Here is a 57671-nt window from a genome sequence, read left to right as displayed (position 1 = left end):
GCGGCCGTCAAGGTCGACGGTGGCTGGAAGATCAACGGCGAGAAGCGATTCATCACCGGCGCCGACGGCGCGGGCTTCTTCATCATCATGGCCCGCACCGCGGGTTCGCCCGGTGATCGGGGCGGCGCGACCATGTTCCTGGCCCCGGCCGATCGCGAGGGCATCGTTGTCGGGCGACACATCCACACCACCGACCGGTCGATGGTGGGTGGGCACTGCGAGGTCACCTTCACCGACGTCTTCGTCCCCGATGACGACGTTCTCGGTGAGGTCGACGAGGGCTACCGGTATGCGCAGGTGCGTCTCGGCCCCGCACGGATGACGCACGTGATGCGGTGGATGGGTTCGGCGGTGCGCTGTCACGACGTCGCCGTCGACTACGTCTCCCGCCGTGAGGGTTTCGGTGGCACCCTCGGTGATCTCGGCATGATCCAGCAGATGGTGGCCGACAACGAGATCGACCTGGCCGCCGCACGTGCCCTGCTGGTGAAGGCGTGCGCCGAACTCGATTTGGGCAAGCATGCGTCCAACGAGACATCGATCGCCAAAACCTTTGCCGCCGAGGCATTCACCCGTATTGCCGATCGCAGCATCCAGATGTGTGGCGGGATGGGCGTCTCCGATGACCTGCCGCTCGCGCGCCTGCAGCGCGAACTGCGCCCGTTCCGGATCTACGACGGTCCCTCCGAGGTGCACCGCTGGGCCATCGCCCGGCGGGCGATCGGCCGCGCCCGCAAGGCCGCTGCCGCCGCCGAGGCGAAGCGATGAGCGCGACGTCGGTGGATCCGCGGCAGGTTCTCGACGCGAATGTTCTCCGGAAGTTCCTGGAGGACAACGGTGTCGATGTCGCCGGCGACCTCAGCATCGATCTGATCAGCGGTGGCAAGTCCAATCTGACGTTCTCGGTGACCGACGGGGTGACGCGGTGGATCGCGCGCCGTCCACCCACCGGGGGACTGACGCCGTCGGCGCACGACATGGCTCGCGAGTGGACGGTGACCCGGGCGTTGGGGCAGACCGACGTGCCGGTGGCGCCCACCGTGGCCTTCGACGCCGACGGCGACGTCCTCGGAGCGCCGTGCACCATCGTGGAGTTCATCGACGGATCGGTGATCCGGACCGCCGATGAACTCGACCAACTCTCCGACGACGACGTCGCCCGCAACCTCGACGGCCTGGTCACGACGCTGGCGCGGCTGCATGCCGTCGACTACGCGGCGGTCGGACTCGGCGAATTCGGCCGTCCCGCAGGCTTTGCCGCGCGACAGGTGAAACTGTGGTCGCGTCAGTGGGGGATCGTCAAGACCCGGGAACTGTCCGACGTCGAGAAGCTGGTGACCCTGCTGTCCGAGCGGGTGCCCGACGATGCGCGGGCCACCATCGTGCACGGCGACTACCGCGTCGACAACACGATCCTCGATCCGAATGATCCGGGAAAGGTTGCCGCCGTGGTGGACTGGGAGATGTCAACCCTCGGCGACCCCATCACCGACGTGGCGCTGATGTGCGTGTACCGGGAGCCGGTGTTCGACGTCGTCCTCGGCTTCGACGCCGCATGGACCTCGCCCCGGTATCCCTCGGCCGACGAGATCGCCCAGCGGTACGTCACCGCGACCGGAAATGACCTGGGCGACTGGGAGTTCTATCTCGGACTCGCCAGCCTCAAGCTCGGCGTCATCGCCGAGGGGATCAGTCACCGCGCCCGCGTCGGCGCGTCCGCCGAGGCCGGCGCCGAGAAGGCCTCGGAGGCCACCGCCGAGTTCATCGCCAACGGGCTGCGCTACCTCGGGTAACCCGAGCACGTTGACAGCGCTCTGAATCTCGTTGACAGCGCTCGGTCTGGCGTTGACAGCGCTCTGAGTTTCTTTGAGGGAAACCATTTTTCGCCGGTCGAGCCCGACGAGGCGCTAGCCGAGGAGGTGTCGAGACCTCCGGTGGTAGCGCTGGTTCCGTCCTGAGGCAATGGCATCGGAACAGGGCGCTGTCAACGAACTCAGGGCGCTGTCAACGAAATCAAGGGCGCTGTCAACGGAATTCAGAGCGCCGTCAACGGAATTCAGAGCGCTGTCAACGCGGAACAGAGCGCCGTCAACGGAATCGGGGTTCTCCTACCGAAAGGTGGCGACCCCGCCGTCGCGGTCGTCGAGGTGCGCGTGTTCGTTGAACGACACCACCGACACCCCGCGTCGACCGACGATCAGCTTGGTCACCGACGCGTTGACCATCGCCCGTGACACCGTCGGCCACTTCTCCGGGGGTACACCCCACAGGTCGGCGATCCACTGGCTGATCACACCCGCCGACGACACCACCAACACCGTCTGACCGCTACCGGCCAGCGCGGCGGCGTCGCGTCCGGCAGCGTCGACGCGGGCGCGGAAGTGCGCGTAGGTCTCCCCGGTGCCATCAGAGGTCGCGTCGGGATGTCCCGTCTGATCGATCCAATGCGCCAGCGACGCGTCGAGGCGTTGCTGATAACCACGGCCGTCGGCGTACTCCGCCGCACTCGCCTCGCCGACGAGGGCAGGCATCTCGTATTCGTTCCAGCGCGGATCGACAGCCGGTGGCGGCGTCGAGTCGAAGGCACTCGTCACGCCGGCGAGGGTGTCGCGTTGCCGGGGGAGGTCACCGCTGACGGCGGCGGTGAACTCTGCGGTCCGCCCGGCCAGCAGGGCCCCGGTCAGTCGGGCCTGCACCTGCCCGGCCTCGGTCAATCCGCCGACCTCACCGGATGCGCTCGTCGATTCCGTGCCCACCACCCCATACGCCTTCGGATCGGCCTGCCCGTGACGCACCAGATAGATGACACCCATGCGGTGAAGCCTATTGGGCCCGCAGCGATGAATTTGAGGCGCCCCTCAGGTCTGTACCCGGTGAGAGGTCGGAAGGAGGTCGTGTGGAACCGATGCTGTTCGTCAACCTGCCGGTCGTCGACGTCGCCCGCGCACGCGCGTTCTTCGGCCGGCTGGGTTTCTCCTTCGATGCTGTGTTCTGTGATCAGAACACAGCATGTATGCGGGTGAATCGGCAGACGATGGTGGTGCTGCACGCGCGGAGCCGCTTCGCAGGCTATGCCGCGACCCCGATCTGCGATCCCGGCCAGGCCCGCGAGACGGTGGTCGCGTTCTCCGCATCGACGCGTCAGGACGTCGACGTCTGCGTCGACGGGGCACTGGCCGGTGGGGCCACCGTACTGCGAGAACCCGAGGATCTCGGATTCATGTACTCACGCAGCTTCTGCGACCTCGACGGGCATGCCTGGGAGGTCGTCTGGATGGACGGATCGCGGATTCCGGCATGCTGAGGCGGTTTCGATGTCCGCCGGCTCTCAGTCCCGCCCCACCTGGTGATACGCGCTGGGCCCGTCGGCGGGCGGGGCGTCATATGGTGCCGGCGGAAGGCCGAACCGGGCGAAGTCCTCGACCATCGTGTCACTGAAGAAGGCGACGACGTGGGCGACCTTCCCGGACACCGGATCGAGTTCGAGGACCTGTAGTTGGAAGGGGCGGTGGATGCCGTCGGGTTCGCGCATGTAGAGACCGAATGCGGGTTGCCCGTTCGCGACCGTCGGCAGCAGGATCTGATCCCCGGCCTTCTCCGCCGGACAGTTGCCGCGGATGAGCGTGCCGATGGCCTCGGCACCCAGATACCACCCGGTGAACGGCGGCATCTCCCAGATCGACGAATCGGTGAAGATGTCGACGATGGCGTCGACGTCGTACCGCTCGAAGGCCGACACGTACTTCGCCAGCAACTCGCGTTGCGCGGCGTCGTCGAGCTGCGCCGGTGAATCCTGTTCGGGGCGGGCATTTTTCAGCTGTTCACGAGCGCGTTGCAGCAGGCTGTTGACGGTTGCGGTGCTCACGCCGATCGTGTCGGCCACCTCGGCGGCCTTCCACTGCAGGACGTCGCGCAGGATCAGCACCGCGCGCTGACGCTCCGGCAGATGCTGCAGAGCGGCGATGAAGGCCAGCCGGATGGACTCACGCGCCCCGACGACATAGGCGGGGTCGGCGTCGTCGCCGGGGGTGATCTCGTTGACGGTGCCCGCGTACGGCTCGAGCCAGGGCACCTCGTGGTCCTGGGCGAGGGTGTCGGTTGGGTCGTAGGCGTCGCCGCCCAGACCGGAGGGCAGTGGCCTGCGCTGCCGGCTCTGCAGGGCCGTCAGGCAGGTGTTGGTGGCGATCTTGTGCAGCCAGGTGCGCACCGACGAGCGGCCGTCGAACTTGTCGTAGGCGCGCCAGGCCCGCAGGAAGGTGTCCTGCGCGAGGTCCTCGGCGTCGTGATGGGAACCCATCATGCGGTAGCAGTGCGCGATGATCTCGCGTCGAAACGGTTCAATGGCCTGCAGGAACTCCGCATCGGAGGTGGCCGAGGGCGTGGGGGTCGCGGTGGTGCCGGACATGTGATCAAGGCTACGTCGTGCCACCGACAGCTTCTACCGACGAGTTTTGCGCGCCGTGCGTGTAACCGGGGTGTAGTACGCCGAACGGGCCTATTGTCGCCGGTGAACGCGTATGTGCGCAGGTCAGACCACCGAAATGTCGTGTGACGAACTCCCGTGAGGGTTGCCTCGTGGCCTCTGCCGTTGCTAGCTTCTCTCTCATGGCTTCGAGTGAGCAGACCCGTATCCCGGAGGTGACCTACATGATCACCGCCCTGGGATGTCGTCTGCCGTTCGCTCGTGTCCTGTGTTGTTGTCGCCGAATGCCCTGAATCGCCCTGTGATGCGTCGGTTGCGAATCCGACGCCCGGCTTGATTCCCCCCTTCAGCGACAACTTCCATCCCACAGCCCCGAGTGCGCGCGTTCCGGTGTGGTCCACGCCGATCAACGTTCGTTGGACGCCGTTCGGTGCCTGTGGCACATTCACGAGGACACAACTCTGATGACCGCAACGATCGATCACCGCACCCGCACCGCAACGGCCCCCATCCGCACCACGAGGCCGCGGCCGGTTCCGGGTCCGGCGCCGGAGCGGGCGCACCGTAAAGGGGGTCGGGCCATTCAGGTAGCGACTCCGCAACTCGAACTCTCCAACAAGCCCGCCGCTCTGGTGCTGCGCACCGCCCGGCTGTCCGGCCCGGTGTTCCGCGACGAGGCCGCCGAACTGACCGGCCTGTCGATCTCGACGGTGAACCGGCAGGTCGGGGCCTTGCTGAAGGCCGGGTTGCTGCGCGAACGCGCCGATCTCGCACCGGCCGGGGCCATCGGACGCCCGCGGCTGCCGTTCGAACTCAATGTCGCGACCTACCTCACCCTCGGTATCCACATCGGTTTCAAGGTCACCTCGATCACCACTCACGATCTGCTGCATCGGGTGGTGGGCGCGATCCAGATCCCCACCCCGGTCGCCGAATCACCAGAGCAGACGCTGTCGGCCATCGGCGACAGCGCCCGACGGTTCCTCGGCCGCTGGACCAACCGCCGCATCCTGTGGGCGGGCGTGGCCATCGGTGGTCGCGTGTCGCCGGGTGGCTTCGTCGACCATCCGCGACTGGGCTGGGATCAGGCACCTGTGGGACGCGTCATCGCCGAGTCGGTGGGTCTGCCGGTGTCGGTGGCCTCACACGTGGAGGCGATGGCGGCGGCCGAACTCGTCGTCAATCCCTCCGAGGCCGACGCCGACCAGCGGTCGAGCTTCCTCTACTTCTACGCCCGCGAAATGGTCGGCATCGCGTTCAGCGTCGACGGTACCGTGCACACCCCGGCCGGCGGTCCGCCGGTGATCGGTCACTTCCCGGCCGCGGGCACGACTCTGCTCGACCCGAACCGCACCGGTCGACTCGAGCCGACGGTGAGCGACACCGGCGTCGTCGAGGCCGCGCAGTCGCTGAACCTTCCCGTCGAGGACATCGAGGGCATCCTCGCGCTGGCACGTGGCGGTGACGCCACCGCCCGCGCCCTGCTCGATGAGCGTGCGCAGGTGCTCGGGCGCACCGTCGCGCTGATCGCCGACATCTTCAATCCCGATCACGTCATCCTCGGCGGCCAGGCCTTCACCGACTATCCGACCACCCTGCCGACCGTCGCCGCGGCGCTCCGGAAGACCTCGGTGATCCCGAATCGGGATGTGCGGGTGTCACATTCGGGTGCGACGGTGCAGCAGCAGGCGGCCGGTGCGGTGGCGCTGGACGCGATCTACAGCGACCCGCTCGCGGCGTTGGCGGCGACGGAGTAGGGCTGGGCTGCACGCGCGTCGTGGATACTGACGCGCATGTTGTCGCATGTCGATTCGAGACCCGTCTACGCCACCAACAATCTGCTCGTCCGCGCGGATACGGTTCTCGACGAGTTCGGCAACGACCGAGCGTATGGCGTCGTCGAAGCGCCGGACGCGATGGTCAACCTCGCGCGTGACCTTCATCAGCGCGTCCTGATGGTCACCGACACAGCCTTCTATCCGTGCGCCGGACCACGGCTGACGGTGCCGATCACCGTCGTCGATCTGGGCAGCGGCGGCACGCCGATGGTGACCGATCGGACGCGTGCCGTCGACAACACCAGCTGGATGACGGCACTCGGACTCACGTCCACGCGGCCGGTGCACACGGTCTACCTGGAAGCTCAGCCGCACCTGACCGAGATGCGTTGCCGGATCTTTCTGGCCGATGAGGTCACCGAGGTCGATCCGCACACCCGTGCACGGTCGTCTCGGGCGTACGTCTGGCTGACCGCCGATGACATTGCCCGCGCACTCGACACCGGCCAACTGCGCGACGCATTGAGCATCGCCGCTCTCGGGCTACTGCATCTGCTGTGACCTGAGCGAATGGGACCTGAGCGAATGGGACCTGAGCGAATGTGAGCTCAGCGCACGGGACGTCACGGCACCTACGGAACGCAGACGGTGGTCGCGTGGGCCTCGGTCTCCGCACGAGACCGGCCCGGCGTCAACACCGTTGCTGTGTCGGCGACCGCGAACACCACCACACCCGAGCCGTCGACCGAGCACCAGCCATCCCGCATGCGTTCGACGGTGTCGACGCCGGCGTCATGCCGAGCCATCTCGAGGGCGCTGCCGTGGTCGAGGTACGGAGACCTGGCAGGCGACCGCACGAAGAACGTCTCCGTCGCGAGGCCCGAGCTGCGCCATGGGCGGCGCTTGACCCGCACCGCAGCCGCTTCGGCATGGTCGATGGTGGTGAATGCCAGGTCCTCGCTCATCGCCTCGACCCCCGGCCAGCGGTGATACCAGGCTCCTCGGCCGGGACCCGGCCGGCATGCCATGTCCACGGTGTCACCGGAGGAATTGCCGCGCTGCAGGTGACACCGGGTGTCGCTGATGCCGATGATGCTCCAGCTCGTGTTCTTCCACTGGCACACGGTGGTGATCTGAACCAGCGAGGACACTTCGTCCTCGGACACCTCCCGTCGCCCGATCGCCTGACCCCTCGGCATGACCGTCGCCGGGTCGACCCCGTCGATCGGGTCGAAACCCTCGGGCATCGGCGAATCGGCCCACGCCACCAGGTACAACCTCCCACGAACCCAGGTCACCGGGACCGGCCGTCCCCGGTGGATGCCGTACAGGCCGCTGGGCGACACGTCGGACACGTACTCGGGCAGCGCCAGCACTTGTGACCTCAGTCCGCGGTGCGCTTGGCGTAGTTGCGCAGTGCGAACGGGGCGAAGACGGCGGTGAGGATCACCGCCCAGATGAGGGTGGCGAGCTCCGGGTGGCGAAGTGGCCAGGCGGCGTCGGCGGGTGCGTCGGGCCCGTTACCCCACAGCACGCGCATGCCCTGAACCATGGCCGACATCGGGTTCCACTCGGCGATCGCACGCAGCCACGGTTGCATGTTCTGCGTCGGCACGAAGGCGTTGGAGACGAAGGTCAGCGGGAACAGCACCGAGAACATGAAACCGTTGACGGCCTCGACGCTGCGCAGCCACGACCCGATGAGGATGCCGAACCAGATCATGCCGAACCCGAACAGCAGCACCAGGGCGAATCCGAGAATGCCCTCACCGACGGATGTGGTGATGCGCCACCCGATGATCAAACCGGTTATCGCCATCACCACAATGCCGATGGACGAGTGGATGAGGCTGGCGACGCTGCGCCCGACGAGCACCGACGACCGTCGGATGGGGAGCGAACGGAAGCGGTCGACGATGCCCTTCTCGAGGTCGGCGGTGATGCCGGTGGCGACGATGAACGCGGTGAATACGATGGTCTGCCCCATGATGCCGGGCAGCAGATACTCCTTGTAGCTGACGCCCGGTACGCCGAGGCTGATCGCCGGGCCGAAGACGTAGGCGAACAGCACCACGAACATGATCGGCTGGATCGTCACGTCCGACAGCATCTCCGGCATGCGTCGAGTGTGGATCAGATTGCGGCGCACCATGATCCATGACTGCTGTGCGAGATTGGTCTGGTGCACGGCCGGTCGGTCGACGGTGGCCGACGGCGCGGTGGATGAGGTGGAGGCGGTGGTGGTCATGCTGCTCCTTCGGTTTCCGACGCGTCGTCGGCGGTGTCTTCGGCACGGTGGCCGGTCAGGGTCAGGAAGACGTCGTCGAGGCTGGGGCGGACCAGGCCGAGGTCGTCGACGGCGATCTGCGACTCGTCGAACCAGCCGGCGATGCGGGTCAGATCCGACAGCCCCGACGCGGCGGTGGTGACGGTGCGTGCGCCGGCGTCGACGAACACCTCGTTGCCGGTGCGGGCCAGCAACTCTCGGGCCTGCGGGAGGGCGTCCTCGTCGGACAGGGTGATGACGACGCTGGCGGCGCCGGCCTGCTCCTTGAGCTGCATCGGCGTGCCGTGCGCGATCACCGAACCGCGGTCGATGACGACGATGTCGTCGGCGAGCTGGTCGGCCTCCTCCAGGTACTGCGTGGTCAACAACAGGGTGGTGCCCGCATCGACCAACTCGCGCAACACATCCCACAGCTCGTTGCGACTGCGGGGATCGAGCCCGGTGGTGGGTTCGTCGAGGAACAGCACCGGGGGTGCGGCCAGCAGTGAGACGGCGAGGTCGAGGCGGCGGCGCATACCGCCGGAATACGACCGCACCTGCTTGTCGCCGGCCTCGGTGAGTGAGAACTGCTCGAGGAGTCGCTCACTGCGCCGCGTCAGGTCACGCCGACCGATGCCGTACAGACCACCGATCATCTTGAGGTTCTCACGGCCGGTGAGGATCTCGTCGACCGTGGCGGCCTGCCCGGTGAGGCCCATGTTGCGCCGCACCGCTTCTGGCGAGTCGACGACGTCGTACCCGGCGATCCGGGCGGTGCCGCTGGTGGGCAGCGACAGCGTCGTCATCATCCGGACGATGGTGGTCTTGCCGGCGCCGTTGGGGCCGAGCAGGCCCAGGACCGTGCCGGTGGGCACCGAGAATGACACCCCGTCGACGGCCGTGAAATCACCGAACGTCTTGACGAGATCGATCGCCTCGATCGCGGGCGAGGCGGAAGGTGTGGGGTGTGCGCTCATGAGTCTCCACGCTAATCGACGGTAGGGGTGGTTTGGCCAGTGAATTTTTCGGTTGTCGTGCAATCCGCAGAGACCGACTCGGGCCGGTGCCCGAACTCATCGGTGACGGCGCGAATCGAGTCATCTAACCGCATCTGCGTGCCGTGGGCGCCACTTATCTCTCAGTTGCGGATAGGGTGAGCTCATGTCCTCCATTCGGGTCCGTGACGCCGCCGCATTGCTCGGGGTCAGTGATGACACCGTGCGTCGATGGATTGCGGCCGGAACGTTACCGACGACCACCGACAAGTCCTCCGCCGACGGTGCGGTGACGACGGTCGACGGGGCACGCCTCGCCGAGCTCGCCGTGGAGCGCGCGCGGGCGGCCGCCGACGACTCGCCGGTGCTGCGATCGGCCCGCAACCGCTTCACCGGACTGGTCACCGATGTCGAGATGGACGGCGTGATGGCCAAGGTCGGCATGCAATGCGGTCCGTTCTCGGTGACCTCGCTGATGAGTGCCGAGGCCGCCCGCGAACTCGGACTCGAGCCCGGGGTGGTGGCGACCGCCGTCGTCAAGGCCACCACGGTCATCGTCGAACGCAACGCGGCCGACCTCTGAGGAGGTGGTCGGCAATCATGACAGGAGAGTGCATGTCCAGGTTCGGAGAAATGCGTCGAGTCATCGGTGTACTGGTCGCGATTGCCGCGGTCACCGTCGCGGCCGCCGGATGCTCGTCGGATGACGACAGCAGTTCGACGACAATCCTGAATGTGTACGCGGCGGCGTCGCTCAAACAGACCTTCACCGCGATCGAGAAGGCCTTTGAGCAGCAGCATCCCGACGTCGACGTGAAGCCGAGCTTCGCCGGGTCGTCGGCCCTGGTCAACCAGATCAATCAGGGGGCCGACGCCGACGTGATCGCCACCGCCGACGAGGCCACCATGACCAAACTCGGCGACAAGGTGAACACTCCGCAGATCTTCGCCCGCAACACCCTGACCATCGTCACCGCCCCCGGTAATCCCAAAGGCGTGGAAAGCTTTGCGAGCCTGACCAATCCGGGCATCAAGACGGTGGTGTGCGCGGTCGAGGTGCCCTGTGGCGCCGCGACCGCCCAGGTGGAACGGGACTCCGGGATCGACATCACCCCGGTCAGCGAGGAGTCATCGGTCACCGCGGTACTGACCAAGGTGACCTCCGGTGAGGCCGACGCGGGTCTGGTGTACGTTACCGACGCCAAGGCCGCGGGCGCCAAGGTGACCGCGGTCGGCGATCCCGCATTCACCAACGTGGTCAACAACTATCCGATCGCCACACTGAAGGCGAGCACCCATCAGCAGTTGGCCGAGGAGTTCGTCCAGTTGGTGCTCGGCGACACCGGGCAGAAGGTCCTCACCGACGCCGGCTTCGCCCCGCCGGTCTGAGTCGGCACCGGTCGTTCGTGCGTCGCGTTCCCGTCTGGATTCACCTTCCGGCACTCCTCGGTGTCGGACTGATCCTCATCGGACCGATCGCGATCATCGTGCGGATGCCATGGGGAATCTTCTGGGAGTCGGTCACCTCGCCGGATTCGCTTGCGGCGCTGCGGCTCGGCGTCGTCACCGCGGTGATCAGCACGATCATCTGTGTCTGCCTCGGGGTGCCGATGGCCATCGTGTTCGCCCGATATGACTCGATGGTGGTGCGCATCGTCCGCGCCCTGGTGTTGCTGCCGTTGGTGTTACCGCCGGTCGTCGGTGGTATCGCGCTGCTCTATGCGCTGGGCCGATACGGACTCGTCGGGCAGTACCTCGACCGGGCCGGGATCACCATCGCCTTCACCACACCCGCCGTCGTCATCGCCCAGACCTTCGTCTCGCTGCCCTTCCTGGTGATCAGTGTGGAGGGCGCATTACGCAGTGCCGGCGACGATTTCGAGAAGGTCGCCGCCACGCTGGGGGCCTCGCCGACGAGAACCCTGTGGCGGGTGACGTTGCCCTTGGTGGTGCCGGCGCTGATCGCCGGCGGTGTGCTCGCCTTCGCCCGTGCCCTCGGCGAGTTCGGGGCCACCATCACCTTCGCGGGCAACCTGCCGGGAACCACGCAGACCGCGCCGTTGAAGATCTACCTCGACTCGATCAACGACCCGCTCGAGGCGCTGCCGCTGGCGCTGGTGTTGATGGTGGTGGCGTTGCTTGTGGTGATCGGGGTTCACCTGCGACGCGGATCGGGGCGATTCGCGTGAGCGAGAAGGATTTCAGCTCAGATGATCCCGATGGTACCGGGCCGGTTCTTCGGGCCCGAGTGCGCTGCGATATCCCGCATCTGACCGCCGACATCGAGGTGGCTCCCGGAACCACGCTCGGTGTCCTCGGACCGAATGGCGCCGGGAAATCGACGTTGCTGTCGGTGCTGGCCGGATTGCGCCGCACCCCCGGCTCCACGGTGTCCTTCGGCGATCGCATCCTGCAGGGCGACGGTGTGTTTGTCGCGCCGCATCGCCGTAACGTGGTGCTGCTGGAGCAGAAGGCCCGGTTGTTCCCGCACCTGTCGGTGTGTCGTAACGTCGAATTCGGTCCGGCGGCACGGGGATTACCGAAACCGGCCGTGCGGGAGCGGGCACGGCGGTGGATGACGGCGGTCGGCGTCGCCGACCTGGCCGACCGCATGCCCGCCGGATTGTCCGGGGGACAGGCACAACGCGTCGCGATCGCGCGGGCACTGGCCACCGAACCCGACGTGCTCCTCCTCGACGAGCCGTTCGCCGCATTGGATGTCGATGTGGCCCAACAGATGCGATCACTCATGCGAGGGCTGCTCGCCGAACGGGCGGGAGCGACGCTGCTGGTCACCCATGATCTCGTCGATGCCGTCGGTCTGGCCGATCGGCTGGCGGTCATCGATCACGGCGCGATCGTGCAATCCGGGCCGACGACGACGGTCCTCGCTCATCCCGAAACACATTTCGCCGCAACCCTGTCCGGCGTCAACCTGGTGACCGGACGGTTCACCGAGCCGGCCACCGTCGTCGGCGCAGAGGGTTTGCGAGTGGTCGGCACCGCGATCGATGACCTCGACGCCGGTTCTCCCGCGGCCGCCGCGTTCTCCCCCCGCGCGGTGGCGCTGTATCCGCACGAACCACACGGGAGTCCGCGCAACACCTGGCGCGCGGAGATCGACGAGGTCGCACCGCGCGGTGATCGGGCGGTGGTCCGTGCACGGTGCGACGGGCACGTCATCGCCGCGGAGGTCACCTGGGAGTCGGTTGCCGAACTGGGCCTCGGGCCCGGCGCGCCGGTGTACCTGACGGTGAAGGCGACCGAGGTGCGGGTCTACGGCGCGGTGGGTGCGTCACCGGCGACCGGGCCGGGCTTCGCGGAACCGTCCGGTGAGTAATACTTGTTGGCCTCCAACACATATGCCTTGAGGCGACGGTATCCGCGGACCGACAGCGACGACATCGATTTCAGATAGAACGGCTCGGCGTCGACGAGGTGCCCGGCGAGTGCCTCGTCGACCAGCACGGTACCGGGGCGGGCCGAACCGCACAGCCGCGCAGCGATGTTCACCGGCTCGCCGAACAGATCGCCGAGACGGGTCAGGACGGCCCCCTTGGCCAACCCGACCCGCAACGGGGGAATGGGGTCGTGGTCGCTGAGCTTCTGGATCTCCAGCGCGGCGTCGGCGGCGTCGACGCCGCCGGAGAAGCTGAACATCACCGCGTCCCCGAGGGTCTTGATGACGTGACCGTCACGATCGGTGACGATGTCGAACACTCGGGACTCGAAGGTCTCGAGGAGCTTCTCGAGCTCACTCATCCCGATGCGGCGGGACAGGCTGGTGTAGCCGACGATGTCGACGAAGCCGACGACGAGGTCGAGTTCCTCGTCGGACTCGCGTGCGATGTCGGCCTCGAGCGCGAGCTTCAGATGGCGTCGCCAGATGAGGCGCTGGATCGCGTCCATCGCCGTGATCATCTGCTCCTGCGACCACGGGACATCGGGGTTGCGGTCGAGCTCGAGGAGTTGATCGGCCTGCCAATCGGTCAGGCGTGCCATCGTCTGGCCGATCGCCCGCGCGGTGGCGATCTGGGCGCCCTCGGGCAGGGTCTCCTCGGAGCTCGCGAACAGCCGTAGCGCCGCGGCCTCGTTCTCGGTGAAGATCTTGTCGTCGGTGTGACGATGAGCGAAACCGAAAGCGTTCCACAGTTTTTGTGCGTACTCGGGGGAGACGCCGAGGTAGTCGATCAGCTCGTCGCGGGAGTAGCGGGGCTCGTCGTCCGCGGTACTCATCGTGGGCGGTCTCCCGTCGTCGTGGTCGCGGGTGAGTTTAGCAAGCCCACGGGGACGGCATGCGGGACTCGCGCCGAGCCTCAGATCCCCAACACGCCCTTCGTCAGATACGCCATCCGGCCCGGGAATTCGGGCCGCGACGTCCCGCGACGCACACGGACCGCGTCGTTGACGATCGACAGCGCGGCATGCACGGCGACCGTGGCCTGTTCGCGGGGGATGTCGGGATGGGTTTGGGTCATCAGTTCCACCCAGCGCGCGACGTAGCGGCGTTGCACATCGAGGAGGTCGTTGGCGCTCGACTGGCCGGCGAGGACGGCGGAGTTGTTGAACGCGACCGACAGATCCGGGCTGGAGGTGATCACGCCGACGTACGAATCCACCAGCAGTGCAAGAATTTTCGCCGGATCGGAGGTGGTGCCGTAGGCCGCCATCGCACCGGCCTCCAGCCGGGTGGCGCTGCGCTGACCGATGCCGAGCAGGATGGCGAGTTTGGAGCTGAAATGCCGGTACACGCTCGGGCCGGTGATCCCCACGGCCGCGCCGATGTCGTCGACGCCGACTCCGGTGTACCCCCGCCGGGCGAACAGATCGGCCGCGGCGTCGAGGATCTCGTCGCGTCGGGTGCGCTCGCCGATGCCCATCGAGGGTGGCGCTGCCAGCGGTGGTGCGGTGTCCGGGCGCAGGGTGATCAGTTGGTGCACAAGGGATTCGATGCTCGCCAGGGCGCGGGCGGTGGACAGCCGGGTGCTGTGCACACCGAGGCTGCCCACGATCGACAGCGTCGCCCAGCAGACCTCGACGGCGTCGCGTTCGGGTATCGCGGTGGTGGTGGCGAGGACACCGGCCCATCGGTGCACCACGCCGCGGATGCGCAGCACCACCTCACGGTTCTCGTCGTCGCGCAGATGCTGGCTTGCCGAACGCCACAGCGACGTCGAGGCGGGATTGCGGACGCCGAGGGCGCAGACCGTCGAGATCAGATCGTCGAGGGTGGCAGTGTCGTCGGCCAGGACGCGGTCGGTGCAGGATTCGAGTTCGTCGACGCCGCCCATCACCGCGGCCGCGAGCAACGCGTGTTTGTCGGCGAAGTGCCGGTACACGCTCGGGGCGGTCACCCCGGCCGCGCGCGCGATGTCGGCCAGCGAGACCTGGGCGTAGCCGCGCTCGGCGAACAGCGTCGCCGCGTGGTCGACCAGCTGCTGCTTACGGTCGGCCGGGCGGGCGCGTCGGGGTGATCTGGAGGGTGACATGGTGAATCGACCATAGCGCACGTTCCCCGGATCAGATCAAGTCTTGACCTCGGGGTATGGTCAAACAAGTTATTCCGCGTTAGCCTGTCTGGGTAACCGTCTGATGGTTCATGTGAAAGGAACACACTCGTGGCCGATCAAGCATTCATCTACGAGGCGCTGCGTACGCCCCGTGGCAAGCAGCGCGGTGGAGCGCTGCACAGCGTCAAGCCGGTCGACTTGGCCAGCGGCATCATCAACGAGGTCCTGGCCCGTCACGGCAGCCTCGATCCCGCCGACGTCAACGACGTGATCCTCGGCGTCGTGTCCCCGGTCGGCGAGCAGGGTGGCGTCATCGCCCGTACCGCCGCGCTCAACAGCGGGCTGCCCGAGACCGTCCCGGGAACTCAGATCGATCGCTTCTGCGCCTCGGGTCTGGAGGCCACCAACCTGGCCGCCGCCAAGGTCGCCTCGGGCTTCGACGACCTGGTGATGGCCGGCGGTGTCGAGTCGATGTCGCGCGTGCCGATGGGCAGCGACGGCGGCGCCCTGTTCATGGACCCGGCCACCGCCTACGACAACTACATCACCCCGCAGGGCATCGGTGCCGACACCATCGCCACCATCGAGGGATTCTCCCGTGAGGACGTCGACGCCTTCGCCGTGGAGTCGCAGAATCGTGCCGAGAAGGCATGGACCAGTGGGTTCTTCGCCAAGTCGGTCGTTCCGGTACGTGACATCAACGGTGTCATCGTGCTCGACCACGACGAGCACCGCCGCCCGGGCACCACTGTCGAGTCACTCGGCAAGCTCAAGCCTGCCTTCGCCGCTCTCGCCGAGATGGCCGGGTTCGACGACGTCATCATGCAGCGTTACCCCGACCTGGAGAAGATCAACCACGTCCACACCGGCGGCAACAGCTCCGGCATCGTCGACGGCGCCGCGATCGTGCTGGTCGGCAGCGAGGCCGCGGGTAAGCGCAACGGTCTGACCCCGCGCGGCCGTATCGTCTCCTTCGCCGAGGTCGGCTCGGAGCCGTCGATCATGCTCACCGGCCCCACCCCGGCGACCGAGCTGGCTCTGAAGAAGGCCGGCCTGACCGTGGACGACATCGACGTCTTCGAGCTGAACGAGGCGTTCGCGTCGGTCGTGATGAAGTGGATGAAGGACCTCAAGATCCCGCACGAGAAGGTCAACGTCAACGGCGGCGCGATCGCCATGGGCCACCCGCTCGGCGCGACCGGCGCGATGATCCTGGGTACCTGCCTCGACGAGCTCGAGCGCACCGGCGGCCGTTACGGCCTGGTCACCCTGTGCATCGGTGGCGGTATGGGTGTCGCGACCATCATCGAGCGTCTCTGACCTTCCGAGCAGAAAGAAATTTCGAAACACCATGAGTGACAACATGATTTCCTGGGAGAAGGACGCCGACGGCGTTGTCCTGCTCACCATGGACGACAAGAGCCAGGGCGCCAACACCATGAACCAGACGTTCATGGACTCCATCGCCGAGACCGTCGATCGCCTTGAGGCCGAGAAGGACGACATCACCGGTGTCGTGCTCACCTCGGCGAAGAAGACCTTCTTCGCCGGCGGCGACCTGAAGGACATGACCTCCGAGCGCACGCAGAGCAAGGAGGAGATCGCCACCGCGATCACCGAACGCACCAACGGCATGAAGAAGGTGCTGCGCCGGCTGGAGACCCTCGGCAAGCCGGTGGTCGCGGCCATCAACGGCGCGGCTCTCGGCGGCGGCCTGGAGATCGCCCTGCACACCCAGTACCGCATCGCCGCGGACGTCAAGGGTAATCAGCTCGGCCTGCCCGAGGTCACGCTCGGCCTGCTGCCCGGCGGCGGTGGCGTTGTCCGTACCGTGCGCCTGCTCGGCTTCCAGAACGCGCTGATGAACGTGCTCTTGCAGGGTCCGCGCCTCAATCCGACCAAGGCCAAGGAGATGGGCCTGATCGACGAGGTCGTCGGCTCGATCGAGGAACTGGTCCCGGCCGCCAAGGCCTGGATCGCCGCGAACCCCGAGGCCCAGCAGCCGTGGGACGTCAAGGGCTACAAGATGCCCGGCGGCGCGGTCACCAACCCGGCGGTCGCGGCCAACCTGCCCGCCTTCCCGGCGTTGCTGCGCAAGCAGATCAAGGGCGCCAACATGCCCGCTCCGCGTGCCATCCTGGCCGCGGCCATCGAAGGCGCCTACGTCGACGTCGACACCGCCGACATCATCGAGACCCGCTACTTCGTCTCGCTGGTCACCGGCCAGGTCGCGCAGAACATGATCAAGGCGTTCTTCTTCGACCTGCAGCACATCAACAACGGTGGTTCGCGGCCCGAGGGCATCGAGAAGTACACCGCCAAGAAGGTCGGTGTCATCGGTGCCGGAATGATGGGCGCTGCGATCGCCTACGTCTCGGCCAAGGCCGGTATCGAGGTCGTCCTCAAGGACATCGACATCGAGGCCGCCAAGCGCGGCAAGGGCTATGCGGAGAAGCTCGAGGCGAAGGCGCTCTCGCGCGGTAAGACCACGCAGGACAAGAGTGACGCCCTGCTCGCCCGGATCACCCCGACCGTCGATCCCCAGGACTTCAAGGGCGTCGACCTGGTGATCGAGGCCGCGTTCGAGTCGGTCGAGGTCAAGAACAAGGTGTTCCAGGAGATCGAGGACATCGTCGAACCCGACGCGATCCTCGGCTCGAACACCTCGACCCTGCCGATCACCATCCTCGCTCAGGGCGTCAAGCGCCAGGAAGACTTCATCGGCATCCACTTCTTCTCGCCCGTCGACAAGATGCCGCTGGTGGAGATCATCCGCGGTGAGAAGACCTCGGATGCGGTGCTGGCCAAGGTGATCGACTACACCCTGCAGATCCGCAAGACCCCGATCGTGGTCAACGACAGCCGCGGCTTCTTCACCAGCCGCGTGATCGGCACCTTCATCAACGAGGCCATCGCGGCCGTCGGCGAGGGCATCGAGCCGGCGTTCATCGAGCATGCGGGCACCCAGGCCGGCTACCCGGCCGCCCCGCTGCAGCTGTCGGACGAGCTGAATCTCGTTCTGATGCAGAAGATCCGCAAGTCGGGTCAGGATGCCGCCGAGGCCGAGGGCACGGAGTTCCCGCATCACGGCTCCTTCGACGTCATCGACTACCTCGTCGAGCAGGGTCGTCCGGGTAAGAAGGAAGGCGCGGGCTTCTACTCCTACGACGAGAGCGGCAAGCGCACCGAGCTGTGGCCGGGTCTGCGTGAGCACTTCAAGTCCGGCAGCAAGAAGGTCTCGCTCGAGGACATGAAGGAGCGCATGCTCTTTGCCGAGGCGCTCGAGACCGCCAAGTGCATCGAGGAGGGCGTCATCACCTCGGTGCCGGACGCCAACATCGGCTCGATCTTCGGGATCGGCTTCCCGGCGTGGACCGGCGGTGTCGTCCAGTACATGAACCAGTACTCCGGCGGCCTGCAGGGCTTCGTCGACCGTTCCCGCGAGCTCGCCGCCAAGTTCGGCAGCCAGTTCGAGCCGCCGGCCTCGCTCGTCGAGAAGGCCGCCAAGGGCGAGAAGTACTGAGTCTGATCTCTCGGAGATGACCTGCTTCTGAAAGTGGGGGAGGAATATTCCTCCCCCACTTTTCTTTTCGCTCCCCGGATACTTCTGGGGAGCAAACCGAGAACCGGGGGAAGAATGACTCTTCCCCCGGTTTCGTCAGTCCTCGGTGGTCGGCTCGGTGGGCGTTGTGGCGGAATCACCCACCGACAGCACCACCTTCGTGCCGTACGGCGCCTCCTGTACCAGGCGCAGCTGCGCCAATGCCGGGTGGGCGTCGAGCAGTCGGCCGGCGTTCGCCAGCGAGCGCAGTGCCGCGGTCTCGGCGCGCGCGGTCTCCAGCTTGGCCAGACCACGAGCCTTCGCCGTGACCAACTCGGTAGCTGCCGAGCGGATCTCGGCTGGTGCGATGATGTCCTTGACGAACACCTCGTGCACCGTCACGCCGACGCCGTCGGCGATCGACCGCGTGGCGCCGAGGATGGCGTCGACGTCGACGACACCGCCGCGACGCAGGAGGTCCTCGACGGTGATCGACGCGCACACCTCACGCACCGCGATCTGGGCCGCGAGGTAGATCGCCGACCACGGATCGCGACTGCGCTCGACGAAGGCGACCGCGTCGACGACGTTGACGCGCAACGCCATCGAGACGCGCACCGACACGGTGTCGGCGGTCAGGATCTCCTGTGTCGCCACCGCGATCACCTGTTCACGCAGATCGACCCAGCTGTAGGTCGCGTGACGACGCCGCAGGTGCTTGCCGGGCGCGAGGGTCCGCGTCAGTTGCCCGTTGCGGTATTCGAGGGCACGGTTGCCGACGGGAACGAGGATCTTCTCGAGCTTGGGAATCAGGGACATGGCGGACCTCCTTCCGGTTGTGGGCGCACATGTCTGTGGTGTGTTCGGTTGTCCCACTTCGTCGATGGCTCCGCTGACACCGCCCGCGGGCGGGCGCGCCGGTGGGGTCACGCGCACGGCGAACCGCGCGCAGGACCGCAAGACCGACGCCACCCGAGATCCCGGGGGCGGTGCCTGTCGAGGAGTCGAACCTCAGCCGTTAGCAGCAGCCATACCTGAAATGGAGGCACGAGAATACAACGCGCAGAACATGATCGACGGTACCCCGCGACCGGCTGCTTCCTCGTGCGTGGACAGACTCTGCCAGGGTGGGGCGGGTCGCGCAATCAATTTTCTGCGTACTCGTCTGCTTCCCGCGTACTCGGGAAGCACTTGGCTGAGCGGGAGGTGATCCCGGCGTTCAGCGGAACACCAGACCGCCGTCGATCAGGCCGGCCTGGCCGGTCATGTAGTCGGAATCCGGCCCGGCGAGATGCGAGACGAAACCCGCGACGTCATCCGGGGTTTCGGCGCGGCCGAGTGCGATACCGGAGACGAACTTGTCGTAGGTCGCACCCACCTCGGCGCCGGTCAGGTCGGCGAAACGCTGATCGATCTCCACCCACATGTCGGTGCCGACGACGCCGGGGCAGTAGGCGTTGACGGTGATCTGCCTATCGGCGAGTTCCCGGGCCGCCGCCTGTGTCAGCGCCCGCACCGCGAATTTGCTTGCGCTGTATACGCCGAGCATCGGGAATCCGTCGTGGCCGGCGATGGAGGAGGCGTTGATGATCTTCCCGGGTCGGTCGAGTTCGATGAACTTGGCGGCGGCCGCCTGGATTCCCCACAGCACCCCGTTGACGTTGACGTTCCACAACGTGGTGACCTGGTCTTCGGTCGACTCGGCGATTGGTGCAACCAACGCGATGCCGGCGTTGTTCACCATGATGTCGAGACCGCTCAACGCCGAGGACGCGTGCTCCACAGCAGCGAACACCTCGTCGCGCTTACTGACGTCGGCGACGAACGTGGTTGCTTTGGAACCGATCTCGCCGACCTCCGCGGCGACCGACTCGATGCCGTCGGCACCGAGGTCGACGAGACAGACGTCTGCGCCGTCGCGGGCCAGGCGTAGGGCGATCCCTCGGCCGATCCCGCGGCCGGCTCCGGTGATCAGGGCGACCTTTCCGTTGAGCGGGCGAATCATGCTGTCGTTGCTCATGAATGAACTCCTTGGATGTGCCCAGGGGATGTGCCCAGGCGGGTGGGTACGACCGCAGGGTATGGCGTGGGTCACATCGAACGACAGGGTTGCAGGGCGTTGCGACCGGGCTGGATCGAGCGGAATAGTGACATGTCGGAACGTCCGCGCGATACAGGGTCGGAGGAGGCGCCACGACGCGCGGATGGTTCACGACGCGCGGATGGTTCTCGTCGCCGAGAGGGCTTGTCGGAAGGGTTGCCGATTCCCCGAAGTTTCTGGCGATCGCCGAATTCTGGCGACCGCCGAAGGTTGGGAGGACGATGCGGGCGAGTATGCGGCAGACGAGTATGGAACTGCTGAGCACCCGGCCGAGAATCACGGTGCGGAGCGGCAGGCGGGCATGGCAACGCGCTTCCTCCGCCCGCCGCACCAGATCACCCCGCCAAGAACGCCGCCACCGTCGACTCGAAGGCCGCTTTGGCCTCGATCATCACCCAATGCCCGCACCGCGGGAAGATGTGCAGTTGTGCGTCGGGGATGAGGCGCATCGGGACCATCGCCATGTCCGGCGGGCTGACGCGGTCGTCGCGGCCCCAGGTGAGCAGGGTGGGGCAGGAGATCTTGTGCATCATCGACCAGTAGGGCGGCGTGTCGGAGGCGGCCAGGAACTTCTGCTGCATCTCGAAAGCTGCTGAGCCATACATCATCTGGGCGGTCTTCTGGGCGTCCGGATGGATCGCGGCCTGCATGCGCTCCTCGATCAACTCCTCGGTCACCAGCGAACGGTCGAAGACCATCGAGTTCAGCCAGCGCACCAGCTTGTCGCGGTCCGGATCGTCGGTGAACTCCTGCAGCAGGCGGAGGCCCTCGCTCGGGCTGGGGCTCAAGACGTTGGGGCCGACGCCGCCGATGGTCACGAGTTTCTCGACGCGGTCGGGTTTCTTGATCGCGAGATTGACGCCGACGACGCCGCCCATGGAGTTGCCGATCATCGGTGCCCGCTCGATGCCGAGGGCGTCCATGAAGCGGATCACCGACGAGCCGGCGGTGAGTACCGGATGACCCTCGACCGGATCGCTGACGCCAAAACCGGGGAACTCGACGACGTAGCAGCGGTGCGTCTGCGCGAAGCGGCCCAGGTTGCCGCGGTAGTTGCGCCAGCCGGTGACCCCGGGTCCGGAACCGTGTAGCAGGATCAGCGGTGGCGAGGTCGTGTCGTCGTCACCACCGGGTGCGGCGAAGTGATAGCGCAGCACGCCCTGCTCGGTGGCGAGTTCTCGTCGGGTCGCATCGAAGGTGACATCCACCCCATCAGATTAGAACCTGTTCTAATTCTTGGCCAGGCCCTGTCCGGGTGGGCAGTCTTGAGCCGTCGGCCTTCCCATCGGGCGCCCGAATTGCGAGGATTGGACACTGTGCTGAGTACCTAGTCATATGTTCAGGTAATCAGCTAAATGGTCCAATCAGGGGTAGGGGTGTGCGATGTTGCGTCGTGTGACGCCGGTGGTCGGAGCGGCCGTGACTGTCGCGGTGGTGATCGCCGGTTGTTCGGGCGGTTCGGGGCAGGCGGACGACCAGCTGGTGCTGGCCGAAGGTCAGGAGCTCGGTGATTTCAGTCCGATGATGGGTTACGGGCAGCTCGGGGTCTCGCCGATCTATGAGGGCCTGCTCCGTCCGCAGGCCGATTCTGATGATCGGGTTCCCGATCTCGTTCCGTCGCTCGCGGATTCGGAGCCGATCCGCATCGACGGCTCCAACCGTTGGCGGGTCACCCTGCGCGAGGGCGTCACCTTCTCCGATGGCACCACCTTCGATTCCGCCGACGTGGTCGCGACCTACCGGGCGGTGCGTGATCCCCGGGTGGCTTCCGAGATCTCCACCGACACCGCCCCGATCGCCGAGATGACCGAAGACGGGCCGCTCGCGGTGACCGTGCAGATGAGCACGGCCGCCGACCCCTCGCCCTACCTGCTCCTGGGCATCGTGCCCTCGGAGAAGGTGCAGGATGCTCCGGCCGCGGAATGGACGCTCAACACCAACCCCGTGGGCACCGGTCCCTACCGGCTGGACACCCTCTCACCGGATCAGGCGGTCCTGGTGGCCCGTGACGACTATTGGGGCGGCACACCGCAACTGAGGCGCATCGTCTACAGCTATGTGCCCGACGACAACACCCGTGCGCAGCGGGTCACCGCCGACGAGGTCGACGGAGCCAATCTGCCTCCCCGGCTGGCCAATTCACTGCGTGATCGCGACGGTGTCGAGGTGGTTGCGGGGCGATCGGCGGACTGGCGGGCGGTCTCGCTGCCGGCCGCCAATGCCTTCACCTCGGATCCGCGGGCGCGCCTGGCGATGAACCGTGGCGTCGATCGCGAGGCGATGGTCACCGATGTCCTCGCCGGCAACGGCGAGCCGGCGAGCACCCCGATCGCCCCGGTCTACGGCGACGCCTACGACGCTGCTGCCTCGTTCACCTTCGACGCCGGCGAGGCCGCGGCCATCCTCGAGGGGGCCGGATGGGTGCCCGGCGCCGACGGAATTCGTGTCAAGGACGGCAACCGGGCGTCGTTCGCCCTGCTCTACAACGCCGCCGACACATTGCGCAGAGACCTGGCGGTTGCCTTCGCGACAGAGATGAAAAGCCTTGGCATCGAGGTGAATACGCGCGGGACGAGCTGGGACGATATCGACACCAGACTCGGTCGGGACGCCGTGCTGCTCGGCGGTGGATCGACCCCGTACAGCATCGATTCGCAGGTGTATGACACCCTGCACACGCGGGTCGCCGACTCGTCACCGTACTCGAACCCGGGCAATTTCACGGCTCCCGGACTCGATCAGTTGCTTGACGAAACCCGGGTGAGTGCGCCGTCGCCGGAGAATACCGAGCGCTACCGCGAGATCCAGCGCGTCTACGCGGCGCAGCCGTCGTCGGTGTTCCTGACCTTCCTGCATCACACCTACGCCTCCCGCAATCCGGGTGGCGCCGAGTGGACACACGACGCCCCGATCCTGGAGCCGCATTCGCACGGTGCGTCGTGGGGGCCGTGGTGGAATCTGCCGTCGTGGAGGACGGGTGGCGGAGCGCCGACGTCATGACCTCGGTTGACGACCGGACCGCTGTCGCAGCCCCGCAACCGGCGATGCCGGCCCGTGTCCAACGCCAGAAACGATCTCGTGGCCGAGCGGCCCTCACGCTGCTGGGACGACGACTGCTGATCGCGATCCCGACCCTGATCCTGGTGTCGTTGGGCATCTTCGGGATAGCGGCACTGTCGCCGTTCGATCCGCTCACCGCCTACCTGGGCGACCGATTCCAGTCGGCGACGCAGTCGCAGCGAGACGCCGTGATCAACGCCTATGGGCTCGACGAGAGTTCGATCTCGGCATGGTGGGGATGGTGGCGCGAGGTGTTCCACGGTGACCTGGGATGGTCGTCGACCCAGACCCGGCCGGTCGTCGACGTGCTCGCCGCCCGGATGCCGTTCACGCTGCTGATGTCACTGGCGGCGCTGGTGGCCGCGGCCGTGATCTCGATCGTGCTCGGCGCCGTCATCGGTATGCGTCGCGGCGGACTCCTCGATCGCGGATGTGCGGCGCTGGCAGCCGTTCTCGCCTCCACCCCGCCGTTCGTGGTCTCGCTGCTGCTGGTCAGTGTGGTCGCGGTGGGACTCGGCTGGTTCCCGACGTCGGGCGCGCGTCGGCCGGGTGATCCCTACACCCTCGAGGGCATCGCGACGCACGCGGTGCTCCCCTTCATCGCGCTGACCGTGTCCTTGATTCCGTGGCTGTTGCTGTCGATGCGAGCCTCGGTGATCGAGGCGGTCGACTCCGACGCGGTGCGGGCGGCCCGGGCGCGCGGCATCGGTGGTATTCGTCTGATGCGCGGACACGTGGCGCCGATGTCGGTGCTACCGACACTGGCACTACTCGGCACCCGCCTTCCCGAACTCATCGCCGGTGCCGCGATCGTCGAAACCGTCTTCGGATGGCCGGGACTCGCGCAGGCTCTGGTGGATTCGGCAGTGGCACTCGACTTCTCGTTGCTGGCTGCGCTGTCGGTGGGCTCGGCCGCCTTGGTGCTGGTCGGTTCGGCGCTGTCCGATGCGGCCGCGGTGTGGATCGACCCGCGGATCGGAATGACCGCATGAGCGCCGATCTGAGCGTCACCGGTATGGTATCGACACCCACGCGGTCGGTGGCCCGATGGGCGCGCGTCGCCGCCATCCTCGGATTCGCGTGGCCGTGGATGGTTCTCGGGGTGATAGCACTGGGCGCCGTTCTCATCCCGATCGTCGCGGGACCCCAGTCGGCCGACTTCGCCTCGGCCCTCCGCGCACCGGGCGACGGTTTTCTGCTCGGCAGCGATCACTCCGGCTATGACCTCGGTGTCCGGACCGCCCAAGGACTACGGATCTCGCTGCTGATCGCGGCCATCTGTGCGGTGGTCGCCACCGTGATCGGACTGGTGGTCGGGCTTGCCGCGGCGACCATCGGCGGATGGTTCGACGCCCTGGTGATGCGGGTCGTCGACGGCGTCAACGCGCTGCCGCATCTGGTGGTGGGGGTGGTGATTGCCGCGATGTGGCGTGGCGATCCGGTGGCGATCATCGCCTCGATCGGACTCACCCACTGGCCCGCGGTGGCGCGCGTGGTCCGAGCCGAACTCCTCGACAACGTGCGGGCCGGCTGGATCGAGACCGCACGCCTGACCGGCGCCTCGCGCTGGTTCATCGCCCGACGCCACCTGCTGCCCGCGGTGACCGGTCAGGCGCTGGTGGCCATGACCATCCTGTTGCCCCATGCGGTCTGGCACGAGACGACCCTGTCGTTTCTGGGTGTCGGACTCTCGCCCGACCAGGCCAGTCTCGGCACGCTGCTGGGTCAGGCGCGGGGGGACGTCCTCACCGGCGCGTGGTGGACGCTGGTGGTTCCCGGCCTGGCGCTGATCGTCACGGCACTCGCGTGTGCCGCGGCCGGATCGTCGCTGCGGCGCGTCACCAGTCCGCCGACCGGGCGGGTGTGGTGATGGTGACTCACCAATCAGCCACGCGCAGTGCCGCATCCGCGGCTGCGGTCGCGGGTCTCACCGTCGACATCACCGGACGTCGACGGTGGCAGCCCCACGTGGTGCGGGTTCTCGACGAGGTGAGCATCGAGTTGCGGCACGGCGAGATCACCGCACTGATCGGCGAGTCCGGCTGCGGCAAATCGATGCTCGCCTCCGCACTGGTGGGTTTGCTCCCACCGGGCTCGGCGGTGACCGGGACGGTCCGGGTGGGCGATCAGGTCCTGTCGGTGCGTGACCCGCGATGGCGGGATCTCCGTGGTCGGCACGTCGGGCTGGTTCCGCAATCCCCGGTCACCTCCTTCACCCCGGTCAGAACGCTCGAATCGCAACTGGCAGAGGTGATCTCGGTCCACCGCGCGACCTGCACCCCGGCGCAGTTGTGTGACCGCGTCCGATTGCCCGCCGACGCGCTGGGATGCTATCCGCACGAATTGTCCGGCGGGATGGCGCAACGCGCGGCCGTCGCCGCCGCGATCACGGGCAGCCCCACGGTGATCGTCGCCGACGAACCCACCTCGGCCCTCGACCCGGCTCTGGCACAGGGGATCTGGGATCTGTTGGGTGAGCTCGCCGACGATGGTGCGGCGGTGCTGGTGATCACGCACGACATGGATGCGTTGCGTCGCGCCGAGAGATGCTCCTCGATCGCGGTCATGCGACGAGGAGCGTTGGTGGCCCACGAGTCACCCGATGACTGCATGACCGCCGACGACGCCTACGTTCGTGCCTTCTTCGAGCCGGTCCGATGAGGAAGGGGGTGCCTCGGTGGCCCACGATGTGAGCACGGCGATCCTGCTGCGCGCGGAGAACATCGGCGTCGAACTCGCGGGGGTGCGGGTACTCGACGATGTGTCGTTGACCGCGCGCTCGGGCCGGATGACCGGGGTCAGCGGACCGTCCGGAGCGGGAAAGACCACCCTGCTTCGGGCGCTGGCCGGACTGGTCCCGCTGTGCGCCGGAGCCATCGACTATGTGGGACAACCGAATCGGCGTCCCGGCGAGATCGGGATGCTCGCGCAGCATCCTCGTCTGGTCGCCAACCCGCGCTGGACATTGCGGCGGATCGTCGCCGAACCGGCAACCATCGGTGGTCGGGACATCGATGTGGCGGAGGTCGCCGACGAGGTGGGCCTCGATCGGGAGCTACTCGATCGGTTTCCCGCCGAGGTCAGCGACGGGCAACTCCAGCGGGCGTGTCTGGGCAGGCTCGTGGTGGGGTCGCCGAGCATCGTCCTCTGCGATGAGCCGACCGCCATGCTCGATCCGGTGGCCGCGCGGGTGGTCATCGAGGTCCTGGCGTCGATCGTCGATCGGGGTGCGGCGATGGTGCTGGTGAGTCACCAGCGCGCACTGATCGAGGCACGCTGTGCCGATGTCCTCGAGCTCGGCGTCGGTGTCGGGACTGGCTGATCGGCCCTCACGCCCCCATCGACGCCGCATCCTCCTCACCGAACCGGTCCTCGAGTTCGGCGGGGGAGTAGTCCAGATCGATCTCGGCGACGTCGCGGCCACGGGCCGACTCGATCGCGTTGAGTCGTCGGGTCGCGCGGTCGGCGGCGTAGGAGAGGAACACGTCGTTGTCGAGGCCGAAAGGCTGCTCGTCGAACTGCTCGTTGACCCACGAGATCATGCCCAGCGCCAGCGGCATCAACTCACCCATACGGGTGGTGACGGCCTCCCACAGGGAATCGTCGGCGGCCACGTGACGACGACACGTGAAGGTGCCCCACGCCATATGACGTCGCTCGTCGTCGCTGATGAAACCGATCAGCCGGCGCATCCCGGGCAGGATGTCGTGGGTCGTGCACACGGTGTGCCACGCGTAGTAGCCGGTCAGCGCCAGCGATCCCTCGACGACGTGGTTGTAGGTGACGCTGGCCCGGATCTGATTGAGCGGTGACGGATCGGCGTCGAGCAGGTGCAGGGAATGCGGCAACTCCTCGTAGAACAGTTGTCGGTAGTAGGGGTTCTTGGAGACGAAGGAGTTGAGGTCGGCGGTCAGGCCGACGGCGTCCATCCACATCCGAAACACCTGGGTGTGCTTGGCCTCCTCGAAGCAGAACTGCGACAGGTACATCTCGTCGCCGAAGCGCCCCTCGGCCGCCATCGCCGACATGAAGGGCTGGATGTCGGAGGTGACGGCCTCCTCGCCGGCAACGAACTGGGAGACCAGGAAGGTCGCCGACCGTCGTTGCTCGTCGGTCAGTTCGGCCCAGTCCTGAGCGTCCGTGCGGAAGTCGATGGCGGCCGGATCCCAGAATCGGGAGTTGCCTTTCACGAAGAGACGCAATGGAAGTGCGTTCCAGTTCAATCCGCCGCGACGCAGCGAGGAGAAATCCTCGCGGATCGTCGGGCGGTGTTCGGCAATGGTCATGTCGGCCACCTTCTCCCTGCTCGGGTGGTGGTGACGCTATCCGGTTACCCGCCGGTTGTGGCCCGATCCGCGTAACGCAGAAGGAAACATCAAATATCCGCAGCCCGTCGACCGGCTGCCTCGTCGGTGTCGTCGGTGTCATTGCCCTTGCGTGACAACGCACTTGGCCACCAGATGCGCCGTCCGATGTCGAGGGTGAGGGCCGGCACCAGCAACGTCCGCACCACCAGGGTGTCCAGCAGGACACCGAAGGCGACGAGGAAGGCGACCTGGACCAGGAACAGCAGTGGGATCACCGCGAGCGCGGCGAAGGTGGCCGCGAGGACCACGCCGGCCGAGGTGATGACACCGCCGGTGGAGGTCAGACCTCGGATGACGCCGGCACGGGTGCCGTGGCGGATCGATTCCTCGCGTACACGCGTCATCAGGAAGATGTTGTAGTCGATTCCCAGGGCCACCAGGAAGACGAAGGCGAACAGCGGCACTACCGGGTCGGCACCGGCAAAACCGAAGGGCCCGTTGAACAACAGGGCCGCGACGCCGAGGGTGGCGGCGAACGACACCACGGTGGTGGCCAGCAGTAGGGCGGGCGCGACGAGGCTGCGCAGCAGCAACACCAGGACTGCGAACACGACGACCAGCACGATCGGGATGATCAGGTTGCGATCGTGAATGGCGGTGGTGCGGGTGTCCAGGTCGATCGCCGTCGTCCCGCCGACCTTGGCATCCGCGTCGGGTATCGCATGCACCTTGTCGCGGATGCGCTCGACGGTGTCCTGCGCGGCGAGCGATTCGGCGTTGTCCGACAGCGTCGCCTGCACGGCCACCCGGCCGTCCCGGACGACGGGCGTCCCGTCGGCGGTGAGCACACTGGCCGAGGCCACACCGTCGGTGGCGGTGACCGCCGCGAGCACCTCGTCGGCCTGGTCGGCGTCGGTGATGATCCAGGTGGGGGTGCCGCTACCGGCGTCGAAGTGGCGGGACTGGATCTCCGCACCGGTCACCGAGTCGACGGTGCCGAGGAAGTAGTCGGTCTGGGCGATGCCGTCGGAGCGGAACAGCGGTGCGAACGACGCCCCGATCAAGAGCACGACGAGGGTGCCGATCCAGATCGCGCGGGGCCGGGCGGCGACCTTCTGGGCGATCGTGTGCCAGAAGCGATGCGTCGCCCCGGACTCGTCGTCGTCCTCGGCGCTCGTGGTCGACAGCGCCGGCCGGTACGGCCAGAACGCCGCCCGGCCGAGTAGGGCGAGGACCGCGGGCAGGAAGGTCATCGACGCGAGGAAGGAGGCGACGATACCCAGCGCCGCCACCGGTCCGAGGCTGCGGTTGGAGTTGAGGTCACTGAACAGCAGGCACAACACGCCCAGGATGACCGTTCCGGCAGACGCACCGACCGGTTCGATGGTGGCCCGCCAGGCCCGCCGGATCGCGAGATATTTGTCCTCGGTGTGGGTCAGTTCCTCCCGGAAACGGGACACCAACAGTAGTGCGTAGTCGGTGGCGGCGCCGAAGACCAGGATGAACAGGATGCCCTGACTCTGACCGTTGAGTTCCAGGATGTCGTTCTCGGCCAACAGGTAGACCGCACCGGAGGCCAGAGCGAGGGCGAACACTGCGGAGATGACGACGACGAACGGCAGGATCGGACTGCGGTAAACGACGATCAGGATCAGGATCACCACCGACCCGGCGACGACGAGCAGCAAACCGTCGATGCCGGCGAAGGCCTCGCTCAGGTCGGCGATCTGTCCGGCCGGCCCGGTGACCTTGACCGTCAGCCCCGCCGGTGGATTCTCCAGGCCGTCGCGCAGGGTCTCGACGGTGTCGCCGGGTTCGCCCGCGGTGGAGATCGGCATGTACACGACGAGGGCTTGGCCGTCCTGCGACGGAATGGCGGGGGACATCGCCGCACCGAATCCGGGCTTGCCGGCGAACGCCCCGGTGGCCGAGGCGAGGTACTCGCGGTCGGCGTCGGTGACACCCGACCGGCGTTCGGCGACGACGATCGCCGGCACCTCACTGGTATCCTGGAACTGACCGAGGACGTCGTTGACCTGGGTGGACTCCGCGGAGGCGGGAAGGAACGCGCTGTTGTCGTTGGTGGAGACCGACGACAGTTTGCCGGCGAACGGCCCGGTGATCCCGCCGATGATCACCCAGGCCAGCAACAACAGCGCGGGGATCAACCAGCGGAGCCGGCGCCGAGTGGGGGACGGGTGAGACGGCGCGGGCGTCGCCATTGGTGGGTTCCTTTCCTGGTCGACGGCGGGCGGGGCCCGTCGTCGGCTGACGGCGTGTCGGGGGTCGGTGTCCTGGGCGGCATGTACTCGGGGTCGTGTACCGACCCTAACGGGCATTTCGTAGCCGTCCGGCTCCCGGATGGTTCAGGTCTTCTCGTGGTCTCCGCGAACCCACGACGTGTGCCGACGGGTGGAACCGGCGCGACGGGATCGGGAACGTCGCGAGGCTGCCGAAGATGTTGTGTCAGAGCAAAGATGCGCATTTCCATGCGGTCGGCCGCATGGATGTTCCACGATGGGTCGTGGGGGCACGTGGTGTGCCGAGAAAGGTGTATCTCTCCATGAAGACCAAAGGTGCAATCCTGCGCGAGCCCGGACAGCCGTGGCAGATCGAGGAGATCGAGGTCGGCGATCCGGTGGCCGGCGAGGTGCAGGTCCGCCTGGCCGCATCCGGGTTGTGTCACTCCGACCATCATCTCCGTACCGGCGACTCTCCCGCACCGATGCCGGTTCTCGGTGGCCATGAGGGTGCCGGTGTCGTCACCAAGGTGGGACCGGGCGTCACCCGTCTCAAGGAGGGGGATCACGTCGTCACCGCCTTCATCCCGGCGTGTGGTGTGTGCGAACCCTGCTCGTCGGGCCTGCAGAACATCTGCGACGAGGGTGCCCGCCTGCTGACCGGGCTGTCCATCGCCGATGACACCCATCGGGTGCACACCTCCGACGGCACACCACTGACCACCATGTGCCTGCTGGGTACGTTCGCCCCGTACATCACCGTCAACCAGGCGTCGCTGGTGAAGATCGAGGACGACATCCCGCTGCGCGAGGCCGCGTTGCTCGGCTGTGGTGTCGCGACGGGCTGGGGATCGGCCGTCGAGATCGGTGACACCCACACCGGCGACACCGTCGTGGTGATCGGCATCGGCGGCGTCGGCATCAACTCGGTGCAGGGTGCCGCGGCCGCCGGCGCGCGCCACGTCATCGCGATCGATCCGGTGCCGTTCAAGCTGCAGATGGCCGAAAAGCTCGGTGCCACACACACCTTCGCCTCGATCGACGAGGCGCTGCCGGTGATCGGTGAGATCACCTGGGGCAAGATGGCCAACACCACCGTGATCACCGTCGGTGAGATCTTCGGCGACATCATCGCTCCCGCACTGAGCCTCACCGGCAAGGGGGGACAGGTCGTCGTCACCGGCATGGGCAACTTCTCGTCCATGGACGTCAAGCTCAACCTCTTCGAACTCACCCTGCTGCAGAAGCGGGTCCAGGGTGCCATCTTCGGTGGTACCGGACCGCGCATCCAGATTCCGAACCTGTTGCGCGAGTATCGTTCCGGTCGGCTCAACCTGTCGGATCTGATCACCACCACCTACCGGCACGATCAGATCAACGAGGCCTACGACGACATGCTGGCCGGCCGCAACATTCGCGGCATGATCGTCTACGGCGACGACGACTACTGAGTCGCCACCGTTCGCGTCCGTCTCTGAATACACGTCGAGACCCTTTCCGGTGGAAAGGGTCTCGACGTGTCCGTGCTGTCTAGACCTTCTTGCGCCGGTAATCGACGAGCAGGGTGAGGAAGCGGATGCCGAGGCCCAGCAGGATGAAACTGCTGATCATCTGGATGGACACGACGATCCGGGCGCCCGTCGAATCGGGTGCGATGTCCCCGAAACCCGTTGTGGTGAACACGGTCAGGCTGAAGTAGAGGGCGTCGACGCGGCTCAGCCTCTCGTTCATGCTCCCGTGGTCGTAGTCGGAGAACATGAAATACAACGTCGCGAAGGCGACGATGTAGAAGGTCGCGACCGCGACAAGCATCTCCAGGGCGGTGGGCACCGGGTACTTCGAGTGCATGAAGTGCCGGATCTCATAACCCACGAAAGCGACGAGAAGCAGTGAGCCGCAGAGAAATCCGATCAGCTTGAAGTCACTGTCGGCGTTGATCGGCAGCAGGAAGTAGCCCACCAGGAGGATCGTTCCGGCCGCAACCGGGCGCAGCAGTGCTACGACCATCTCCCGGGTGGAGACCTCTACGCTTCCCACCATCCGCCGGGTGTGCTCACCAGATTCGGACACGCTCGTCGTCCGGCAGATAGAGGTCGTCCCCGGCGGAGACATCGAACGCCTCGTAGAAGGCGTCGATGTTGCGGATGACGCCGTTGCACCGGAACTCCGGCGGCGAATGCGGATCGATCGACAGGCGTCGAATCGCCTCGGCGTCACGGGTTTTGGTGCGCCAGATCTGCGCCCAGCTGAAGAACACCCGCTGGATGCCGGTCAGTCCGTCGATCACCGGGGGTTCGGTGCCCTCGGTGGCGAGTCGGTAGGCGACCAGTGCGATCGACAGGCCGCCGAGATCGCCGATGTTCTCCCCGATGGTGAACTCGCCGTTGACCTTGTACTCCTCGTCGAGTCCGTCGGGGGTGAAATCGTTGTACTGCTCGATCAGTTTCCTTGTCCGGGAGGAGAATTCGCTGCGATCGTCGTCGCTCCACCAGTTGACGAGGTTGCCGTCGCCGTCGTACTTGGCGCCCTGATCGTCGAAGCCGTGTCCGATCTCGTGACCGATCACCGCGCCGATGCCGCCGTAGTTGGCCGCGTCGTCGGCGTCCGGGTCGAAGAACGGGGGCTGCAGGATCGCGGCCGGGAAGACGATCTCGTTCATGCCGGGGTTGTAGTAGGCGTTCACGGTCTGCGGGGTCATGAACCACTCGTCCCGGTCGACCGGCGCGCCGATCTTGGCGAACTCGCGGTCCTGCTCGAACGACGACGCACGGGCCACGTTGCCGATCAGATCACCACGATCGACCGCCAGCGCGCTGTAGTCACGCCAGCGGGCCGGGTAGCCGATCTTCGGGGTGAACTTGTCGAGTTTGGTCAGTGCCTTGCGCCGGGTTTCCGGTGTCATCCACTCCAGATCGGAGATGTTGCGGCGGTAGGCCTCGACGAGATTGGCGATGAGTTCGTCCATTCGGGCCTTGGCCTCGGGTGGAAAGTGCTTGTCGACGTAGAGCTTTCCGACGGCGAACCCCATCGCGCCCTCGACGAAACCCACGGCCCGCTTCCAGCGGTCCCGGTTGGTCTCGGCTCCGGTCAGTGTGCGGCCGTAGAAGTCGAAGTTCTCCTCCACGAAGGCCGACGACAGATACGGTGCCGCGCTGCGCAGCAGACGCCAGGTCAGCCAGGTCTTCCAATCCTCCAGGGGGGACTCGGCGACGAGGGTCGAGACGTCGGCGATGAACGACGGCTGCCCGACAACGACCTCGGCGAAGGTGGCTTCACCCACGGTGCCGAGTCCGCCGAACCACGCATGCAGGTCGAATCCGGCCGCCGCCGCCCCGAACTCGTCGAGGGTCATCAGGTTGTAGGTCAACTCCGCGTCGCGCCGGCGCACCACATCCCAGTGATGGCCGGCGATCGCCGTCTCCAACCGCAGGACGGTGGCCGCGCGGCCCTCGGGGTCGTCGAGGCCGGCCAGGGTGAACATCCGTGCCATGTGGGCGAGGTATGCGTGCCGTGTTTCGGCGTGCTTGTCGTCGCGGTAATACGACTCGTCGGGCAGCCCGAGGCCGGACTGCATCACGTGCACCAGGTAACGATCCGACGCCCGGGCATCGGTGTCGACGTAGAAACCGAACAGCCCGCCGACGCCGTGGCGCTGCAGCCGCCCGATCCGGGCCGCGAGCCCGGTGGTGTCGGCGATGGCGGCGATCTTCTCCAACTCGCCGGTGATCGGCCCGATGCCGAGGGCCTCGACGTGGTCGGTGTCCATGAACGATCCGTAGAGATCACCGATCTTCGCGGCGTCGCTGCCACTCGGTGGTGTCGCCGCGGCCGCCTCGGTGATGAGGTCGCGGACGTTCTCCTCGGCGCGGTCGCGCAGGACGTGGAAGGCGCCGTCGACCGAGCGGTCCTCGGGAATGACGTGCGAGGCCAGCCATTTGCCGTTGACGTGGCTGAACAGGTCATCCTGGATGCGGACGGCGTCATCGACCCAGTCGAGGTCGAGTCCGGAGGCGGGTGTTGCGGTATTCGACACGGTCACGTCGTCCATCCTGTCATCGCCGGGGTGATCCGTCAGCCGGCCGGTGTCTCCCGCGGAACGTTGTCGGGGAGTTGTCGGCGAATGCCGGGGACAGGGTGCGTGCCCTGCGGGCGTCGGCGCGTGGCAATCGGAGCGTCAGAACTCGCCCAGCGCGCGGTCCATCGCCCAGATCAGGACCTCCGACGGTTCCCGGGCGGTGAGGCTTTCGCCGCCGGTGTCGACGCCACGAGCCGCATCGCCGGCGGCCAGTTCCAGGCGATTGCCCTCGTCATCGGTAACGACCACCGCGCCGTGGACGACGAAGAGATGAGTGAAGCGCGCCGACGGCATCGTCAGCGTCTGCTTGCCGGCGGGTCGCGCGGCATACAGCGAGGCCCCGGAATTGGCGATGGATATCGCGGCATGACGATCCGGGTCGCCGGAGGCGACCGTGACGAGTGAACCGGTGGCCAGCTCCGTCGAGATGTCGCATTGCGCGTAGGAGGGTTCGGTTCCGTGACGATCGGGGAGTACCCACATCTGGACGTAGTGGACGGTCTCGGTACCGGAACCGGGCAGATCGGGCCACGGATCGTTGCGCTCGGAATGGTCGATACCGCTGCCGGCGCTCATACGTTGTGCCAGTCCCGGGTAGACGACTCCGGCGTGTCCGGACGAATCGCGGTGGACGAGAGTCCCCGAACTCACCCATGTGACGATCTCGGATTCCTGGTGATGATGTGATTCGAATCCACAGTTCGGCGGAAGAAATTCCTCATTCGATGCAATTAATGCACCATGATGGGTGTTGGCTGGATCATAGTGATCGCCGAAGGAGAAGCAATGGTAGGAGGTGAGCCAGGCCGTCGTCGTCAGGCTCCTGTCTCCGGCCCGGATAACCGAAAAGCCCATGACCCATTATGGCCATCGGCGGACGGTGAGGTTTCGGGCCGGTCTTCTGCTGTGCAAAATCCCAGCTCAGGGCGGCATCGTGCACGTGACGACGAGGCCGAACGCCCGCCACCGGCGACGGCCCCGAAACCGACGCCACGTGCCGCCGGCGACACCCCGCCGACCCTACCGCCGCGCCCCCGCGGTCCCGGACGGCGCGCCGAACCCGCCCGGCGCGAGACGCCGAGAACGCAGATGGGTCCCTGCGGCGACGTTCCGCGATCCCCGGGCCGAGGGCGACCGCAACCGCCGCCCGACGCGACGTTCCCGCCGCCGCGCCGACAACCCCCACGCCGAGAACCACCGCGTCCACAACCAGGACCCGCCGAGGTTGATCGAGCTCCGCTGAGTCGAGAGCAGCGGAACCGCGACCAGGCGAACCGGGGTCGACAGGTGCCGCAACCCCGGACGGGGTCGATCCCACCGCGGATCCCGTCGCGCACCGGCGAGGCCGACGCGATCCCGGCCACCCCGCAGGGACCACGCGCGGCGCGACCGCGTGTCCGCGCCGGTGACGTCCAGCGACCAACCGTCCGACCCGCCGTCCGGCCGGGTCGACGCCCGGTGGGTTCGGACGAACCCGCGGTCACCGGAACCGGATCCGCCACTCCCGACGACGCCGAGACCACCGCATCGGGCACGACCGGGGTCGCCGCGTCGGGCAAGCCCAGCCTTGCCGTGTCCGGCAAAGCCGGGGCCGCGGCAGCGGCCAAGTCCAAGTCCGCCACCCAGGGCAAGTCCAAGTCCGCCACCCAGGGCAAGTCCAAGTCCGCCACACCGGGCAAGCCCAGGCACGCGGCCGCGTCGGAATCGACAGACTCCGACGACCCGGATACCGCCGCCGATTCGGACGTCACCGACTCCGACACCGACGTCACAGCCGACGATTCGTCGGCGCGAGATGAGATCGTGACCGGTCTGAATCCCGACCGCAAGCGTTCGGGATCGAAATCGCGTGTGACTAGAGTGAAAATTGTGACTATGGGTTCTCGGGTGAAATGGGCGGCACTCGCCGCGTGCGTGGTGGTGGCGTGTGCCGCCGCGTTCGGGATCAAACAGTTGGTGTCCAACCATCCCGATACCGGTTCGACGGCCGCGATGAACGCGTTCGCGGCAGCGTGGAGCAAGCAGGATGCCGCGACCGCGGCGTCGTACACCACCGCACCGGGACAGGCCAGTGAGGCTTTGACCCAGACCTTCCAGGCGATGAACGCCCGGCAGGTCGACGTGGTCGTCGAGAAGCCCGTCGAGTACAGCGACGGCACCGCGTCGTTCTCCCTGCGCACCACCTGGACCTTCGACAAGGACCACACCTTCACCTCGACCAGCAACGCGGGCGCCCGGAACCTGTCGACCGGCTGGAAGATCACCTGGGAGCCGGCGGTGATCGCCCCCGGCCTGCCCATCGGCGGGTCGATTCGGGAGGTTCGTACCGATGCGACTCCGGCGCCCACGGTCAACAGCCGCTCGGGCAAGACATTGCTCTACCTGCAGCCGGTCAACGAGATCATTCTCGATCCCACCCAGACCCGTAATGTCGCGGCCTCCGCGCGGCAGTTGGCGGTCACCCTCCAACCGATCGCACCGCTGGTCACCGCGGATGTGATCAACCAGAAGCTGGCCGAGACGCCGGGCAAGGCCATCACCGCCGTCACCCTGCGCGACTCGGACATGGGTGTGATGACCCGGAACCCGTCGTCGGTGCCCGGCGTGACCGTCCGCAAGGCGGGCATGCTCGTGATGGCCGACCGTCGTCTCAACTCGCCGCTGGAGGCCGGCCTCACCAACTACTGGCAGGCGATCCGGGACGCCACCGCCGGATGGCAGGTCCAGATGGTCGGGCCGGGGATGGCGCCGCGACGCCTCGACGGCGAGCAGGGCCCGCCCGGCGCGGACGTCGAGACCACCGTCGATCAGGGGGTGCAGCTGTCACTGGGCGACGCCGCGGTCGAGGTGGGACAGCCCGCCACCATCATGGCGCTGGATGCGACCACCGGTGGCATCCTCGGCGTGGCGCAGAACTCCTACGCAGCAGACCGGGCCATCACCCTCGACACCGCATACCCGGTCGGTACGACACTCGATCCGGTGCTCACAGCCGTCGACCGTTCGGCCCGCGACGCGCAGGAGACCCCGCAGGCGGTCCTCGACCGGCTCGGCCTCGGTGTGCAGTTCACCGTGCCTGGAGCGAGTACGCCGACCTCCGGGCCGGGTGTCGCGACCATCGACCTGCAGTCCGAGACGTCCAAGATGTCGATGACCAACATGGCGGCGCTCGGTGTGGCGATGGCGCGCAGTTCCACCGGAACGCGGAGTTCGGTCGCACCGTTCGTCATCAAGGGTGTTCCGACGAAGGTCGTCGGTGGCGCGCTCGGTGACCTCGGTGCCGACCTGACGAAGCCGATCTGGCAGGCCATGACCACCACGGCCAAGACCGGCGACGCCAGCGATCTCACCGCGGCGCCCGGCCTGCGCGCTCTGGTCGGAACCAACGGTCCCGAGGGGCCCGGATGGTTCGTCGGCGTACAGGGCGGGAAGGTCATCGTGATCTACACCGAGGGCCCGAAGTCGGGGACCGCGGCACTTCAGGTGGCGCAGAAGTACTTCCGCATCAAGTGACCGCTCCGCACCGAGTGACCGCCCGGTGTCGGTGACCGGCCGATGTCAGGCGGCGCCGGTGGTGGGGCAGTGTGAATCGCTGCGCCGAAGGGCGTAGGCGGCGACGCCCCGCCAGCCGAGCAGGAACAGTCCCAGGGTCACCGTCGCGACGATGACGAAGCTGAATGCGACGCCCTCGTGGAACAGGTAGCGCAGGATCATGCCCACCGTCACCGTGCAGAACCAGATCGCCACACCGGCGGGGAGGACGCGTTCGGGTCGGAAGTCGTGCCCGAACCAGTCGCTGGACCGGACATGGGAGTACACGTAGACGATCGACCACCCGACGGCGGCGCCGGCCAGGAACGGCCACAGCGCCTGCATGAGCCCCAGGAGCTCGTATCCGTGGTGGTGTGACGCCCGTCCGATCAGCACGAAGACGGTGACGGCAACGGCGTCGGCGGCACCGGTGACCGGCCATCGCAGCGATGATGGCGCCTTGGCATTCCCCCGGGTAGCCATGTCAGAACTCGGCATGGTCCATCACGGTAGCGCTTTTCGGGCGTCAACCCGAATTGGTGCCCTCATCGGTCCCGTCGGGTGGCGGTGTCGTGGGCGTCGAACCGCCCGGTTCGTCGGAGTCCACCTCGGCGAGTGGGGCATCGCTGCGTCCACCCGGCGGCGCCGGGGCTTCGTCGTGGTCGCGGGTCGATGGATGTGCGAATTCATGTTGAACGAGTTCGCGGTCGCGGTCGTACTCGCTCTCGATGGTGTCCTTGTCGCGGATGCCGGACCGGAACTTGGCGAGGATCACCACCCACCCGATCGCCGCGATCAACACATAACTCACCACCCGGTACACCAGTACCGCGGTCAATGCGTCCGCTGCGGGTATTCCCGCGGTGGTCAGGGCGGGCACCAGCACGGCGTCCACCACACCGATCCCGCCGGGCAGCAAGGGAACCGCGGTACCCACTGCCTTGCCGGCCGCATAGGCCACCATCACCCCCGAAATCGTGGGATTGACCCCCACCGCCCAGCACGCGAACAGCAGGCACCCGATGTCGGTGATCCAGTTGAAGAGGCTCCAGGTGAAGGCGATCGCGGTGTCGCGCTGGGTCAGTTGGACCGCGCGCAACTGTTCGAGGATCTCGTTCAACCGGTCGACGCCATGGTCGACCGGTCGGTTGCGGAGATGGTTGAACCAGCTCAGGGCCCGTTCGCCGGACGACCGTAGTGACTCGGGATGGGTCGCCAGGTACTGCAGGACCACCGCCACCGCGACGAAACCGACGATCGAGAACATCACCGAGAACGGGCTGGTGCGGGCACCGGCGAGCACCGCGCCACCGAAACCGAGAACCGCGAGACCGACACCGGCGAGCAGTCCCGACATCACCACCTGCCAGGAGGCGACCACCGGGGTGGCCCCCCATTTGCGGGTCTCGCGGTAGGTGAAGGCCGGGGCGAGGACCTGGCCGCCCGGCATGGTCTGTGACAAGGAGTTGGCGGCCAACACCACCGACAGCGACTTCAGCTGCTTCACCGGCACCCCGGCCGAGCGCAACAGGGCCCGTTGCACTTGCGCGAAACTGTCCATCGACAACATGGCGGCCACGATGCAGGCCACCAGCCACACCCAGTCCAGATCGCCTGCCTGGTCCCAGGCCTCCTCCAGTTTCGGCCAGATCAGGACGATCTCGACCGCTAGGATCACCAGCACGACCGCCAGCAACAGCCACCGCAACCACCACCACAGTCGGTGACGCGGCTGTGCCCTGGCAGCCGAATGGTCCGATGACATGGCCCCCACCCTATCCACCGCTACGCTGGCATTCGTGAATGACGGCGGCCCGGGGGCCGGATCGATCGATGGTGGCAGTACCGGCGCGAGTCGCGATCGCGTGGGCGGTTCCCTCGCGGACCTGGACCGTTCGATGGTTCATCCGACGGTGCGGGCGGCCGCCGAGTGGAGTTGGCGACTGCTGCTGATCCTGGCCGCGGTGTACATCCTCGGGCGGCTCTTCGAGAAGTTCAACGAGGTGACCGTGCCGCTGAGCCTGGCGGTCCTGTTCTCGGCGTTCCTCGTTCCGGCCGTCGACTTCCTGAATCGTCGTCGGTGGCCGCGGTCGCTGGCCGTCGTCGTGGTCATGTTGGTCGCCCTCGGCGTGGTCGCGGGGGTACTGACGTTTGTGGGACGGGCGTTCGTCAGCGGCTTCCCCGAGTTGACCAACGAGGTGGTCGCCACGATCAAACAGACCCAGAACTGGCTGGTCGACGGCCCGCTGAAGATCGATCGGTCCCAGGTCAGTCACCTCGGTGACAACGTCGTCACCCTGATGCAGCACAATCAGGAGAAGCTGGCCAGCGGCGCTCTGGCCACCGCGACGACGGCCACCGAACTCGTGACCGGGCTGCTGCTGATGGTGTTCTTGATCATCTTCTTCCTCTACGGCGGCGGGCAGATCTGGTCGTTCTGTACCCGGTTGATTCCCAGAGGTTCTCGTGATCGCGTCACCGCCGCCGGCATCGCCGGGTTCGGCACGCTGGTCGCCTACGTCCGCGCGACGGTGGTCGTCGCGTTGGTCGACGCGATCTGCATCGGCGTCGGATTGGCGATTCTGCGTGTGCCGCTGGCCCTTCCGCTGGCGACGCTGATCTTTTTGTTCTCCTTCATCCCGATCGTCGGTGCGCTGATCAGCGGGACCGTGGCGGTGATGATCGCGCTGGTCACCCAGGGCTGGCTCACCGCGGTGATCGTGCTGGCCATCCTCGTCGGCGTGATGCAGTTGGAAGGTCATGTGCTGCAACCGTTCCTGATGGGGCGTTCGGTGCGCCTGCATCCGGTGGCGGTGGTCCTCGCGATCGCCGCCGGGATCGTCGCGGCCGGCATCGTCGGCGGTCTGTTGGCGGTCCCGCTGATCGCGTTCTGCAACACCGCGATCCGATACCTCGCCGGGCACCCGGTGTCGGCGATCCTCGGCGACGGAGACGGTTTCGAGGCGTCACCGGATCCGCCGGTCTGGGACCGCGTGCGGCTCGAGACCGCGATCGACGATGCCGAGGAACTCGCCGAACGGCTCGACGAACCCCACGAGCCCACGGCCGCAGATGACGCGCCCGCAGATGGTGCGGCGCAACAGGAAACGGCCGACGACGGTGCGCCCGGCGGCACTACGCGCAGGCCGGATGCCACCGACGTCCCGAACGCCGGTGACTCCGCGTCACCTCAGGACTGATCGCCACCCCGGCTTCGCCGGATCAGGTCGTGCACGCTGATCCGCTCGTCGGAACCGGTGGTGGCGGCATGTCGATCCGCGGAGGAATCACCACCGGCCTCGGCGTCGCCGACGGTGGTCGACGGCGTCCTCGGCGATGTCGCGTCCGGAGCAGGTGATCGAGGTGCGGCGACCGGTGTCCGTGGCGCCGGTGTCCGTGAACCATCCTGGGACAGACCACGATCCATCGGTGACGGGCCGTCCGATGCGGCGCGCGGCGGGCGGGGCTGCCCGGTGGCCCGGGCGCGGTCCTCGGGACTCAACGATGCCGCCAACGGACGCTTGCCGGTGCGGTCGAGGTCGGGTCGGCGCGACAGCGGTGATGGGGCGGCGGCACCTGCGGGGCGCTGCGGCGCGGCTGGGGGCGCGGATGGGACCGGCGGAATCGGGCGGCGGACAGTGCCGCTCGACTGCTGGGCGGGCGGTGGCACGGTGCCACTGGGAGGGCCACTGGGAGGGCCACTCGCAGCGCCGCCGGGCCGTGGCGCGGGTGGCGCGGGTGGTGCGCCGTCGGTCGCGCCGGCCGCGGGTCGCTGTGGCACCGGTCCGCGTGTCTGTGGTCCGTGGGTCTGTGTAGGAGTTGCTGTGGCAGTGGGGTTTTCGCCACTTGTGGGTTCGCCGCCGAGACGGATGCCGCCGGCGCCGAGCTTCCAGCTCCCGGTGTCCGGGCCGTCGGTCTTGCGCGGCGAGTACGGCCGCGGTGGCATCGGGCGTCGATCGGACTCCGGGCGTGCGGTTGGCACCGGGCGCGGACCGGTCGTCGTCGCGCGGCGAGTGATCGGCTGCTCACCCGACGGCGGTGCCGACGGGCCGACCCGAACGGGCATCGGTCGGGGTCTCGGAGCGGCCGGTTCGCCGGGCCCGGGTTGCGGTTCCGGTGCGGCAGGGGCGGGAGCGGCAGGGGCGGGGGCGGCGTCGCGACGTGATCCGGGATTCGGCGTCGGCTCCGCGGGCTCCGATCGTGCGCCACGGCGGCGACGTCGACCGGCCGCGCCGCCGGGGGCCGCGGCCATCACCGAGGTCGGCACCTCCGAGATCAGGGTGCCCGCGCTGATGGCGCGTGGAGCGCCCACATCGTCGCGTTTCTCGTCGGGTTCATCGTCTAGGACGGTCTCGCCGAGACCGATCTTGCGCTGCACGGTGCGCATCCAGCGCGGCGCCCACCAACAGTCGTCGCCGAGAAGTTTCATCACCGACGGCACCAGCAGCATGCGGATGATGGTGGCGTCGAGGATCAGCGCCGCGATCATGCCATAGGCGATGTACTTCATCATCACGATGTCCGACAGGCCGAAGGCGCCGGTCACCACCACCAGGATGGCGGCCGCAGCGGTGATGATGCGGCCGGTCAGCGCCGTCCCGGTGCGGATGGCCTCGGTGGTGCTCGCGCCCTTCTGTCTCGCCTCGACCATCCGGGACAACAGGAATATCTCGTAGTCGGTGGACAGGCCGAAGACGATGGCGATGATCAACACCAGCACGGCCGCGAACAGCGGTCCCGGTGTGAAATTGGCCAACGAGGCGCCGTGGCCGTCGACGAAGATCCACGTCAGGATGCCGAGGGTGGCACCGAGTCCCAGCGCCGACATCAGGGCCGCCTTGATCGGCAGCACCACCGAGCCGAACGCCAGGAACATCAGCAGACCGGTCACCAACACCAGCAGCAACGCCATCAGCGGCAGCCGCTGCAGCAGCGCGTCGATCGAGTCCTGGGTGAGCGTCGGGGTACCGGCCACCCACATGCGGATGCCGTCCGGTTTCTGGATGGCCCGCAGATCCTTGATGGCCTCACCGGCGGTGTCCCGGTCGACCAGACCGGCCGACATCTGGATGATCGCGGGACCGCCCGGGCCGTAGTTGCCGGCCAGTGCGCCGTCATTCGCCGATGCACTGAACTGCTTGGTGAAGCCGGGGATCTTGTTCGCCTCGTCGGCGATCTGGGCGATCTTGTTGCCTGCCGACGAGTCGTTCTCGTCGTACATGATGACGAGCTTGATCTCCTCGGTCCGCTCGGTGGGGAAATACTCGTCGAAGTTCTCCTGCGCGATGCGGCTGGGATTGTCCGGCGGCAGATACTGCTCGCTGATCCCACCGAATTTGATGCCGCCGAACGGAATGGTCAACACCAGCAGCAACAGGACCGTCGGGACCGCGGTGGCCACCGGGTGTTTCATCACCCAGCCGGACAGCCTGCCCCAGAAACCGTTGATGATCTCGTCACGGGACTTGGTGCGGCCGGTCAGATCGCCGACCTTGCGGTCGAGGCGATCGGCGGTCGGCGGAGAGAACGACCGCACGATCGGGAAGAGCGTGTAGGACAGCATCCAGCGCAGCGACAGCGCATCGACGCGGGGTCCGAGGATGCCCAGCAGTGCCGGCAGGACGGTGATCGACAGGATCGCGGCCAGCGACACCGAGGCGATCGCCCCGTAGGCCACCGACTTGAGGAATCCCTGCGGCATGATCAGCAGACATGCGATGGCCGCGACGATGATGGTCGCGGAGAAGACCACCGTCTGCCCGGAGGTCATCACGGTTCTTCGTACCGCGGCCTTCGTCGAATAGCCTTCGGCGAGCTCCTCACGGAAACGGCTGACGATGAACAGGCCGTAGTCGATGGCGATGCCCAGACCGATCAGTGTGACGACCGATTGGGCGAAGATGTTGAGCTCGGTGGCCTGCGCGATCATCTTCATGATGCCCAGCGACCCGGCGATGGTCAGGCCACCGATCAGGACGGGCAGACAGGCCGCGACGACGCCACCGAAGATGAAGAACAACATCAACGCGACCAGCGGCAGGGCGATGATCTCGGCGCGGTGGATGTCGGCGTCCATGCCGCGGGCCATGGCCCCGGCCACCGGTTGCAGACCGGCGAGCTGGAATGTCGTGCCCGGCAGGTCGTAGCGCGCGGCGATGTTGGTCAGGTCGGGTTCGAGTGTCTTGTAGTTCTCGAGCACCGTCGTGTCGTCGTTGCCGGCGACGCCGATGCTGATGAACGCGTGTTTCTTGTCCTCGGTGAAGGTGCGCGACCGGACGATGTCCTGCGCGGCCTGCCCGGCGGCGTCGGTCGGCTGATAAAAGGGGTCGATGATCTGCTGGTTGTTCAACAGCGCCTGCTGCTGACCCTCCGGGGTGGAGGTGTCGCCGTTGAAGGCGCGCTGCACGATCGTCGGGTGCTTGTCGATGAGGTCGGTGACGAACCGCTCGACCTTCGCCCCGAACTGCGGATCGTCGACGCTGGTGCCCTGTGCCGGGGTGATCAGCACGATGACGTCGGAACGGTGATCGCGGCCGAGTGCGGTGTCGGCGACGACCGATCCCTTCGCCGACTGTGACGTCGGATCGAACCAGCCGCTCTGGCTCAGATACTTGCCGAGGTCCATGCCGTACAGGCCCAGGCCGGCCATCAGGGCGACCATGACGGCGATGACGGCGAAGCGCATCCGATAGACGAATGTGCCGATGGCTCCGAACACGCCGAGTCCTTTCGTGAAGTTCGGGGAAAGATTGTCGCAGCGCCGCCTGAGTACCTGCTGAGGTACCCGCGCGGCGATCCCGCCGTCGTGCCGGTTTCCCCTCCGGCCCTTCGACCGGCCCGACTCAGCGCAGGAGCGCGCTGAGCGGCCGGAACGGTGCCAGCCAGGCGCCGTCGTCGGGCAGTGAATCCAGACCGATCCGCGGCAACGGTTCGCGGAACACCCCGGGGATGTCCTCGAGGTCGACGAACGTCAGCCCCTCGGTCGTCAACGCCCAGCTGGCGTGCTCCCGGAAGCCGATGACCGTCACCGGGATGCCCTCGGCCACGATATCGAGCAACGGTTCGCGGAAGGCCTGACCGTCAGCCGACGCCACGATCAGCCCGGCTAGTCCCACAGTGTGCCTGCGCAACTCGATGTGGTCGAGCATGTCGGCGTCGACGTCGCTGTCCTCGGCGATCTTCGGTTTGGCGAAGACCGCATAGCCGACGTTGCGCAGGGCCTCCACCCAGGGACGCACCACATCGGCGCTACCAGGCACGATGTTGGTGAAGACGGTCGCTTCGGGTTCGACGAGGACCGCGGCCGTTCGCGGCGGTGCGGCGTCGGCGGCACCGTCGGTGGATGTGTCGCGTTCCACGTCTGCGTCGCGATCCGCGCCGTCGGACTCGCCGGTGGTGGTGGCGGCCACCGCATCGGAGATCTCCGCGGTCTGCGCGAGCATCCAGCGTCCCAGCGCGTCGAAGCGTGGTCGGTGCGCGGCGGTGGGACGTCCGCCGAGGATCGCGCCCAGACCCATGTCCATGTTCGGGGCGTCCCAGACCAGCAGCACCCGCGGGGCCGAGGTCTGCCCGGAGATGGTGTCGGCGAATCGGGCGCGGGAAGCCGTGGTGGCGTCGTTCATCGCGTCTCCTCGGGGGATGTGCGTGCAGAGTGATCGGCGGTGGATGCGCGCGGAGCCGGCTTGACGTAGACGAACTCGTTCACCGCACGGCCTTCGACCTCGGCGCGGCCCTCGAATTTCGTCGTCGGCCGTTGCAACGAGATCGGCACCGGATCGGTGGCCGGCACCACATGCGGCGCGTCCGGATTCTGGGTGGCGAGGATCTCGGCGATCCATCGGGCGTAATCGGCGTGATCGGTCGCGATGTGCAGAACACCGCCGTCGACGAGGCGATCGGCCATCAATTCGATGGTGCCGCGCTGGATGAACCGGCGCTTGTGGTGACGGGACTTGGGCCACGGGTCCGGGAAGAACACCCGAATGCCGGTGAGGCTCGCCGGTTCGACCAGTTCACGCAGCACGACGACGGCGTCGCCGCGGATCATCCGGACATTGGTGAGCCCGTTGCGGTCGATCAGACCGAGCAGTTGCGCCAGACCCGGCTTGTAGACCTCGACGGCCAGCACGTCGACGTCGGGTTCCTCGGCGGCCATCGCCGCGGTCGAGATCCCGGTGCCGCTGCCGACCTCCACCACGCGCGGCGCGGAGCGCCCGAACAGCGTGCCGAAGTCCAGCGGGGGTTCCGGCCGGCGTTCGGTGTCGGTGGACAGATCGCGCCCCAAGGTCGGCCACAGGGTGTCCCAGTTGCGTTGCTGATTGGCGGTGAGCGTGCCCCGGCGGAACCGGAAACTGGTCACGCGCGGGTACAGCCGGGAGCGATCAACCTGCTCGCGGGAAGGGTCGAGTGCCCCGCCCGGCGGCGGATCGACGGTGTTGTTCACCGGTCCATCGTCGCCTATCGCCCCGACCAGATCATCCTCGACACCCCTGGCCTGTGAATTCTTCCGTCTCGGACCGGGCGTTCTCGGGTTAGGCTGCGGGCAGGGAGACCGGCGGGGGGAGGTGACATGGTCGAGGGTGACGACGCATTCGTGCGCGCGTTGAACGGCGATCCGACGCTCGTCGACGGTCTCGGGCCGGGCGTCCGCGCGGTGTTCGCCGGGTTGTGCGCCGCCTACCTCCGCCCGCTGGCGATCGCGGTCTCCGGCCGTGCCGGGACCGGCCGTGACACCATGGCCCGCGCACTGCGGGAACGACTGGCCATCTCCGCGCTCGGGCCCGGTGAGGATCCGATGGCCCTCGCCGACGCCGATCTGACCGTGTATGTACTGGTCGCGGGTGTGCGTGACACCGACCGGGCCGCTCTGGAGACTCTGGGACCCGACCGCAGCATCGTGGTGCTCGGCAAGGCCGATACCCACGACGACCCGGATGCGGCCGCGGAACGGGCCGAGCGCATCGCCTCGGAACTCGGGCGGCCGGTGATCGCGGTGTCGCAGCTGCTGGCCTGCGCCGATCTGACCGCCGACGAGGTCGCCTTCCTGCGTTCGAGTGCGCTCGGCGGTGAGCAGATGCCGTCGATGTCGGCGCGGTATCTGCGTGGCGCACCGGGTAGTGCCGAACGCCTGATGCGCCGCACCCTGCTGCAGCGACTGGACCGATACGGTATCGAGACCGCGCTCGACCTCCTCGGTGAGGACGTTCCCGGCGACGCCGGGGCGCTGAATGCCGTGCTGCATCGGCTCAGCGGGATCGACGCGCTGGTGCCCGCGATCGGTGCGCGGGTCGACGATGTTCGTCGACGACGCGCCCGGCATGCCCGTGCCGAGGTCGACGACCTCGCGGCCGCAGGTGCCGACCGTGACGTCCTCGAAACTCTCCTCCGAGTACCGCAGGTGGCGCTGTGAGCGACCTCTATCTCCGGGTCCGTGAGGCCACCGGATGTGATGTCACCGGACGGGATGTCACCGGGCGCGACGGTTCCGGCGGGCGGGCGCGGGCCCGCGTTGTGGTCGCCGGGGCACCCGGCTCGGGGGTGGGTGAGCTGACCGGGGCGATCACCGAGGTGGCCCCGGATCTCGAGGTCACCGGCCACCGGCCGGGTGAGTCGTTGCCGGTGGACGCATGCGATGGCATCGGCGTGCTGGTGATCGATCCGTCGTCGGCGCCGGAACCGGCCGATGTCGATCTCGTCACCCGGCTGCGCACCGAGATCGGCACGGTGGTGCTGGTCTGCGCCAAGATCGACGCCTTCTGGGAGTGGCCCCGCCGGCTACGGGAACATCGTCGGCACCTCGACCCGGACGAGGAGCTTCCCCTGTTCGCGGTCTCCGCGGCCGCCGCGCTCGCGGGCGCGGTCGACGAATCCGGCGTCGACGACCTGGTGTCCTGGATCGTCTCGGCCGGTTCGGCACCGACTGCCGATCGCCGGGAACGGATGCGCACCGGGGCCTGCCTCGGGGCGCTCGATGCGGCACTTCTGGCGGAGACGTCGGCGCGGCCCGAGCCCGCCGACGACGCCGAGACGCTCATGCACCGTCGCCGACTCCTCGTCGCCTCCCGCGACCGGGGTCGCACCGACCGCCTGGCCGCGGTGCGCGCCGGACTCGCCGGGGTGCGTGCGGCGTCGCTGGCCGACGCGCAGACCGGGGCACGGGTTCTGGCGCACGCGGCCACGCAACGGATCGCGCAGGCCGGCCCCCGCCAACTCGCCGATCACCCGGCCTGGGTCGACCAGGAGGTCGCGCGACTGAACGCGCGCATCGGTGCGGTCACCGACGACCGGCTCGACGAGGTCACCGCGACCACGCTGCTGGGAATCGAAACGGGTGACCCCCGCCAACCCGGTGGGCCGTCGGACCGCGCGCGCCCACCCGCCGGCTCCGGATACGGCCCGTCGCCCGTGCCCGGACGGCAGCCTCCGAGTGGTCGTCGCGGTGCCGAGGACGCGTTGGTGGTGCTGCTCGGTGCCTCCACCGGCATCGGCCTCGGACGGCTGGCGGTGGCGCCGATGGCGTCCGTGCACACACTGCAATGGGTGTCGATGCCGCTGACCCTGGTGATCGGGGTCGCGGTGGCGTTATGGGTGGTCGGGGTGCGCCGCGCCGGGGCCCGCCGCGCCGAACTGCGGGCCTGGTCGGCCGAGGTGCTGGCCGAGGCACGGGCCACGATCGAACGAGGCGTGGCCGCGGCCGTCACCGACACCGAATCGCGGTTGACCGGGCAGATCATCCGTCATCACGAGCGGCGGGTTCGGCAGGTGTCCGCCGATGTCGCCGCACTCGACGAACAACTGCGGGGGCTGCGTGCCGAGCGGGCGGGCGCCGACCGGCAGCGCCAGGCGCGTGTCGACGAGCTCCGTCGGCTGCGTGCGACGGCGGCGGCGCGTGTGCAGGAACTGTGGATGGACGGCGCCGCAGAGCCCGACGTCGGAGAGGAGAGACGCGATGGACCCGTTCGTACCGGGAGAGGGTGAGCAGTCCGAGATCGGCGCGGAGCGGATCGATCCGCTGGTCGCCGGCGACGCTCATGGGGATGGCGCGCTCGACGGGGTGGATCCCGTCGCCCACTCCGCGGGGGTGGGCGGAGCGATCCCGGGGCTCGACGATCTCGGGACTCCCGCCGACGATCACCTGTGGATGTACGACGACGGACGCATCTGGGATCTCGGTCCGGCCGACGTCGACACCGACGACGACGGCGTGAAGGACTCGCTGACCCGTACCGGTCCGGACGGGTTGACCGTGTACACCGACCGTGACAACGACGGCCGCGTCGACACCGTGACGCGCATCGGCTCGGACGGGAGTTACCAGGCACACACCCTCGACGACTCCGGGAACTGGGTTCCGACCGACGTCGGTAGGCTGGAATGAAACGACCTCGAGTGTCGCCGACATCTCCGGATTTCGCCAGGGTCTAAAGTCGCTGATTCAACCGAATTTCGCTGATCAGGACCTTTTCCCGGCGGCTTGCGGGATAAGTGAACATGCGGAAATGTGGCATACGCCGCATCTGTTCACCCCGGGACCTAGCGGCCGTTCGGTCGTCGTATCCTGGGCATAAGCCGCCGTACCACCCGGCCGCCGACGACGGTGGCCAACTCCGAGGAGGAGCCCATGACCGCAGCAACCATCCCCGGGCTGGACCCGAGTGAAGCGCCCACGAAACATGCGGGCCTACTGGCGTGGGTCGCCGAAGTCGCCGAGCTGACCCAGCCCGACCGCGTGGTGTGGTCCGACGGCAGCGACGAGGAATGGGATCGCCTCAGTGCGCACCTGGTCGACGCCGGCACCTTCGTCAAGCTCAACGACGACAAGAAGCCGAACAGCTTCCTGGCCAAGTCCGACCCCGCCGACGTCGCCCGCGTCGAGTCGCGCACGTTCATCTGCTCCGAGAACGAGGCCGACGCCGGCCCGACCAACAACTGGGTGGCGCCCGCCGAGATGCGCGCCACCATGACCGAGCTCTACCGCGGTTCGATGCGCGGCCGGACGATGTTCGTGATCCCGTTCTGCATGGGGCCGCTCGGCTCGGCCTCGCCGAAGCTCGGCGTCGAGCTCACCGACTCCGAGTACGTCGTGCTCTCCATGAAGATCATGGCGCGCGTCGGCGCGAAGGTCCTCGACATCCTCGGAGAGGACGGCTTCTTCGTCAAGGCGCTGCACTCGGTGGGCGCACCGCTGGAGCCCGGTCAGGCCGACGTCGCGTGGCCGTGCAACGCCGACAAGTACATCACACACTTCCCGGAGACCCGCGAGATCTGGTCCTACGGATCGGGCTACGGCGGCAACGCGCTGCTCGGCAAGAAGTGCTACGCGCTGCGGATCGCCTCGGTGATGGCCCGCGACGAGGGCTGGATGGCCGAGCACATGCTGATCCTCAAGCTGACCAGCCCGGAGAACAAGGTCTACTTCGTCGCGGCCGCCTTCCCGAGCGCCTGCGGCAAGACCAACCTCGCGATGATCCAGCCGACCATCCCCGGATGGAAGGCCGAGACCGTCGGCGACGACATCGCCTGGATGCACTTCGGTGAGGACGGCCGGCTCTACGCCATCAACCCGGAGTTCGGATTCTTCGGTGTCGCCCCGGGAACCAGCGACGACTCCAACCCGAACGCGATGAAGACCATCGAGGCCGGAAACACCCTGTACACCAACGTCGCCGAGACCGACGACGGTGACATCTGGTGGGAGGGAATCGGTACCGACGCACCCGCCCACCTCACCGACTGGCTGGGTCAGGACTGGACCCCGGAATCCGATCATCCTGCCGCACACCCGAATTCGCGTTACTGCACCCCGATCTCGCAGTGCCCGTCGCTGGCGTCGGAGTGGGATGACCCGAAGGGTGTGCCGATCTCGGCGATCCTGTTCGGCGGTCGCCGCAAGACCACCGTGCCGCTGGTGACCGAGGCACGTGACTGGCAGAACGGCGTCTTCATGGGCGCCACCGTCGGCTCCGAGCAGACCGCCGCCGCCGAGGGCAAGGTGGGCACCGTGCGCCGCGACCCGATGGCGATGTTGCCGTTCATGGGCTACCACGTCGGCGACTACTTCCAGCACTGGATCGATCTGGGCAAGAACGCGGACGCCTCGAAACTGCCGAAGGTGTTCTACGTCAACTGGTTCCGTCGCGGTGACGACGGCCGCTTCCTGTGGCCCGGATTCGGCGAGAACAGCCGCGTGCTGAAGTGGATCATCGGCCGGATCGAGGGCGAGAACGAGGGTGTGCACACCCCGATCGGCATCGTCGCCAAGCCCGACGAGATCGACGTCACCGGACTGGATGTGCCGGCCGCCGACGTCGAGGCGGCACTGAACTTCGACGAGGACGAGTGGCGTCGCGAGCTGCCGCTGATCGAGGAGCTCTTCGAGTTCGTCGGTGAGAAGCTGCCCACGAGCCTGCAGGACGAACTCGATCAGCTCAAGCAGCGTCTCGGCTGATCACTCCGCGTGTCGGCTTGACTCTCATCAAACTCTCAAGAGTGGGTTGAGCTGATCGGCTGACTCTGCGGTATCGTTGCCCCCTATGAGGATTCGCTCGTGGGGGGCAGCGTTCGTTTCGGCAACCGCAATCGCGGTGTCGCTGAACGCGGGTGTGGCCGATGCCGCACCCGCGCCGGGATTCTCGGTCACATCACGGTACGTCGATACCGAGATCGCGCCTGGGATACCGACTTTCGGTGCCATCTCAGGAATGGACCGGATCGGCAACGGTGATTACGCGATGATCTCCACCGACGTGGGACGAGCGGGCCCGGCCCGGTTCTACACCGAACACATCAATTTCTCGGCCGGACTCGGCCAACTCGGGGTCCCGGCACTGACCGGTGGCGGCACCGTGCTGGGGCCGGGCAACCTCCCACTCCTTCCCGGTGCCGCGCAGTTCGAGGGCATCCGCAAGCTCGGTGGTGACTACGTGGTGGTCAGCGGCGGGAACCAGGAATTCGTCCGCCAGATCGGATCGATCGGTACGTTCGTCCGAGACCTGCCGCTGCCGTCGGCGTGGCGGCCCACCAGCAAGGCCGGGGTCAACGGACAGCGTGGCCTCACCGGGGTCGCGGTCGGCCCGCGCGGACAGATCAGCGTCATCACCGCCGGGGGACTGCGTCAGGATCCCGCGAACGCCGCCCGGCTGCTGACCTTCGGCGCCGGCCGCACGGTGCCGCAACGGGAGTTCGTCTACCGCACCGACGGTGACAAGGTCGCCGCCGACGTGATCGCCGTGAACGACACCGATTTCCTGGTGCTCGAGCGCGGTCGTGGGCGTGTGACACGTATCTACTGGACCACCACCCGTGGCGCCGACGCGGTGACCAACAAGGCGAAGCTGGCCGGCAACGAGAAGGCCATGCCCAAGACGCTGATCTTCTCCACCGATCCCGTGCCCGGCCTGGTGACCGGCAACATGTCGGGAATGGCTTGGGGCAACTGGCTTCCCGACGTCCGAGGTCAGAACTACCGGGCGCGGATGCTCTACGTCGTCACCAACAACATGTTCAACGGACCGACGCGTGTGCACGCCATCGAGGTCCGCTTCCCGCGCCGCTGACACCGGCGACGGTCAGACAAATGGTGTACCCGGACGTCCAGTTGGGGGAAACCCCTGATGGCCATTGCGGGCGCAACCTGGCACCGTGGTGGCCATGACATCAGCGCACGCAGAATTGACGCAGCCGAGTGGCACCGCGGTGGCCGCCGGGGCGGAAGACCTCACCAAGGTCTACGGGACGGGCGACACCGCGGTGCACGCGTTGCGGGGTGTGACGATCGAGTTCGCCAAGAGCGAGTTCACCGCCATCATGGGCCCCTCGGGCTCGGGCAAATCGACGCTGATGCACTGCCTCGCCGGACTCGACGAGGCGTCGGGTGGCCGGGCCTACATCGGAGACGTCGCGCTCACCGGGCTCTCCGACAAGGAGATGACCAAACTGCGGCGGGACCGCATCGGATTCGTCTTCCAGTCGTTCAATCTGGTGCCGACCCTGACCGCGGCCGAGAACATCACCCTGCCCCTCGACATCGCCGGCCGTGACGTCGACCGCGAATGGTTCGACACCGTCGTCGGCCGGCTCGGCATCGGTGACCGGCTCGGACACCTGCCGACCGAACTGTCCGGCGGACAGCAGCAGCGCGTCGCCTGTGCGCGTGCGCTCGTCGGGCGGCCCGACATCATCTTCGGCGACGAGCCGACGGGCAACCTCGATTCGCGCTCCTCCGGCGAGGTGCTGTCGATCCTGCGCGCCGCCACCGACGAATTCGGCCAGACCGTCGTCATCGTGACGCACGACCCGCGGGCGGCGTCCTACGCCGATCGCGTCGTGTTCCTCGCCGACGGCAACATCGTGCGAGAGCTGACCCGGCCCACCGCCGACGACGTGTTCGAGGTGATGCGGCATCTCGACGACGATCACTTCGTGACCCCGGAGACTCCGTCCGTGACCCCGGAGACTCCGTCCACGACCGACGATGACCGGCCCGGGCCCGTGCTCTCCAAGACTCTCTCCGAGGAGCCGGTGGCCGACGCCGGGGTGGGTCGGCATCAGGCCTCGGATCAGGGCTCCGATACCGCCGAACCGGATTCCGACGACCCGGATTCCGGAGATCCGGATACCGATCCGGACACCGGCCCGGACACCGCCGCGGGGCGCGGCCGGCACGAGGCCCGCTGATCCGATGGCCTCATCATCGGTGATGCGCAAGGTTTCCCTGCGAAACCTGCGCGCCCACAAGCTTCGTCTGGTCCTCACGGTGTTCTCGATCGTGCTGGGTACCTCGTTTGTTGCCGGGTCGATCGTGTTCACCTCGACCATCTCCCACGCCTTCAACTCGATCTTCGACAACGCCGCCCCCGGCGTTTCCGTCCAGGTGACCCCGGAGTCGTCGACGTCGGCCGGGGTCCCCGACAGTGTGGTCACCGACCTCGAGAACCGCCGGGAGGAACTCGGGATCGGCAAGCTGGTGACCAACCAGTCGGGACTGGTCACGCTGGCCGGTGCTGACGGTTCGGCCATCCAGTCCGGTGGGGCGCCGAGTGTCGGTACCGCCTACATCCCTCCGGGACAGGCGATCTCGCCGGAGACCCTGTTGCCGGGTGGTCGGGCGCCGTCGGGGCCGAACGAGATCGTCGTCAACTCCTCGGCCGCCGACACCGGTGGGCTCAAGGTCGGATCGAAGACCAAGGTGGTTGTCGGACAGGGAAATTCCCGGCCGATGGACGTGACGGTCGTCGGTCTGCTCGATCTACCCACCGCCACCGGCGGATACGTCAACGTCCAGTTCGATCAGGCCACCGCCGCGACACTGTTCTCCGACGGTTCCCATGTCTCCCTGGTCGACATGACCGCGGCGTCCGGGGTGTCCGATGACGAACTCGCCGACCGGGTGCGGGCGGTCCTGCCGGCCGACGAGTACAAGGTGCGGACCGGTGACCAGGTGCGCCAGGACCAGAAGGATCAGGTCAACGAGTTCCTGACGATCTTCACCGGAATCCTGTTGGCATTTGCCGCGATCGGACTCATCGTCGGCACGTTCATCATCTACAACACCTTCTCGATGATCGTCGCCCAACGTAACCGGGAGCTCGCCTTGCTGCGCGCCATCGGCGCGAGTCGTCCGCAGGTGTCGCGATCGGTGCTGTTCGAGGCGTTCATCGTCGGGATCATCGGCGGGGTGGTCGGGCTCGGCGTCGGCATCGGGTTGGCCGCGATTCTGAAGGCCATCATCACCTCCACATCCGGATTACCCAGTGGCTCACTGCAGGTCGGGGTGTGGGCGGTGGTCGCGGCGATGTTCGTCGGCGTCGTGGTGACGATGATCAGTGCGTGGGTGCCGGCGGTGCGCGCGTCGCGGGTGTCGCCGGTGGAGGCGATGCGCGCCGGCGTCACCGAAGGGTCTGCGCCACTGCGCAATCGGACGCTGGTCGGGATCTTCTTCCTGCTCGTCGCCATCGGCACGATCGCCTGGGGTGCGCTCGGTGAAGGCCTGCTGCGGGCCGTGGTGGTGGGTGTCGGCGCGGGTGCGGCGATCATCGCCACGGTCCTGGCCGGGCCGGCGTTGGCGCGGCCGATCGTCGGCGCCCTCGGCCGGGTCATCGGCGCGCCGTTCGGCACGGTCGGACGCCTGGCCCGGACGAATGCGGTGCGCAATCCGCGTCGATCGGCGGCGACCGCCTTCGCGCTCACGCTGGGTCTGATGCTGGTCGCGGTGATCGGCACTCTCGGGAGTTCGTTCAAGGGCACCGTCGACGAGGCCGTCGACAGCGGTGTGCGCGCCGACTACATCCTGGTGGGCAGCAACAACCTGCCCGTTCCGGAGTCGGTCAGTGCTGCGGTCAAGAACGTTCCGGGCATCGCGGAGGAGGTGTCGTTCGGGATCGTGACCGCCCGGATCGACGGGGAACGGCGGTCGGGGTACGCGGCCGTCGGCGGTGATCTCGCCGCCGTGTCGGTGGTGAACATGCTCGACGGGGCGTCGGATCAACTACCCGCCGACGGCATGTTCATCAGTGAGCGGACCGCCCTCGAACGGGGCTGGAAGCGCGGGCAGACCCTCACCTTCACCTCCGCGACCGGCGCGGATGTCCCGGTGACGATCGCCGGGGTCTACCAGGACAACGAGGGCCTGCAGCCGTGGATCGTCGGCGAGAAGGTGTACGACGAGGTGATGCCTCCGGCGAGTCGCACCAGCATCGTCGTGTTCATCACCGCGGCGCCGGGCACGAACCTCGACACGCTGCGCCGCGACCTGGAAGCCGCCACGAAGGATTATCTGACCGTGCAGGTGCAGAGTCGTGAGCAGTACAAGAGCAGCATCTCCACGCAGATCGACCAGATGCTCGCGACGCTGTACGGCATGCTCGGGTTGGCGTTGCTGATCGCGGTGCTCGGGATCGTGAACACGCTGGCCCTGTCGGTGGTCGAACGGAAACGTGAGATCGGCATGCTCCGGGCCATCGGCACTCTGCGCAGTCAGATCCGGCGGACGATCTACATCGAGTCGGTCCTCATCGCGATCTACGGCGCCGTTCTCGGTGTGGTGCTGGGGTCGGTCATCGGGTGGGCGTTGGTGCGCACCCTGGCGCGCTGGGGTCTCGGCGACCCGGTGTTGCCGTGGTCCTTGATGGGATGGACGTTGCTGGCGTCTGCCGTCGTCGGCGTGTTGGCCGCCCTGTGGCCGGCGGTCCGGGCGGCCCGCACGCGGCCGCTGGAGGCGATCGCGGAGGGCTGACCGTCGATGATTCCCTGCTGATCGGGGGTGAGGCGTTCGGGTGATCGACATGGGTGGCGGATCGGCTGCCGGGGATTTGGCACAATCGGCCCATGAGCCAGCCACCCGGAGAACCGCACGATCCGCGCATACCACCGCAGACACGCGCCTTCGAGCCTGACCAGAACCCTGCCGAGTATCCCGAGTCGGGCTATGTGGGCGCGGGACAACCGGCATACACGCAGCCGGCCTACACACAGGGCGCCTACACCGCGGGGCCGTATGCGGGGGGACCCGGCGGACCTGCCGATCCCGATGGGTCGGGCGGCGGCGGGTCGGGTGGCGGTGGTCGCCGCACGCTGTATCTGGCGTTGGCGGTCGTTGCGGCGCTCGTCATCATCGTGGTGGCGGCCGTACTGATCGTGCGGAGTTCGGGTGGCGATGAATCATCCGCCGCTGCGTCGAGCACGACGACGGTGTCCAGCGAACGCCCGTCGTCGTCTACGACGACCACCACGACGGAGGAGACCACGACGACCACGGAAGCGGCCTCGGGGTCGGTGGTGTATCAGCTCACCGGCAGCGGTGATGTCGCCGGTGTCCGTTATCGCGCGGGCACCGACTTCGCCATCGACCCGGTGACGGCGGCACCGTGGAGCAAGGCCACGCGGGTGGGCGGCGGCACCGCCGAACTCACCGCGGTCGTGCTCCGCGGCCCGGTGACATGCACGATCCTTCAGGGCGAGGAGTTGTTGACCTCGAACACCAGCAACGGAGGCCTACTCCGTTGCGTCGCAGACCTTCCCAACTGAGCGGACCCAACTGGGACGCGCTGGACCGAATCCGATTGCCGCAGCACTCAAATGCCTGCTCATCGTCGGACCCAGGTCCAGATCAGTTGTCACTGTGGAGTTGTCAAGGTACCGATGCGGTCCCGGCCGGAGCCGGGTGCGGGTTGGTTGGTCTGTTGTTAAGCGTGGGCTTTATTGGGCGCTGGTAGTGCCCCTAACCAGCTGGTCGATCCGAGCCCCATTGCCCGTTGGTCGAGCCCCTCTGCCCGTCGGTCGAGCCGGTGAGGAGCGCTAGCGACGAGCCGTGTCGAGACCTCGCAAGGCAAGGCTGTAGATCGAATTGTCATGCCACACCCGGCAATCCATCCAACGTCATGGTCCTGCGGTGATAGGACCGCAGCCATCGTCGTTGTGGGTCAACACTTTTCGGTGGAATCAACCAGGGGTGGTGATCGGCTCCCATGACGACGTCCCATCCGTTATGGTGGACGGCGTCATGGCAGGCCGTGCAGAGCAAAGCGCCGTTCTCCAAACAGGTTTCGCCACCGTCAATCCAATGGATGATATGGTGCGCCTGGGTTCGTGAGGGCGGCGCTCCACACTTGATGCACCCTTTGTCTCGGTGTGTCAGCGCTCGTCGTTGGGCCCGGTTGAACAATCGGATGGTCCGTCCGAGTGACAGGGGTACCTCGTCTTTGCTGACGATCATGACGCCGACGGTGGCGTCGCAGCACAGTTTGCGGGCGGTGGCTTCGGTGACCGATCCCATGAACTGCAGGGATGCCAATGAGGGTGTGCCGGTGGGGATGGTGAGGTTGACCAGTTCGGTGGGCATCCGTGGC

The 57671-nt window shown here is 67.3% G+C and carries 48 protein-coding genes (1 of these 48 running past the window's edge); 27 read left to right on the top strand and 21 right to left on the bottom strand.

All coding sequences use genetic code 11. From position 1 onward, the window contains the following. Together ABLE92_RS19820 and ABLE92_RS19815 are read left to right on the top strand one after the other, a co-directional pair. Positions 1–768, top strand: partial view of an acyl-CoA dehydrogenase family protein gene (locus ABLE92_RS19820; RefSeq protein WP_348806502.1) — the 3' portion only. The gene continues 450 nt to the left of window position 1, outside the view; only the last 768 of its 1218 coding nucleotides appear in the window; its start codon lies beyond the left edge, outside the window; it ends in the stop codon at positions 766–768. Next, positions 765–1793, top strand: a complete 1029-nt coding sequence (locus ABLE92_RS19815) for a phosphotransferase family protein (protein ID WP_348806501.1) — start codon at positions 765–767, stop codon at positions 1791–1793. The genes ABLE92_RS19820 and ABLE92_RS19815 overlap by 4 nt, the downstream gene beginning before the upstream one ends. Before the next feature lie 315 nt (positions 1794–2108). Here ABLE92_RS19815 and ABLE92_RS19810 read toward each other — a convergent pair whose 3' ends face one another. Then, complete coding sequence (locus tag ABLE92_RS19810) at positions 2109–2813, bottom strand: histidine phosphatase family protein (protein ID WP_348806500.1); 705 nt, start codon at positions 2811–2813, stop codon at positions 2109–2111. A gap of 83 nt (positions 2814–2896) precedes the next feature. On the opposite strand from ABLE92_RS19810, the gene ABLE92_RS19805 reads away from it, so the two are divergent. Further along, complete coding sequence (locus tag ABLE92_RS19805; RefSeq protein WP_348806499.1) at positions 2897–3304, top strand: VOC family protein; 408 nt, start codon at positions 2897–2899, stop codon at positions 3302–3304. Between the two features lie 24 nt (positions 3305–3328). On the opposite strand, the gene ABLE92_RS19800 is transcribed toward ABLE92_RS19805, so the two are convergent. After that, positions 3329–4405: a sigma-70 family RNA polymerase sigma factor gene (locus ABLE92_RS19800; protein ID WP_348806498.1), complete on the bottom strand. Its 1077-nt coding sequence runs from the start codon at positions 4403–4405 to the stop codon at positions 3329–3331. A 482-nt stretch (positions 4406–4887) separates the two neighbouring features. Between ABLE92_RS19800 and ABLE92_RS19795 the strand changes: the two genes are divergently transcribed. Both ABLE92_RS19795 and ABLE92_RS19790 read left to right on the top strand, forming a co-directional pair. Further along, positions 4888–6180, top strand: a complete 1293-nt coding sequence (locus ABLE92_RS19795; protein ID WP_348806497.1) for an ROK family protein — start codon at positions 4888–4890, stop codon at positions 6178–6180. Between the two features lie 36 nt (positions 6181–6216). Beyond that, positions 6217–6762, top strand: coding sequence for an NUDIX hydrolase (locus tag ABLE92_RS19790; protein ID WP_348806496.1), 546 nt, complete (start codon positions 6217–6219; stop codon positions 6760–6762). A 71-nt stretch (positions 6763–6833) separates the two neighbouring features. Here the strand turns inward: ABLE92_RS19790 and ABLE92_RS19785 are convergent, their stop codons facing one another. Genes ABLE92_RS19785 through ABLE92_RS19775 form a run of 3 tightly spaced genes read right to left on the bottom strand, consistent with a single transcriptional unit; the run spans position 6834 to position 9444 of the window. Then, positions 6834–7577, bottom strand: coding sequence for a hypothetical protein (locus ABLE92_RS19785; RefSeq protein WP_348806495.1), 744 nt, complete (start codon positions 7575–7577; stop codon positions 6834–6836). Between the two features lie 8 nt (positions 7578–7585). Continuing rightward, entirely contained in the window at positions 7586–8449 is an 864-nt protein-coding gene (locus ABLE92_RS19780) for an ABC transporter permease (protein WP_348806494.1), read from the bottom strand. Further along, entirely contained in the window at positions 8446–9444 is a 999-nt protein-coding gene (locus tag ABLE92_RS19775; protein ID WP_348806493.1) for an ATP-binding cassette domain-containing protein, read from the bottom strand. The genes ABLE92_RS19780 and ABLE92_RS19775 overlap by 4 nt, the downstream gene beginning before the upstream one ends. Before the next feature lie 184 nt (positions 9445–9628). Between ABLE92_RS19775 and ABLE92_RS19770 the strand changes: the two genes are divergently transcribed. Genes ABLE92_RS19770 through ABLE92_RS19755 form a run of 4 tightly spaced genes read left to right on the top strand, consistent with a single transcriptional unit; the run spans position 9629 to position 12802 of the window. Continuing rightward, positions 9629–10045 carry a TOBE domain-containing protein gene (locus ABLE92_RS19770; protein ID WP_348806492.1) on the top strand — a complete coding sequence of 139 codons (417 nt, stop codon included), beginning with the start codon at positions 9629–9631 and terminating at the stop codon, positions 10043–10045. 32 nt (positions 10046–10077) lie between these two features. After that, positions 10078–10851, top strand: a complete 774-nt coding sequence (gene modA, locus ABLE92_RS19765; RefSeq protein WP_348806491.1) for a molybdate ABC transporter substrate-binding protein — start codon at positions 10078–10080, stop codon at positions 10849–10851. A 17-nt stretch (positions 10852–10868) separates the two neighbouring features. Next, on the top strand, positions 10869–11651 hold the full coding sequence (locus tag ABLE92_RS19760) for an ABC transporter permease (RefSeq protein WP_348806490.1): 783 nt from the start codon (positions 10869–10871) through the stop codon (positions 11649–11651). Then, positions 11648–12802, top strand: a complete 1155-nt coding sequence (locus ABLE92_RS19755; RefSeq protein ID WP_348806489.1) for a sulfate/molybdate ABC transporter ATP-binding protein — start codon at positions 11648–11650, stop codon at positions 12800–12802. The genes ABLE92_RS19760 and ABLE92_RS19755 overlap by 4 nt, the downstream gene beginning before the upstream one ends. On the opposite strand, the gene ABLE92_RS19750 is transcribed toward ABLE92_RS19755, so the two are convergent. Next, the gene (locus ABLE92_RS19750) at positions 12739–13698 is read right to left on the bottom strand and encodes an adenylate/guanylate cyclase domain-containing protein (protein WP_348806488.1); all 960 of its coding nucleotides are present in this window, start codon (positions 13696–13698) and stop codon (positions 12739–12741) included. The genes ABLE92_RS19755 and ABLE92_RS19750 overlap by 64 nt on opposite strands. Before the next feature lie 80 nt (positions 13699–13778). Further along, positions 13779–14951 carry a TetR/AcrR family transcriptional regulator gene (locus ABLE92_RS19745; protein WP_348806487.1) on the bottom strand — a complete coding sequence of 391 codons (1173 nt, stop codon included), beginning with the start codon at positions 14949–14951 and terminating at the stop codon, positions 13779–13781. Between the two features lie 129 nt (positions 14952–15080). Between ABLE92_RS19745 and ABLE92_RS19740 the strand changes: the two genes are divergently transcribed. Both ABLE92_RS19740 and ABLE92_RS19735 read left to right on the top strand, forming a co-directional pair. Further along, positions 15081–16292 carry an acetyl-CoA C-acetyltransferase gene (locus ABLE92_RS19740; RefSeq protein ID WP_348806486.1) on the top strand — a complete coding sequence of 404 codons (1212 nt, stop codon included), beginning with the start codon at positions 15081–15083 and terminating at the stop codon, positions 16290–16292. A gap of 31 nt (positions 16293–16323) precedes the next feature. After that, positions 16324–18495, top strand: coding sequence for a 3-hydroxyacyl-CoA dehydrogenase NAD-binding domain-containing protein (locus ABLE92_RS19735; RefSeq protein ID WP_348806485.1), 2172 nt, complete (start codon positions 16324–16326; stop codon positions 18493–18495). A 135-nt stretch (positions 18496–18630) separates the two neighbouring features. Here the strand turns inward: ABLE92_RS19735 and ABLE92_RS19730 are convergent, their stop codons facing one another. The 3 genes from ABLE92_RS19730 to ABLE92_RS19720 all read right to left on the bottom strand — a co-directional run bounded on the left by ABLE92_RS19730 (position 18631) and on the right by ABLE92_RS19720 (position 21822). After that, entirely contained in the window at positions 18631–19332 is a 702-nt protein-coding gene (locus tag ABLE92_RS19730) for a slipin family protein (RefSeq protein WP_348806484.1), read from the bottom strand. A gap of 400 nt (positions 19333–19732) precedes the next feature. Further along, complete coding sequence (locus ABLE92_RS19725; protein ID WP_348806483.1) at positions 19733–20533, bottom strand: acetoin reductase; 801 nt, start codon at positions 20531–20533, stop codon at positions 19733–19735. Between the two features lie 416 nt (positions 20534–20949). After that, positions 20950–21822, bottom strand: coding sequence for an alpha/beta fold hydrolase (locus ABLE92_RS19720; RefSeq protein WP_348806482.1), 873 nt, complete (start codon positions 21820–21822; stop codon positions 20950–20952). Between the two features lie 175 nt (positions 21823–21997). On the opposite strand from ABLE92_RS19720, the gene ABLE92_RS19715 reads away from it, so the two are divergent. From ABLE92_RS19715 to ABLE92_RS19695, 5 genes are all read left to right on the top strand, one after another. Then, positions 21998–23614 (top strand): ABC transporter substrate-binding protein, encoded by a 1617-nt coding sequence (locus tag ABLE92_RS19715; RefSeq protein ID WP_348806481.1) that lies wholly within the window; start codon positions 21998–22000, stop codon positions 23612–23614. Positions 23615–23658: 44 nt separating this feature from the next. Continuing rightward, entirely contained in the window at positions 23659–24666 is a 1008-nt protein-coding gene (locus ABLE92_RS19710) for an ABC transporter permease (protein ID WP_348806550.1), read from the top strand. Positions 24667–24764: 98 nt separating this feature from the next. After that, positions 24765–25544, top strand: a complete 780-nt coding sequence (locus ABLE92_RS19705) for an ABC transporter permease (RefSeq protein ID WP_348806549.1) — start codon at positions 24765–24767, stop codon at positions 25542–25544. Continuing rightward, a complete protein-coding gene (locus ABLE92_RS19700; RefSeq protein WP_348806480.1) occupies positions 25544–26335 on the top strand; it encodes an ATP-binding cassette domain-containing protein in 792 nt (263 codons plus the stop codon). The genes ABLE92_RS19705 and ABLE92_RS19700 overlap by 1 nt, the downstream gene beginning before the upstream one ends. A gap of 16 nt (positions 26336–26351) precedes the next feature. Then, positions 26352–26996: an ABC transporter ATP-binding protein gene (locus tag ABLE92_RS19695; RefSeq protein ID WP_425476157.1), complete on the top strand. Its 645-nt coding sequence runs from the start codon at positions 26352–26354 to the stop codon at positions 26994–26996. A 7-nt stretch (positions 26997–27003) separates the two neighbouring features. On the opposite strand, the gene ABLE92_RS19690 is transcribed toward ABLE92_RS19695, so the two are convergent. Continuing rightward, complete coding sequence (locus ABLE92_RS19690) at positions 27004–27960, bottom strand: R2-like ligand-binding oxidase (protein WP_348806479.1); 957 nt, start codon at positions 27958–27960, stop codon at positions 27004–27006. Positions 27961–28049: 89 nt separating this feature from the next. Next, complete coding sequence (locus tag ABLE92_RS19685; RefSeq protein WP_348806478.1) at positions 28050–30203, bottom strand: MMPL family transporter; 2154 nt, start codon at positions 30201–30203, stop codon at positions 28050–28052. Positions 30204–30544: 341 nt separating this feature from the next. Here ABLE92_RS19685 and ABLE92_RS19680 point away from each other — a divergent pair, with 341 nt between their 5' ends. After that, positions 30545–31672 carry an NDMA-dependent alcohol dehydrogenase gene (locus ABLE92_RS19680; protein ID WP_348806477.1) on the top strand — a complete coding sequence of 376 codons (1128 nt, stop codon included), beginning with the start codon at positions 30545–30547 and terminating at the stop codon, positions 31670–31672. 79 nt (positions 31673–31751) lie between these two features. On the opposite strand, the gene ABLE92_RS19675 is transcribed toward ABLE92_RS19680, so the two are convergent. The 3 genes from ABLE92_RS19675 to ABLE92_RS19665 all read right to left on the bottom strand — a co-directional run bounded on the left by ABLE92_RS19675 (position 31752) and on the right by ABLE92_RS19665 (position 35151). Beyond that, the gene (locus ABLE92_RS19675; protein ID WP_348806476.1) at positions 31752–32261 is read right to left on the bottom strand and encodes a potassium channel family protein; all 510 of its coding nucleotides are present in this window, start codon (positions 32259–32261) and stop codon (positions 31752–31754) included. 13 nt (positions 32262–32274) lie between these two features. Further along, a complete protein-coding gene (locus ABLE92_RS19670; RefSeq protein ID WP_348806475.1) occupies positions 32275–34269 on the bottom strand; it encodes a M13 family metallopeptidase in 1995 nt (664 codons plus the stop codon). Between the two features lie 126 nt (positions 34270–34395). Beyond that, positions 34396–35151: a pirin family protein gene (locus ABLE92_RS19665; RefSeq protein WP_348806474.1), complete on the bottom strand. Its 756-nt coding sequence runs from the start codon at positions 35149–35151 to the stop codon at positions 34396–34398. 1020 nt (positions 35152–36171) lie between these two features. Between ABLE92_RS19665 and ABLE92_RS19660 the strand changes: the two genes are divergently transcribed. Next, positions 36172–37809 (top strand): NTF2-like N-terminal transpeptidase domain-containing protein, encoded by a 1638-nt coding sequence (locus ABLE92_RS19660; protein ID WP_348806547.1) that lies wholly within the window; start codon positions 36172–36174, stop codon positions 37807–37809. Between the two features lie 45 nt (positions 37810–37854). Here the strand turns inward: ABLE92_RS19660 and ABLE92_RS19655 are convergent, their stop codons facing one another. Both ABLE92_RS19655 and ABLE92_RS19650 read right to left on the bottom strand, forming a co-directional pair. After that, complete coding sequence (locus tag ABLE92_RS19655) at positions 37855–38325, bottom strand: DUF3054 domain-containing protein (protein WP_348806473.1); 471 nt, start codon at positions 38323–38325, stop codon at positions 37855–37857. Positions 38326–38353: 28 nt separating this feature from the next. Next, the gene (locus ABLE92_RS19650; protein WP_348806472.1) at positions 38354–39592 is read right to left on the bottom strand and encodes a lysylphosphatidylglycerol synthase transmembrane domain-containing protein; all 1239 of its coding nucleotides are present in this window, start codon (positions 39590–39592) and stop codon (positions 38354–38356) included. 133 nt (positions 39593–39725) lie between these two features. Between ABLE92_RS19650 and ABLE92_RS19645 the strand changes: the two genes are divergently transcribed. Next, positions 39726–41027 carry an AI-2E family transporter gene (locus ABLE92_RS19645; RefSeq protein WP_348806546.1) on the top strand — a complete coding sequence of 434 codons (1302 nt, stop codon included), beginning with the start codon at positions 39726–39728 and terminating at the stop codon, positions 41025–41027. Here the strand turns inward: ABLE92_RS19645 and ABLE92_RS19640 are convergent. The 3 genes from ABLE92_RS19640 to trmB form a co-directional block, all read right to left on the bottom strand. Beyond that, positions 41018–44545, bottom strand: coding sequence for an MMPL family transporter (locus ABLE92_RS19640; protein ID WP_348806471.1), 3528 nt, complete (start codon positions 44543–44545; stop codon positions 41018–41020). The genes ABLE92_RS19645 and ABLE92_RS19640 overlap by 10 nt on opposite strands. Before the next feature lie 124 nt (positions 44546–44669). Next, entirely contained in the window at positions 44670–45449 is a 780-nt protein-coding gene (locus ABLE92_RS19635) for an NYN domain-containing protein (protein WP_348806470.1), read from the bottom strand. Further along, positions 45446–46288 (bottom strand): tRNA (guanosine(46)-N7)-methyltransferase TrmB, encoded by an 843-nt coding sequence (trmB, locus tag ABLE92_RS19630; RefSeq protein ID WP_496560829.1) that lies wholly within the window; start codon positions 46286–46288, stop codon positions 45446–45448. The genes ABLE92_RS19635 and trmB overlap by 4 nt, the downstream gene beginning before the upstream one ends. Before the next feature lie 108 nt (positions 46289–46396). On the opposite strand from trmB, the gene ABLE92_RS19625 reads away from it, so the two are divergent. From ABLE92_RS19625 to ABLE92_RS19590, 8 genes are all read left to right on the top strand, one after another. Further along, positions 46397–47236, top strand: a complete 840-nt coding sequence (locus tag ABLE92_RS19625; protein WP_348806468.1) for a hypothetical protein — start codon at positions 46397–46399, stop codon at positions 47234–47236. Then, positions 47233–48804, top strand: a complete 1572-nt coding sequence (locus tag ABLE92_RS19620) for a hypothetical protein (RefSeq protein WP_348806467.1) — start codon at positions 47233–47235, stop codon at positions 48802–48804. The genes ABLE92_RS19625 and ABLE92_RS19620 overlap by 4 nt, the downstream gene beginning before the upstream one ends. Then, the gene (locus tag ABLE92_RS19615) at positions 48776–49204 is read left to right on the top strand and encodes a DUF6802 family protein (RefSeq protein WP_348806466.1); all 429 of its coding nucleotides are present in this window, start codon (positions 48776–48778) and stop codon (positions 49202–49204) included. Before ABLE92_RS19620 ends, ABLE92_RS19615 begins: the two co-directional genes overlap by 29 nt. A gap of 243 nt (positions 49205–49447) precedes the next feature. Further along, entirely contained in the window at positions 49448–51274 is a 1827-nt protein-coding gene (locus ABLE92_RS19610; protein WP_348806465.1) for a phosphoenolpyruvate carboxykinase (GTP), read from the top strand. Between the two features lie 85 nt (positions 51275–51359). Continuing rightward, positions 51360–52382 carry an esterase-like activity of phytase family protein gene (locus ABLE92_RS19605; protein WP_348806464.1) on the top strand — a complete coding sequence of 341 codons (1023 nt, stop codon included), beginning with the start codon at positions 51360–51362 and terminating at the stop codon, positions 52380–52382. A 94-nt stretch (positions 52383–52476) separates the two neighbouring features. Further along, positions 52477–53502 (top strand): ABC transporter ATP-binding protein, encoded by a 1026-nt coding sequence (locus ABLE92_RS19600; RefSeq protein WP_348806463.1) that lies wholly within the window; start codon positions 52477–52479, stop codon positions 53500–53502. Positions 53503–53506: 4 nt separating this feature from the next. Beyond that, positions 53507–56059: an ABC transporter permease gene (locus ABLE92_RS19595; protein ID WP_348806462.1), complete on the top strand. Its 2553-nt coding sequence runs from the start codon at positions 53507–53509 to the stop codon at positions 56057–56059. A gap of 92 nt (positions 56060–56151) precedes the next feature. Beyond that, complete coding sequence (locus tag ABLE92_RS19590) at positions 56152–56850, top strand: hypothetical protein (RefSeq protein WP_348806461.1); 699 nt, start codon at positions 56152–56154, stop codon at positions 56848–56850. Positions 56851–57172: 322 nt separating this feature from the next. Here the strand turns inward: ABLE92_RS19590 and ABLE92_RS19585 are convergent, their stop codons facing one another. Beyond that, positions 57173–57538 carry an HNH endonuclease gene (locus tag ABLE92_RS19585; protein WP_496560828.1) on the bottom strand — a complete coding sequence of 122 codons (366 nt, stop codon included), beginning with the start codon at positions 57536–57538 and terminating at the stop codon, positions 57173–57175. Positions 57539–57671: the final 133 nt, after the last annotated feature.

The sequence above is a fragment of the Gordonia oleivorans genome (assembly GCF_040044975.1).
GTDB classification, from domain to species: domain Bacteria; phylum Actinomycetota; class Actinomycetes; order Mycobacteriales; family Mycobacteriaceae; genus Gordonia; species Gordonia oleivorans.
The sequence above is the reverse complement of the archived record's forward strand: the minus strand, read 5'-3'. Positions and strand labels throughout refer to the sequence as shown.

Excerpts from the sequence above, each read along its gene's own strand:
- ABLE92_RS19815 (WP_348806501.1), top strand. The coding sequence starts at position 765 with ATGAGCGCGACGTCGGTGGATCCGCGGCAGGTTCTCGACGCGAATGTT.
- ABLE92_RS19810 (WP_348806500.1), bottom strand. The coding sequence starts at position 2,813 with ATGGGTGTCATCTATCTGGTGCGTCACGGGCAGGCCGATCCGAAGGCG.
- ABLE92_RS19800 (WP_348806498.1), bottom strand. The coding sequence starts at position 4,405 with ATGTCCGGCACCACCGCGACCCCCACGCCCTCGGCCACCTCCGATGCG.
- ABLE92_RS19795 (WP_348806497.1), top strand. The coding sequence starts at position 4,888 with ATGACCGCAACGATCGATCACCGCACCCGCACCGCAACGGCCCCCATC.
- ABLE92_RS19790 (WP_348806496.1), top strand. The coding sequence starts at position 6,217 with ATGTTGTCGCATGTCGATTCGAGACCCGTCTACGCCACCAACAATCTG.
- ABLE92_RS19780 (WP_348806494.1), bottom strand. The coding sequence starts at position 8,449 with ATGACCACCACCGCCTCCACCTCATCCACCGCGCCGTCGGCCACCGTC.
- ABLE92_RS19775 (WP_348806493.1), bottom strand. The coding sequence starts at position 9,444 with ATGAGCGCACACCCCACACCTTCCGCCTCGCCCGCGATCGAGGCGATC.
- ABLE92_RS19770 (WP_348806492.1), top strand. The coding sequence starts at position 9,629 with ATGTCCTCCATTCGGGTCCGTGACGCCGCCGCATTGCTCGGGGTCAGT.
- modA (WP_348806491.1), top strand. The coding sequence starts at position 10,078 with ATGTCCAGGTTCGGAGAAATGCGTCGAGTCATCGGTGTACTGGTCGCG.
- ABLE92_RS19750 (WP_348806488.1), bottom strand. The coding sequence starts at position 13,698 with ATGAGTACCGCGGACGACGAGCCCCGCTACTCCCGCGACGAGCTGATC.
- ABLE92_RS19745 (WP_348806487.1), bottom strand. The coding sequence starts at position 14,951 with ATGTCACCCTCCAGATCACCCCGACGCGCCCGCCCGGCCGACCGTAAG.
- ABLE92_RS19735 (WP_348806485.1), top strand. The coding sequence starts at position 16,324 with ATGAGTGACAACATGATTTCCTGGGAGAAGGACGCCGACGGCGTTGTC.
- ABLE92_RS19730 (WP_348806484.1), bottom strand. The coding sequence starts at position 19,332 with ATGTCCCTGATTCCCAAGCTCGAGAAGATCCTCGTTCCCGTCGGCAAC.
- ABLE92_RS19725 (WP_348806483.1), bottom strand. The coding sequence starts at position 20,533 with ATGAGCAACGACAGCATGATTCGCCCGCTCAACGGAAAGGTCGCCCTG.
- ABLE92_RS19715 (WP_348806481.1), top strand. The coding sequence starts at position 21,998 with ATGTTGCGTCGTGTGACGCCGGTGGTCGGAGCGGCCGTGACTGTCGCG.
- ABLE92_RS19710 (WP_348806550.1), top strand. The coding sequence starts at position 23,659 with ATGCCGGCCCGTGTCCAACGCCAGAAACGATCTCGTGGCCGAGCGGCC.
- ABLE92_RS19705 (WP_348806549.1), top strand. The coding sequence starts at position 24,765 with ATGGTTCTCGGGGTGATAGCACTGGGCGCCGTTCTCATCCCGATCGTC.
- ABLE92_RS19700 (WP_348806480.1), top strand. The coding sequence starts at position 25,544 with ATGGTGACTCACCAATCAGCCACGCGCAGTGCCGCATCCGCGGCTGCG.
- ABLE92_RS19690 (WP_348806479.1), bottom strand. The coding sequence starts at position 27,960 with ATGACCATTGCCGAACACCGCCCGACGATCCGCGAGGATTTCTCCTCG.
- ABLE92_RS19685 (WP_348806478.1), bottom strand. The coding sequence starts at position 30,203 with ATGGCGACGCCCGCGCCGTCTCACCCGTCCCCCACTCGGCGCCGGCTC.
- ABLE92_RS19680 (WP_348806477.1), top strand. The coding sequence starts at position 30,545 with ATGAAGACCAAAGGTGCAATCCTGCGCGAGCCCGGACAGCCGTGGCAG.
- ABLE92_RS19675 (WP_348806476.1), bottom strand. The coding sequence starts at position 32,261 with ATGGTGGGAAGCGTAGAGGTCTCCACCCGGGAGATGGTCGTAGCACTG.
- ABLE92_RS19670 (WP_348806475.1), bottom strand. The coding sequence starts at position 34,269 with ATGGACGACGTGACCGTGTCGAATACCGCAACACCCGCCTCCGGACTC.
- ABLE92_RS19665 (WP_348806474.1), bottom strand. The coding sequence starts at position 35,151 with ATGGGCTTTTCGGTTATCCGGGCCGGAGACAGGAGCCTGACGACGACG.
- ABLE92_RS19660 (WP_348806547.1), top strand. The coding sequence starts at position 36,172 with ATGGGTTCTCGGGTGAAATGGGCGGCACTCGCCGCGTGCGTGGTGGTG.
- ABLE92_RS19655 (WP_348806473.1), bottom strand. The coding sequence starts at position 38,325 with ATGCCGAGTTCTGACATGGCTACCCGGGGGAATGCCAAGGCGCCATCA.
- ABLE92_RS19650 (WP_348806472.1), bottom strand. The coding sequence starts at position 39,592 with ATGTCATCGGACCATTCGGCTGCCAGGGCACAGCCGCGTCACCGACTG.
- ABLE92_RS19645 (WP_348806546.1), top strand. The coding sequence starts at position 39,726 with ATGGTTCATCCGACGGTGCGGGCGGCCGCCGAGTGGAGTTGGCGACTG.
- ABLE92_RS19635 (WP_348806470.1), bottom strand. The coding sequence starts at position 45,449 with ATGAACGACGCCACCACGGCTTCCCGCGCCCGATTCGCCGACACCATC.
- ABLE92_RS19625 (WP_348806468.1), top strand. The coding sequence starts at position 46,397 with ATGGTCGAGGGTGACGACGCATTCGTGCGCGCGTTGAACGGCGATCCG.
- ABLE92_RS19615 (WP_348806466.1), top strand. The coding sequence starts at position 48,776 with ATGGACCCGTTCGTACCGGGAGAGGGTGAGCAGTCCGAGATCGGCGCG.
- ABLE92_RS19610 (WP_348806465.1), top strand. The coding sequence starts at position 49,448 with ATGACCGCAGCAACCATCCCCGGGCTGGACCCGAGTGAAGCGCCCACG.
- ABLE92_RS19605 (WP_348806464.1), top strand. The coding sequence starts at position 51,360 with ATGAGGATTCGCTCGTGGGGGGCAGCGTTCGTTTCGGCAACCGCAATC.
- ABLE92_RS19600 (WP_348806463.1), top strand. The coding sequence starts at position 52,477 with ATGACATCAGCGCACGCAGAATTGACGCAGCCGAGTGGCACCGCGGTG.
- ABLE92_RS19595 (WP_348806462.1), top strand. The coding sequence starts at position 53,507 with ATGGCCTCATCATCGGTGATGCGCAAGGTTTCCCTGCGAAACCTGCGC.
- ABLE92_RS19590 (WP_348806461.1), top strand. The coding sequence starts at position 56,152 with ATGAGCCAGCCACCCGGAGAACCGCACGATCCGCGCATACCACCGCAG.
- ABLE92_RS19585 (WP_496560828.1), bottom strand. The coding sequence starts at position 57,538 with ATGATCGTCAGCAAAGACGAGGTACCCCTGTCACTCGGACGGACCATC.